The following is a 56,687-nucleotide window of genomic DNA, read 5'->3' on the forward strand; positions in this document are numbered from 1 at the left end:
CTCGTTCGGCCTGGTCTACGTGCTCACCGCCGGTGGACCGGGCGGCAAGACGATGCTGCCGATGCTGTTCGCGTACGAGGAGGCGTTCCGCTACGGCAACTACGGCTACGCGGCGGCGCTCGGCAACGTCATGGTCGTGATCATCATCGCGCTGCTCGCTGTCTATCTCCGTCGCCGGCTCAGGGAGGCGAACTGACATGTTCGGAAAACCGAGCCGCACGAGCCGGACGCTGCAGTACCTGGCGCTCGCCGGTTATCTGATCTTCCTCGGGTTCCCGCTGGTCTGGCTGCTCTCCACGGCGTTCAAACCGCCGCGCGAACTGGTACGCCTGCACCCGACGTTGATCCCGGACAACCCGACACTGCAGAACTTCGTCCAGGCCTTCACCGAACAGGAGCTGGGCCGGGCGGCGCTCAACAGCCTCCAGGTCTCCCTCGCCTCGGCGGTGCTGACAGTGCTGATCGCCATGCCGGCGTCGTACGCCCTCGCCCGGTTCCGCTCCAAGCTCGGCACCGCCGCGCTGGGCTGGGTGCTGCTGTCCCAGCTCTTCCCGTTCGTGCTGCTGATCATCCCGATCTTCCTGGTGCTGCGGCAGGTCGGCCTCGCCAACACGCACGCCGGGCTGGTGCTGATCTACGTGGTCTGGGCGCTGCCGTTCGCGCTGTGGATGCTGCAGGGCTTCGTCCGCAACATTCCGAGGGAACTGGAGGAGGCCGCCTCGGTCGACGGCGCGACCCGGGTGCAGGTCCTGCGGCGGGTGGTCTTCCCGCTGCTCGCCCCGGGCCTGGTCGCGACCGCGCTGTTCTCCTTCATCTCGGCCTGGAACGAGTTCTTCTTCGCGCTGGTGCTGATCAAGACTCCGGAGCTGGCCACCCTGCCGGTGGCGCTGGCCCGGTTCGTCGGCATCGAGGGCACCGCCCGCCTGGGACCCCTGGCCGCCGGCTCACTGCTGGCCACGCTGCCCAGCCTGATCTTCTTCGCGTTCATGCAGCGCCGGCTCTCGTCCGGGTCGCTCGCGGGCGCTGTCAAGGGCTGACCCGTCCCCCCAACCACCACCACCAAGGAGGTAACCCCCATGCTCCGTACCCGATTCCGTCGACTCGCGGCGGCCGCCGCGGTCACGGTCGTCGGCCTCGGCGCGCTCACCGCGTGCGGTGCCGGCGGCGACGACGAGGCCGCCTCCGGCCCGGCCAAGCTGCGCTTCCTCAGCCTCGCCTGGCAGAAGGAGTCGTTGCAGGTAAACAAGGACCTGGTCGCCAAGTGGAACGCCGAGCACCCGGACATCCAGGTCGAGTACGTCCAGGGTGACTGGAACTCGGTGCACGACCAACTGCTCACCTCGTTCGAGGGCGGCGACGCGCCGGACATCGTGCACTACGAGGCGTCCTCGATCGGCGAGTTCAGCAAGCAGGGCTACCTGGCCGACCTCTCCGACCTGGTCTCGGACGATCTGAAGGGCCAGATCGACAAGGGCATCTGGGACACCGCCACCGTCGACGGCAAGGTCACCGGTGTGCCGTTCCTGCTGGAGTCGCAGGTCGTCATCGCCAACAAGAAGCTGCTCGACGCCGCCGGTGTCGCGGTGCCGCCGGCCGACGGCGGCTGGACCTGGGACGAGTTCCAGGCCAACGCGCAGAAGCTCACCAAGCCCGGCCAGTACGGCGCGGCCTGGGCGCTGAAGTCGCCGACCAACAGGGTGCTGAACCTCGCGCTCAACTACGACGGCACGTTCTTCTACGGCGACGGTGGCCGCACCGAGGTCAAGGTCGGTGACGCCGAGAAGGAGATCCCGAAGCGGATCCACGACATGCTCTACACCGCCAAGTCCGCCTCCCCGGAGGCGCTCGGCATGAGCGGCGCGGACACCCTGCCCGGGTTCTTCGGCGGCAAGTACGCGATGCTGCCCGGCTCGGTGTCGCTGCGCCAGCAGATGGTCGAGCAGGCGCCGGCCGGCTTCGAGTGGGTAACCCTGCCCCCGATCAAGGGGCTCTCCACCAAGCAGGCCGCCAACCCGCAGACGCTGTCGATCTCCGAGGACAGCAAGCACAAGAAGCAGGCCGCGCAGTTCCTGGAGTACTTCCTGAACCCGACCAACATGGCCGCCCTGGCCAAGGGCGACTGGTTGGTGCCGACCGGCAAGCAGGCCAACGAGGAACTGGTCAAGCTCACCGCCGGCAAGCAGGGCTGGGACGTCGCCGCGGACAGCGCAACGGACCTGACCGTCGCCCCGTTCCAGCAGGCCGACGGCTACCCGGAGTGGAAGACCAAGTACGCCACCCCGGCCCTCCAGCAGTACTTCGCCAACAAGATCACCCTTGATCAGCTCGGCACGCAGCTGGTCGACGGTGGCAAGCAGGTTCTGAGGTAACGACATGTCTCTCTTGCTCGACACATCGGTCGGTTGCCTGGTTGGCGCCGCGGTCGGAGACGCCCTGGGTGGCGCCACCGAGACGGCGCTGCCCGAGCAGATCCGTACCCGCTTCGGCGGCTGGGTCGAGGGCATCGTGCCCCCGTACCACGCCGACTGGGCCACCGCGCGACCCCTCGCGCCGTACCACAAGGGCGACGGGCACCTCACCGACGACACGTTGATGACCCACGCCCTGGTCCGCGCCTACGCGGCCAAACGGGACCACCTCGACGCGTACGACGTGGTGGAGCTGCTGGTTCCCGACCTGATCGAGCGGGTGGTGTACATCCCCGACCTGGAGCGCGACGGGGTGACCTTCCACCGGCTCGCGGCCGCCGAACGGTGGCTGGTAACCCGACTGCACCACGCCCACGCTGACCCGCGCGAGGCAGGGGTCGGCAACATCGTCAACTGTGGCGCGGCCATGTACATGGCCCCGGTCGGCATCGTCAACGCGGGCGACCCGGCCGGTGCGTACGCCGAGGCGGTGGAGATCGCCGGCGCGCACCAGCACAGCTACGGGCGGGAGGCCGCCGCCGTGTTCGCGGCCTCGGTCGCGGCGGCCGCGACTCCCGGCGCGGGCGTCGACGACGTCGTCGCCGCGGCGCTGGACCTGGCCCGCGACGGCACCCGCGCGGCCATCGACGCGGTGGTCAAGGAGGCTCGCGGCCACCACGACTGGAAGCAGGCCATCCCGGCGCTGCGGGCCGCTGTCGCTCCCTACGACACGGTGGGGGAGGAGTACCGCAGCCCCGGCCTCGGCGCGCGGCGACCCAGTCGGCTGCACGCCATCGAGGAACTGCCGGTGGCTCTCGGCATGCTCGTGGTGGCCGGCGGCGACTTCCGGGCCGCGGTGCTCGGCTCGGTCAACTACGGCCGGGACGCCGACTCCACAGCCACCATGGCCGCCGCCATCGCCGGGGCGCTCGGTGGCGCCGACGCGGTGCCGGCGGAGTGGTCCGACGTGGTCGCCACCGCCTCCAAGACCGACCTGGTGGAGCCGGCCCGGGTCCTGGCCGCGGTGGCCGGCGAGGTCTTCGAGCGCGACCAGGCCCGGTTCGCCCGCCGGGCGGAGCGGTTCGCCGGGCTGGCCGCCGGAGCCACCCGGGGGGTTGGGGGCGAGACCCGGTGAGGATCACCTGGGTTCAGCCGGAGGACCTGTTGCCGCACGAGCTGGCGGCCAGCCGGGACGAGGGGCGCGACGTCGCCGCGATCGCCCAGCGGTGGACGGCGGCCGGCGGGGACCTGACCCCACCGGTCAGCGGGGCGTCGGTGACCCCGGCGTCGCCGCGGCTGCGGGCCCTCGCCACGGAGTTGCTGGACGCCGCCGACGCGGTGCCCGCCGTCGACACCGCCGACGAGGCCGACGACCTGGTCACGCTGCGCGCCGGCTGGCCGACCAGCTGGTCGCTGCCGACCGAGGCGGCGTACGACAGGCTGCACGGCGGGTGGCTCGGCCGGGCGGTCGGCTGCCTGCTCGGCAAGCCGGTGGAGAAGATTCCGCGCGAGGGCATCCGGGAGATCCTCACCGCTACCGAACGATGGCCACTGCGCGACTGGTTCACAGCGAAGGGACTCCCGGCCGACGTGGCCGCCCGCTGGCCGTGGAACAGGCGCAGCGCGCCGACCAGCCTCGCCGAGAACATCGACGGGATGCCCGAGGACGACGACCTGAACTACGCGTTGCTGGCCCTGCGCGTGCTGGAGACGCACGGTCGGGGCTTCACCAGCGCCGACGTGGCACAGGCGTGGCTGGACTGGCTGCCCGGCGGGCGGGTCTTCACCGCCGAGCGGGTGGCCTACCGCAACCTGTTGCTCGGGTACCCGCCGCCGCAGAGCGCCCGCCGGCACAACCCGTTCCGGGAGTGGATCGGCGCGCAGATCCGCACCGACGTGTACGGCTGGGTCAACCCCGGCCGGCCGGACCGCGCCGCCGAACTGGCGGTGCGGGACGCGACTGTCAGCCACGTCCGGGGTGGGGTGCACGGCGCGATCTGGGCGGCGGCGCTGGCCGCCGCCGCCCCGGTGGCCGACACTGTGGACGAGGTGCTGGACGCCGCCGAGGCGGTGCTGCCGCCGGGTAGCCGGTTCGCCGCCACCGTCCGCGAGGCGCGTGCCCTCGGCGCGGGCACCGACGACTGGGAACGCGTGGTCGACGAGCTGTACGCACGACACGGCCACCTGCACTGGGTGCACGTCCGCAACAACGCCGCGCTGGTGGCCGCCGCCCTGGCGTACGGGCGGGGGGACCTGGAACGGTCGATCACCGCTGTGGTCAGCGGCGGCTGGGACACCGACTCGACCGGCGCGACAGTCGGCGCGGTGACCGGAGCGCTCACCGGCGCGTCCGGGCTGCCGCCGCGTTGGGTCGCCCCGCTGCACAACCGGCTGGCCAGCAGCATTGGCGGCTTCGACGGGATCGGCTTCGACGAGCTGGCCGAGCGGACCCTCGCCCTGGCGCAGCCGCCGACGGAAGGGAGCGTGGCATGAGCGCGCGGGTGGCGGTGGTGGGCAGCAGCAACCTGGACCTGGTGGTCACGGCGTCGCGGCTGCCCCGCCCTGGTGAGACGGTGCTCGGCGAGAACTTCCGGACCGTACCCGGCGGCAAGGGCGCCAACCAGGCCGTCGCCGCCGCCCGGGCCGGTGCGGCCTGCGACTTCGTGGGAGCGGTCGGCGACGACGAGTTCGGTACCCGGATGCGGGCCAGTCTCGTCGACGCGGGAGTGGACGTCAGTGGCCTGCGGACCGCCGCCGGCCCCTCCGGTGTCGCGTTGATCGCCGTCGACCGGGACGCGGAGAACTTCATCCTGGTCGCGCCCGGCGCCAACGGCACGCTGACCGAGCTGGACACTGACGACCGGGCGACGATCGCGGCTGCCGACGTGTTGCTCCTGCAACTGGAGGTGCCGCTGACCGCGGTGCTCCAGGCGGCGCACTGGGCCCGGGTCGACGGCACCACAGTGGTGCTGAACGCCGCACCCGCAGCCGTGCTGCCCAGCGCACTGCTCGACCTGGTCGACGTGCTGGTGGTCAACGAGCACGAGGCGGCTGTCGTCGCCGAGGTCGCCTCCGACGACCCACCGGTGCTGCTCGACGCCCTGCTGAAGCTGGTGCCCCGGGTGGTGCTGACCCTCGGCGCGCGCGGGGCCGCGTACGCCGATCGACACGGCCTGCGTCTCGCGGTCCCGGCGCCGCAGATCGACGCCGTGGACACCACAGCCGCCGGTGACGCGTTCACCGGCGCGCTCGCCGTGAGCTGGGCCGAACACGGCGCCACCAGCGAGGACACCGTCACCGCCAGCCTGCGCTGGGCCTGCGCCGCCGGCGCGGCCTGCGCCCAGCGGCCCGGAGCGTCGACAGCCCTGCCCGACCGGCCGGCCATCGACGCCCTCTACGACGCGACCTACCGAGGTGCACAGTGAGCTTCAACCCGTACGTCCCACGCCCGATCGACCGGCCGACCGAGGTGCCGTTGGGCGGGCACGCCGACCTGAGCACCCTGGACGAGGCGAAGATCTTCGCCGCGCCGACCGACAGGGCCGACTGGCCGGCCTGGCGGGAGCAGATCGCCCGGTGGCGGGTCGACGCCCGGGACCGGATCGGCTACGTCGGCGAGCACTACGACGAGATCGCCGGTGACTGCTTCAGCGTCTGCCTGGCCTGGCTCTGGGACGAGACGCTCTACGACCACGAACGCGGCGTCTTCACAGTCGACGAGTTCCTCGACGCGGCCGGGCGGGACTTCGGCGGCTTCGACGGGGTGGTGCTCTGGCACGCGTACCCGGTGATCGGCCTCGACGACCGTAACCAGTTCGACTGGTACCGGGACGTGCCGGAGCTGCCCGAGGTGGTCCGCGCGTTCCAGCAGCGTGGGGTGCGGGTCTTCGTCGACTACAACCCGTGGGACACCGGCACCCGGCGCGAGCCGGGCAGCGACGCCGAGGAGGTCGCCACGCTGGCCGGCAAGCTCGGCGTCGACGGGGTCTTCCTGGACACCCTCAAGGAGGGTGCCGGGGAGCTGCGCGCCGCGCTGGACACGGTGCGCCCCGGCATGGTCCTGGAGGGCGAGAGCCGGGTGCCGCTGGCCCGCATCGCCGACCACGCCATGTCCTGGGCGCAGTGGTTCGCCGACTCCGAGGTGCCCGGCGTGCTGCGGGCGAAGTGGTTCGAGCGACGGCACGTGCTGCACCACACCCGGCGCTGGCACCGCGACCACCTCGACGAGCTGCACTCCGCCTGGCTCAACGGCGTCGGCGTGCTGGTTTGGGAGAGCGTCTTCGGCGTCTGGGTCGGCTGGAACGAGCGGGACCGCGCGGTGCTGCGGGCGATGCGCCGGGTGCAGGCCAGCCACGCGGCGTGGTTGCGCGCCGAGGACTGGGTGCCGCTCGCCGACCATCCCGGCGACGGCCAGGTGTACGCGTCCCGCTGGACGCACGACGACGAGCCGCTGTGGACGGTGGTGAACCGGGGCGCGGACCACGACGGCCCGTGGCTGGTCACCGACCCGAGCGCCGGCCGGCACTTCGTCGACCTGGTCACCGGTGCCGAGTTGACAGTCACCGAGACCGCCGACGGTCGACTGGCGGTGGGCGGCCCGCTCCCGGCCGGCGCGATCGCGGCCGTGGCGCGCGGACTCGCCTCCGCGCACCGGCACGAGCCGCCGACCGGCGACCCGTCCTTCCCGGCCCGTGCGGCGGTGCGCGTCCGTACGCCGTGGACGCCGCTAGCGCAGGTGCCGCCGGGCCTGGTCGGCGTCGAGGGCGGCCGGCACGAGCTGGTCGTCCGGCACCGGGTACGGGAGACCGGGCTGTACGGCGAGGCGCCCTACGTCGACGAGTGGAAGCCCCTGCCGCCTCGGCTGCACCACAGCGGGACGCTGCGCCGCAGTGTGCGGCTCGGCCGGTTCGCCATCGCCGTGCACGAGGTCACCCACGGCGAGTACGCCGAGTTCCTGCGCGCCACCGGCTACGTTCCGGTGCGCCCGGAGCGGTTCACCGCCGGCTCCGGCCCGGCCGACGCCCCGGTGACCGGGGTCGAGTTGGCCGACGCGCGGGCGTACGCGACCTGGGCCGGGCTGCGCCTGCCCACCGAGGACGAGTGGCAGGTCGCGGCCGAGGCGGGACTGCTCGTACGGCGGGAACCGCTGGTGTGGAACCTGACCGAGAGCGAGCACTCCGACGGCCGTACCCGCTTCGCCATCCTCAAGGGTGGCGCCCAGTACCGGGCGGAGGGCTCCGACTGGTACCTCGACGGAGGCCCGCAACCGGCGGACGTGTCGGTGAAGCTGCTGCTCACCGGCGCCGGTCTCGCCCGCTCCGAACAGGTCGGCTTCCGCTGTGCGGCCGACCTGCCGGAGGTGGCCCGGTGACCGCGCCACTGCACGGCGTCACTGTCGTCGACCTGGCCACCCTCTTCGCCGGGCCGCTCGCGGCGGCGTTCCTCGGTGACTTCGGCGCCGACGTGATCAAGGTGGAGCATCCGGCCAAGCCGGACCCGTCGCGGGGGCACGGCCCGGCCCGCGACGGCGTCGGGCTCTGGTGGAAGGTGCTCGGCCGCAACAAGCGCACCGTCACCCTCAACCTCTCCGACCCGGACGGCGCGGAGCTGCTGCGCCGGCTGCTCGCCGACGCCGACGTGCTGGTGGAGAACTTCCGCCCCGGAACCCTGGAGCGGTGGGGGCTCGGCCCGGCCGAGCTGCACGCCGTCAACCCCCGGCTGGTGATCACCCGGATCAGTGGGTTCGGGCAGGTCGGGCCGTACGCCCGGCGGCCCGGCTTCGGCACCCTCGCCGAGGCGATGAGCGGTTTCGCCGCGGCCACCGGGGAACCGGACGGGCCGCCCACGCTGCCCCCGTTCGGGCTGGCCGACTCGGTGAGCGCGCTCGCCGCCGCGTACGCGGTGATGCTCGCCCTGCGGGCTCGCGACGTCACCGGCGTCGGTCAGGTGGTCGACCTCGCCATCATCGAGCCGATCATGGCGATGCTCGGGCCGCAGATCACCTGGTACGACCAGCTCGGCTACGTCCAGCCCCGGCTGGGCAACCGGTCCAACAACAACGCCCCGCGCAACACCTACCGGTGTGCCGACGGGCGCTGGGTGGCGGTCTCCACCAGCGCGCAGAGCATCGCCGAGCGGGTGCTGCGGCTGGTGGGACGCCCCGAGCTGATCGACGAGCCGTGGTTCGCCACCGGCAGCGGCCGGGCCGCCCACGCCGACGAGTTGGACGCGGCGGTGAGCGCCTGGGTGGCGCAACGGGACCGCGACGAGGTGGTGGCCGCGTTCGAGGAGGCCCAGGCCGCTGTCGCTCCCGTCTACGACGTGCGCGACATCCTCGCCGACCCGCAGTACGCCGCGCTGGGCACCGTGCGCACAGTGCCGGACGAGGAGTTGGGCGAGGTACGGATGCAGAACGTGCCGTTCCGCCTCGCCGAGACTCCCGGCGAGATCCGGCACGCCGGCCGGCGGCACGGCCAGGACACCGACGCCGTCTTCGGCGCGCTCGGCCTGAGCGCCGAGGAGTTGGCAGCGCTACGCGAGCGGGGGGTGCTCTGATGCTGTTGAGCTGGCTCTACGTGCCCGGCGACCGCCCGGACCGGTTCGCCAAGGCGGTCGCCTCCGGCGCCGACGCGGTCATCCTGGACCTGGAGGACGCCGTTGTCGCCGGGCGCAAGGCGTACGCCCGGGACGCAGTCGCCGAGTTCCTCACCGAGGCGCACCCGGTGCCCGTGCAGGTCCGGGTCAACGAGCTGACCGGCCCGGACCTCGGTGCCGATCTGGCGGCGGTGGCCGGCCGGCCCGGGTTGGCCGGGCTGCGGCTGCCGAAGGTCGAGTCGGCCGCGACGCTGGCGGCCCTCGCCGAGCGGGTCGACGTGCCGGTGCACCCGCTGATCGAGTCGGCGGTCGGGCTGGAGTCCGCGTACCCGATCGCCGCTGCCCACCCGGCGGTGGCCTCGATCGGGCTCGGTGAGGCCGACCTGCGCTCGGATCTGGGGGTGAGCGACGACGACGGGCTGCTCTGGGCGCGCGGCCGGGTGGTGGTCGCGGCCCGCGCGGCCGGTTTGGCCCCGCCGGCCATGTCGGTGTACGCCGACGTGGTCGACCTCGCCGGTCTGGCCGCCTCCTGCGCGGCGGGCCGACGGCTCGGCTTCCTCGGCCGGGCGGCGATCCACCCACGCCAGCTTCCGGTGATCGTCGACGCGTTCCGGCCTGCCGATCGGGAGGTGGCCCGCGCCGCGGAGCTGCTGGCCGCCGTGGCGGACGCGCACCAGCGGGATTCGGGGACCGTGGTCCTGCCCGACGGCCGGTTCGCCGACCGGGCGATGGTGGCCGCCGCCCGGCGCGTCGTGGACCTCGCCGCCCGCTACGCCGCCTGAGCCTCGCCGGCTGCTCTTCCGAGCCGCCGGTGTGGTCACGCGGATCACGGCACCGACACCGGGAGTTCACCCGCCTCTGGTGGTCGGCGGGGCGGTACCCGCTATCGTTGGCTCAGTCGGACACACTGTCCGGCATTGTGTCCGATAAGTGAGGGCGTAGGCCATGACCTCGACCCGTCCCACCCTGTTGCTCGTCCACGGCGCCTGGCACCAGCCGGCAGTCTGGGACCGGCTCCGGGCAGAACTGGACGTCCTCGGCTACCAGACCCGAGCCGTCGACCTGCCCACCTCGGGGCCGGACGCCCGGGGCGGCATGCAGGACGACGCCGCCGCCGTCCACAAGGAGATCGCGGCGATCGGCGGGCCGGTCGTCGTGGTGGCCCACTCGTACGGCGGCATCCCGGTCAGCGAGGCCACCACCGGCCTGTCCGAGGTCGAGCACCTGGTCTACCTGACGGCGTACCAGCTGGACCGCGGCGAGTCGATGCTCAGCTTCCACGGCGTACCGGACCCGGTCGAGACCGACGTGTTGATCTCGATCACCGGTGACCCCCGGACGGCGTTCTACGGCGACCTGTCGGACGCCGACGCCGACGCCGCGATCGGTCAGCTGGTCGACCAGCGCCTGCGGGCATGCGTGGACCGGGTGACCGAGCCGGCTTGGCGCTCGATCCCGTCGACCTACATCGTCTGCACCAACGACCAGGCCATTCCGGTGCCGCTGCAGGAGAAGATGGCCGGTCGGGCCAGCAGCGTCCGGCGGCTCGAATCGAGCCACTCACCGTTCCTGTCCCGTCCGGTCGAGCTGGCCGCGCTGCTCGACGACATCGTCACCGCTCGCGGCTGAGCGCGCGGCTACGTGGGGTCGAGACGATCGAGCCGTTCGAGGTCGGCGGTGCCGGACCGGACCGCTGCCGCCGCCAGCGCGACGGTCGCCGGCTGGACCCCGCTCTGCTGCTCCGCAGTGGCGATCCGGACCGACTGCGCGAGATGCGCCCGCAGGTGCCCGGCGAGCAGGCGGTGAAACGGCTGCCCGTTGGCCGCCCGCAGCGCTGTCATCTCCTGCGCGGTGGCCATGCCCGGCATGTCGTGCCCCTCGTGCGGATTCGTCGTCGGGGCGGCGGCGTCGGCCAGTAGCCGGCGGGCGCGGTCCAGATCGGCGCGCCTGGTGGTAGCGACCTGGGTGGCCGTCTGCCGCCAGGCCGGGTCGGTGGTCCGCGTCGGTACCAGATCGAGAACGACAAGCAGGCGTTCGGTCATCGCCACCGTCAGTTGCAGCCAGGCGATGTCGGTGGGGTTGAACGCCGTACCCGTCGGTGTCGGCGCGGTCGTCGCCGGTGGCGCGGTCACAGGTGGTGTGGTGGTGCTGGCCGCGTCCCGTGGCCCGGCGCCGCAGCCGGCGACGAGCAGCACCGCGATGAGCACTGTGAACGCCGTGGGCTGACGCATCCGATCTCCCTTCTCAACCACTGCGGCGGGCCCGGGTGACCGGACCCGCCGCAGTGGTGTGGAGCTGTCGCTCAGATCGGTCGGCCGTCGTGACCGCACTTGATGACGGGACGGATGCAGTCCTGGACCCGGCGAGCCAGCTCCGCCACCGGCCAGGCGTTGAAGAAGTCGCCGTGCATCGTGTAGCCCGGCCCGGAGGCCAGCCGGAACCGCGACGGGTCACCGGTGACCGGGTACCGCAGCACCTGGCGCAACTTCGGCACGTGCACCGGGTGGGTGCTCGGGCAGGCCTGGTTCACCGGGTACGCCAGGTGGCTCTTGTGGTCCGGCGAGTCGAGGTCACGGCCGTTCCAGCACTGCGGGAAGTCCAGGTACGACTCCAGCATCGTCCCCGACGGGCAGTTGACGAAGTCCTTCGACGGCGGCACGTGCCCGGCGTGCAGGCAGGACCAGCGGGCGATGCTGTCATTCGGCCCGGTGGCCTTAGCGTTGCCGGCGACGAGTCGCAGCCCCAGCGGGAACGGCTGGGTGTTCGCTACGACGTCGGCCCGTACGCCCTCGCCCAGGTAGTAGAACGTGGCAATCGCCGGCTCCACCGCGACGTTGTCCCGATACAGGGTAGGCACCCAGTACGACGAGACGTCCACCCGCGGGTTGCAGGTGGTGGGCGAGTTGACCAGGTCCGGGAGGGTGGTCTTGGCGTTCGTCACAGTGCTGCCGAAGAAGCTGTGCATGTGCGACGCCCCGGGCAGGCCAGGGAAGACGATCGGGTCGTCCGGCAGCCGGTGGCTGTAGGTGCAGTCGGCGGGGAACTCGGCGACCCGGATGGCGTTGGCGCCGAAGTCCGCGCCGGCTCGGCCGGGGGCGGCGTCGGCCCGGTTGGTGGTGGACACCAGGTAGGTGCCGAGTAGCACCAGCAGGGCGCCGATCGCCGTGGCGAGGCGTAGTCGGCGGGGGATGCCGGAGAGGGGTGCGGCCCTGTCCATCGTGACTCCTGTCGGGGGACGGGTCAGGGACAGCTCCGGCGCCGCCGCCGAAGGCATCGGAGTTGTGCCTGGCCAGACTTGGTGGTGGCCGGTTGGGCCGGCGCGAGAGAGCGCTCTCACTGCTCCCAGCCTCACGCGGAAGTCGACAATTGTCAATACGTGCCGCAGTTGGTGGAAAAGTCGACGAAGGGCCGGGCCCCGTGGTGGGGTCCGGCCCTTCGGTCAGGTGGTGTGGGGGTCAGCTGGTGGCGTAGCCGCGGGTGGCGATCCAGTCGGCGAGGTGCTCGACGGTGACCTCGTAGGAGGCGGTGTTCGCATCGGCGGAGTCGGCGATCTTCACCACGTTCCCGCCGTCGCGATAACCCACGACGCTGATGTAGTGCCCGCCCTCGAAGGAGTGCACCCCGCCGTCGGTGTCGACGCTGGTGCCGGCGATGTTCGCGACCACGGCCCGGCCGTCGTCCACGGTGCGCACGACGTCGGCGCGCAGCCGGTCGGTCTGCTTGCCGTCAGCGTCGGGGCTGGAGATCTCCACGCTGTGGTAGGCGTCGTTCTTGCCGGTCTCCTTGTTCAGCACCGGGGTGATGTCGTTGATGGAGTTGGTGCCGGCCTCGGTGGTGCCCATCTCCTTGGCCATGGCGTCCACGCTGATCTCCTTGCCCTGCACGGACAGCGCGTTACGCGTGGCGGCCGGGCCGCAGTAGTAGAAGTTCGGCTGGGCCTCGTAGCGCACACCGAGCTGACGCTCACCGGCGGGCTTACGGTCGGTCTGCGTCTGGGTGGCCGGCTTGGCGTCCGACGCGGCGTACGCGGCGGTCACCGGTCCGGCGATAGCCCCACCGGTGAACGCGAGGCCAGCGGCGGTCAGAGCGGTCTTACGGATCAGATCGGTACGCATGATGGCGTGCTCCTCTGCATCGGGGGTGCCCGCACGGCACTCAACGGGGTCAGTGCGACAGTGCGGGGAAAGTTCCAGGGTCTGCCCGGTGACCCGCAACAGGGGGTCGGCGTCGGGACAGGGTGTAACCGTTCGCGGTGGCAGGTCATTCCGCGCACCCGCGAGGGTTGGCCAGTTGTCGTACTCGGCCGTGCGGGGGATGTAACCCGGGCGGCCTGGCGGGTGTTCCCGGCGGGGCCGGCGCGCCAATGACCCCGGGCTGTTGCGGTGGTCTGCCAGGTATAACGACCCGGCCCGGCCGCCGATTCCGCCGCCGGGGTGGCCCCGACCACCCGACACCCGACATCAAACCGGACAAGTCACACGCATTGCCACCAGGCGAACCCGATACGGAGGTCGCCGTGCGGCATCTGTGGGGCGGTACGCGCGGGGCTACGGCGGCGGGGTGGTCCCGACGTGCGGATGGGGCAGCCCGAAACGTGTCGGACTGCCCCACCCGGGAGCGCAGGGACGGGATCAGAATCCGAGGACGCTCCGCCCACCGACAACCGGCAGTCGCAGTTCGCTGTCGTTCGGTGCGACCCGCAACTCGGTGCCGCCCAACGGCAGCAGGGTGTACTCCTGGTCGCTGGAGAAGACGACCACACCGATCCGGTGTCCCGCCGGGAAGATGTAGTCCTTCGGCTCCATGGTCCACCGGTAGTCGTACAGCTTGCCCTGCTTGACCGGCTCGGTGCGCGCGGCGCTCTTGCGGTTCTGCGGGTCCATCCACCCTCGCGTCACCACGGTCGGGGCGGCGGTTGACCCGGCCGGGCCGTAGTCGACCAGGTACGCGGTGAGGTTCGCGTCCGGCTTGTTGTCGATAGCCAACCGCAGTCGCATCTCCGGACGCCCGGAGATGCGCACGCTGTGCGTCAGCTCGGGGGAGCGGTAGGCGAGTCGGTTGGCGCTCGCGGTGTCCGGGTTGGACACCAGGGTGTCCGGGTGGATGGTCCGGCCCTCGTCGACGAAGCTCTGCTCGACCTTGGCCTTCGGAGGCTTTCCGGTGGTGAGCGCGCCGGGTGCGGTGGCGTCGGTGGCCGCGAAGCGCAGGCCGACCTCCCGCGCCGCCGGGTCGGGCCAGTTGGCGTACGTGGTGTAGGCGCGGTCCTCGCGCTGGAGCACCGCCGTCGGCTCGTCCATGATGCCGTTGCGCACGTTCCACAGCCAGAAGTCGAACCAGCGGTTCTCGGTCTGCTTGTACGTCCACGTCTGGCCGCTGGGCAGGGTCACCGACGCGCTGCTGCCCGGACCGCCGTGGCCGCCCTGGTGCAGCCAGATCTTGCGGGGGACGTCGCGCTTGGCGAGCTGGTCCCACCAGCCGGCGAAGTGCTCGGTCTTCACGTTCCAGTCGTTGAGGCCGTGCACGACGAAGACGCTGGCCTTGACGTCGCGGGCGTCGAGGTAGTCGCGGTCGCGCCAGAACTTCGAGTAGTCGCCGGTGACCCGGTCCTGCTTCGCGGTGATCTCCGCGAGCTCGTCGGCGCACTGCCCCTCGGCGCGGGCCTGCCCGGCGGTGTACTGGGCCAGGATGTCGAGGTCCTCACCCTGGAACGTCCCGGGCGCGACCACCAGACCGTTTGCCCGGTAGTAGTCGTACCAGCTGCTGATCGCGGAGACCGGCACGATGGTCTTGAGCCCCTTGACGCCTGTGGTGGCCACCTGGTTGGGCAGCGTCCCGTTGTAGGAGACACCGGTCATGCCGACCGCGCCGGTGGTCCATCCGGCGGTGACCGGGGCGCCGTTCGCGTCGTACCCCTTGGCCCGGCCGTTGAGCCAGTCGATGACCGCCTTGGTGCCGAGCGTCTCGGCCTGGTCCCCGCTGGTCGGGCAGCCGTCCGAGTCGCCGGTGCCGACGCTCTGGCCGAGCACCACCGCGTACCCGCGGGGCACGTAGTAGTCGTCCAGCGAGCCGGGCAGGTTGGCCTTCGCCTGGGCGCGTTGTGCGCCGGCGTCGAGGGCGCGACGCCCGTCGCGGTCGGTCAGGCCGTTCTGCGGCAGGTCGTCGACCAGCACGCTCGGGTACGGCACGTCACCCCAGGTGCCCTTGCGGTACGGGCTGTGCTCGAAGATGACAGGCACCTTGAAGCCCTGCGTGGCGGTCTCCCGGGGGCGGGAGATGTCGATCGCCACCCGGTCGGGCCGACCGTCGTGGTCGGTGTCCACAGTGGTCTCCACGAACACCCGCTCCTCGATCGCGTCGGCGAGCGAGAACACCGGTTGGGTCATGCCGTCGCTGACCACGATGCCGGTGGGCGTGGTGGGCGTGGGCGGAGCAGCAGCCGCGGGTGGGGCTGCGCTGAGGACCAGAGCGCCGGACACGCCGACGCTCAGGAGTGCCAGATGACGGGGTCGACGCATGCGCGTCTCCCTTCGGTTGGGCTGATTGCCGGGGGTCGGCAGGGGCCAATCTCGAAGATCCATTCGTGGTCATGCTAGGTCCGCCGCGGCGTCCCGTCGATCCCCTCGGTTGTCCACCGTGGTCGGTCAGGGAGTCGGTGGCGTCACCGCGATGATCAGGTGGGCGCGCTGGTCGCTGGCGTTGCGGTAGAGGTGCGCCAGGCGCGAGTCGAAGGTGACCGACTCGCCCGCGGTGAGGGTGTACGACTCGCCGCCGATCTCGGCGACGACCTCACCGGTGATGACGATCGCGCACTCGGTCGACGGGTGCGCCCACGGTTCGGCCGAGCTGGCGTCGCCGGGTGCGAGGTGGGCCTGGAGCACCTCCAGGTCGCCGCGGCCGGGGGTGAGTCGTTCGTAGGTGATCTGGCCGGGTGGCGCGGCCAGTCTGGTCCGGGCGCCGACGCGGCTGACGTGCACCGGTGGCGCCTCGGGCTCGGAGAACAGCTCCGCGATCGAGGTGTCGAAGACCTGGGCGAGCTTCCGCAGTGTGGAGAGGCTGGGGTCGGTTGCGCCGTTCTCGATCTGGCTGAGCAGGGCGGGGGACACGTCGGCGGCTGTGGCGAGCTGACGCAGCGTGAGGGAGTGCTGCTGACGCAGGTCGCGGAGTCGGTCACCGAGCATGTGTCCTCGTTCCAAATACAGTGTGGCTGAATCTTGATTGACCAAACTATACGGCCATGTTTAGGATCACTAAACATCAGGCGGCGATGTTCAGCTCAAGCGAACAAGCCGCATCGAGGCGCGAACCGGACGCCTGCCGCCCGGTCTACATCCAACCCCGAGACGACGCCCCCGAGAAGCCCGCGACGCTGTCATCCCATCGGCCCGGCCGATGCGTGGTGTCGCCCGCCGGACGTCGACGCCCCGCGGATCCCGCACGGCGGGCCGCGCGATACGAAGGTAGGAACAGCATGTCGGTGTCTCCCCGCCGGCTCCTCGCCGGAGCGTCCGCTCTGGCGACGCTGGCCGTCCTCTCCGTCAGCGCCTGTAGCGCCGGCGGCAGTGGTGGAAACGCGAACGGTACGGCCAAGACCCTCACCGTGAACACCTCGTTCGTGCTCAAGACCCTCGACCCCGGCCGGGTCTACGAGGCAACCGGTCTGACCGCCGTGCACGCCCTCTACGACACCCTGCTCACCTTCAAGGGCTCGGACGTGAGTAAGCCGGTCCCCGCGCTGGCCGAGTCGTACCAGGCGTCGCCGGACGCCACGACGTTCACCTTCAAGCTCCGGCAGGGCGTGACGTTCGCCGACGGCAGCCCGCTCACCGCCGACGACGTCGTCTTCTCGCTCAACCGGCTGAAGAACATCAAGGGCAGCCCCGCCGTCACCGTCAGCGGCCTGACCGTCACCAAGACCGACGAGAGCACAGTCGTGGTCGCCTCGGCCACCCCCGACCCGAACATCCCGGTGGTGCTGTCGATGCCGTCGACAGCGGTGCTCAACTCCAAGGTCGCCAAGGAGCACGGCGCCCGCGACGGCGCCGACGCCGCCCAGGGCGACACCGCGCAGCAGTACCTGGACACCAACTCCGTCGGCAGCGGCCCGTACGTGCTGAAGTCCTACGACCCGTCGTCGCAGGTGGTGTTGGAGGCGAACCCGAAGTACTGGGGCACGAAGCCGCAGTTCTCCCGGGTGGTGCTGCGCAACATGGATGTGCAGACCCAGAAGCTGACCATGCAGCGCGCCGAGGCCGCCGAGATCTCCCTGGACATCTCCGGCAAGCTCCTCGACGGACTGCCGGGCAGCCTGCAGACCTCCGGCGTGCAGGACACCGTCTACTTCCTCTTCCTCAACGCCGACCCGGGCGTCTCGGCGGTCACCTCGAACCCGAAGTTCAACCAGGCCCTGCGCGCCGCCATCGACTACCAGGGAATCGCCGCCCTGTACGGCAAGGGCGCCGCCCCCGGCGCCGGGCTGGTCGCGCCCGCCTTCCCGGGCGCGCTGCCGGCCGGCGAGGAGTCCAAGCGGGACGTGGCAAAGGCCAAGGCGCTGCTCACCGAGGCCGGCCTGACCAACCCGACAGTCAAGTTCACCTACCCGGCCATCACCTACAAGGGTGTGGACCTCGGCACTGTGGCCACCAAGGTGCAGGGCGACGCCGCCGAGGCCGGTATCAAGCTGGAACTCAACCCGCAGCCGCTGACCACGTTCCTCGACGAGATGCGCGGCGGGAAGTCACCCCTCGGATTCACCCCGCAGAGCCTGAACTACCCGGTCGCCGACTCACTGATCAACAACATGGCACCGGGCCAGGCGACCGCGCTGCGCTCCGGCTGGACCGTCGAGCGCGCCGACCCGGCCGTGGTGGCCGCCGGCAAGAAGGTCACCGCGACCCTCGACCTGGCCGGTCGGGCCACCGCCATGCAGGAGTGGCAGCGGCTGATGAACGCGTCCTCGCCGTACCTGGTGCTGGCCAGCAACTCCTCCATCGTCGTGGCGACCACGGACCTGACCGGGGCGGACTACACCGCCGCCGGTTGGCAGGTGGACGTCGCCGCGGTCGGCCGCAAGTAGTCCCGACGACATGACGACAGTCCACGACGGTGAGCCGGGCGCGGTCGCCACGACCGCGTCCCGGCCCCGGGGTGCCCACCCGCTGCTGATCTTCCTGGCCAAGCGGGTGGCGGTCACCGCCGGTCTGCTGCTCGGCGTCACAGTGGTGACGTTCGGTCTGGTCAACGTGGTCCCCGGTGACCCGGTCACCGCCAACCTCTCCGACCAGGCGCTCAACGACCCCGGCGCGGTGGCCGCCTTCCGCGAGAAGTGGGGCCTGGACCAGCCGCTCTGGGCCCAGTACCTGCACTACCTGGGCAACCTGCTGCACGGCGACCTGGGCCACTCCCAGCAGACCGGGCGGGCCGTCCTGGACGACCTGCTGCACTACGTGCCGGCGACCCTGGAGCTGGCAGTGCCGAGCATGGTGTTGGCGCTGCTCATCGGCACCGGGGTCGGCATGCTCGCGGCGGTCCGCAACGGCCGGTTCACCGACCAACTGGTCCGGGTCGGCGCCCTGCTCGGGCTCTCCACCCCGCCGTTCTGGCTGTCCCTGGTAGTGCTCTACGTCTTCTTCTACCAGCTCGGCCTGGCCCCCAGTGGCGGGCGACTCTCCACGGACTTCAGCCCTCCGCCCACCGTCACCGGCATGTACACCGTCGACGGGGCGCTCGCCGGGCAGTGGGACGTCGCCTGGGACGCCGCCCAGCACCTGTCCCTGCCGGTGCTCGTGCTGACCTCGCTGACGGTGGCGATGCTGGTCCGCTTCGTCCGCTCGGCGATGCTCGAGGTGCTCCAGCAGGACTACATCCGGGCCGCGTACGCCAAGGGTCTGCCGACCCGCGTGGTGCTGCGCCGGCATCTGCTGCGCGCCGGCCTCGTCCCGGTGGTCACCGTCTCCGGCCTGGCGTTCGCCTCGCTGCTCTCCGGGACGGTGCTTGTCGAGAGCATCTTCGGCTGGCCCGGCGTCGGCCAGTACGCGTACCGCAGCGCCACGGCGCTGGACCTGCCCGCGATCCTCGGCGTCAGCCTCTTCGTGGCACTGGTCTACACGCTGGTCAACCTGACAGTCGACCTGCTGTACGGGCTCATCGATCCGAGGATCCGGTTGTCATGACGACACTTGCAGACCCGAAGGCGGAGCGGGCCCTGGGCCGACGCCGCTGGCTCGGCCGACTGCGTGGCGGCTCGACCAGCCGACCGGTCTGGCGTCAGCCGATCACAGTGGTGGCGTTGACCATTCTCGGTGGATGGTTGCTGCTGGCGTTGCTCGCCGACGTTCTCGCACCGTACGACCCGCTGGCGCAGAGCGCTGACACGTACGCGTCGCCCTCCGGGGCGCACTGGTTCGGCACCGACTCGCTCGGCCGCGACATCCTCAGCCGGGTCATCCACGGCGCCCGGCTGTCCATCCCGCTGGCCCTGGCCATCGTCTCCCTTGCCCTGCTGGTCGGCGGGCTGCTCGGGCTGGTCGCCGGATACGTCGGCCGGTTCGTCGACGAGGCGCTGATGCGCCTGACCGACCTGGTGTTCGCGTTCCCGCAGATCATCCTGGCCATGGCGGTGACGGCGGCGTTCGGCCCGAACACCCGCAACGCCGTGCTGGCCCTGGTCATCGTCTCCTGGCCGGTCTACGCCCGGGTCATCCGCAGCGCCGTGCTGAGCATGCGTGGCGACGACTACCTCAACGCCGCCCGTCTGCTCGGCGTCGGGCCGATCCGGGCGTTGCGCCGCGACGTGCTGCCCAACAGCATCGGCCCGGCGATCGTGTTGGCCACCCTGGAGCTGGGCAACGCGGTGCTGCTGCTCGCCGCCCTGTCGTTCCTCGGCCTGGGCCCGCGCCCACCGGCCGCCGAGTGGGGCTCGATGGTGGCCCTCGGCGCGCAGGACCTGTCGATGTGGTGGGTCAGCGTGTTCCCCGGCCTCGCCATCCTCACAGTGGTGATGGCCTTCAACGTGCTCGGCGACGCGCTGCGCGACCGGCTCGACCCCCGCTACACGAAGGGACGCTGAGGTGGCACCGCTGCTCGACGTCGACTCCCTGGCCGTCACCCTGCCCTCACCGCGTGGTCCGCTGCCGATCCTGCACGACGTGTCGTTGACAGTCGACGAGGGGGAACTGGTCGGCATCGCGGGGGAGAGCGGCTGCGGCAAGAGCCTCACCGCGCAGACCCTGCTGGGGCTGCTGCCCCCGGGGGCAGCGGTCACCGGCTCCGCCCGGTACGCCGGCACCGAACTGCTGGGCCTGGACGCCCGGGGCTGGCAGCGGGTCCGTGGCGTCGGCATCGCCATGGTTTTCCAGGACCCGAGCGCGGCCCTGCACCCGATGCTCACTGTCGGGCGGCAGCTCACCGAGCACATGCGGGTGCACCTGCGGATGGACCGTCGAGCTGCCGGTCGGCGCGCGGTGGAGCTGCTCGACCAGGTCCGCATCCCGGACCCGGAGCGGGCGCTGCGCGCGTACCCGCACCAGTTCTCCGGCGGAATGCGGCAGCGGGTGGCCATCGCCATCGCGCTGGCCGCACGGCCCCGACTGCTGATCGCCGACGAACCGACGACCGCCCTCGACGTCACGGTGCAGGCCGGCATCCTCGCTCTGCTGGAACGGCTGCGCGCCGAGACCGGGCTGGCCGTCGCGTTCATCACCCACGACCTCGGGGTGCTCAGCGCCCTCACCACCCGTGGCTACATCTTCTACGCCGGGCGGGTCGTCGAGACCGGCCCGACGGGCAGCCTGCTCACCGCCCCCACCCACCCGTACACGGCCGCGTTGCTCGGCGCCCGACCGCACGGCACCCAGACCGGCGGAACGTTGCGGCCCATCCCGGGCGCCCCGCCGGCACCCGGCGAGGCACCGCCGGGGTGCCCGTTCCAACCCCGCTGCGGGTACGCCGAACCGTCCTGCGGCGAGGCCCCGCCCCCGCTCACTCCCGCCGGCGCCGACCGATCGGTGGCCTGCGTGGTCCGTCCGCACCTGGAGGTGGCCGCGTGAACACCACAGCGCCCGCGCGACTGTCCTTCACCGACGTCGAGGTCGAGTACCGATCCCGAGGGCGTGGCCGGGTGCGGGCCGTCGCCGGGGTCAGCCTGGAGGTGTCGCCCGGCCAGATCGTCGGGCTGGTCGGCGAGTCCGGGTGCGGCAAGTCCACCCTGGCCCGCGTCGCGGTCGGGCTCAGCGCACCGAGCGCCGGCACCGTCGAGTACGCCGGTCGACCGGTCACCCCGCTGGGCTGGCGGCCCCGCTCCGGTGCCGAGATCGGCCTCCAGATGGTCTTCCAGAACCCGTACGCCTCGCTGAACCCCCGGCGCACCATCGGCTCCCAACTCCTCGACGGCGTGCCGGCCGCGGTCACCGGGTCGGCCCGCCGAGCCCGGGTGCACGAGCTGCTCGAACGGGTGGCCATGCCGACAAGCGCCGCCCAGCGGTATCCGCACCAGTTCTCCGGCGGTCAGCGGCAGCGCCTGGCGATCGCCCGCGCGCTCGCCCCGGAACCCCGGATGATCATCGCGGACGAGCCGGTCACCGCGCTGGACGCCTCGTCCCAGGCCCAGGTGGTCAACCTGCTCGTCGGACTGGTCCGCGACCTCGACATGGGCATGCTCTTCATCTCCCACGACCTGGCGCTGGTGCACGAGATCGCCGACGTGACCGCCGTGATGTATTTGGGCCGGATCGTCGAGGCCGCACCCACCCGCGAGCTGTGGCGCGAGCCCCGACACCCGTACACCCGGGCGTTGATCGACGCGGTGCCGCAGATCGGGCCCACCCCGCGCCTGCCCGCCATCCTCGCCGGGGAGGTGCCCGACCCGGCCAACGCGCCCACCGGGTGCCGTTTCCGGCCACGCTGCCCGCACGCGTTCGCGCCCTGCGGGGAGCAGCCGCCCACAGTCAACCTGGGCGGCCGCAGCGTCGCCTGCTGGCTCACCGATTCCGCGACGGCCCCGACCGTCGCGCGCTCACTCTGAGGACACCCATGCGCAACCCCACCGAACAGGTACTGGTCAACCTCGCCCTCTACGACGGTGTCCAGGACGCCCTCCAACCGGATCGCGGCATCTGGATCGACGCCGACGGGATGATCCGTGCCGTCGGTCAGGTCGACGACGTCCTCGCCGAGGCCGGCGCGGCCTGCGTGGTCGACCTGGGCGGTGAGCACGTCATGCCGGGTCTGACCAACATGCACGTCCACCTCTCGCTGGGGCTGCCCGGCCACCTCGCCGACACGGTGCACGGCGCGAACCTGGCCGAGCTGGTGCTGCTGATGGCCGACTCGGCCCGGCGCACCCTGCACTCCGGTGTCACCACCGCCCGCCTCGTCGGGGAGAGCCGGTACGCCGACTTCGCCCTGCGTAGGGGGATCGAGGCCGGCGCTGTCGACGGCCCGCGCATCTTCACAGCGGGGCACGCGCTCTGCTGCACCGGCGGGCACGGCTGGGAGGCCGACGCCCTGGAGGCCGACGGCGCTGACGGGTTCCGTCGGGCCACCCGCGAACAGCTCCGCGCCGGCGCCGACCTGATCAAGGTCTGCATCTCCGGTGGGATCGCCGGCCAGCACGAGGCGATCGACACCCCGCAGCTGCTCGACGACGAGATGGCGGCTGTCATCCGCGTCGCGCACGACTGGGGGCGCAAGGTCACCGCGCACGCCGGCCCGGCCGACTCGGTCCGCCGTGCCGTCGAGCTGGGCCTCGACTGCGTCGAGCACGGGTACGAGCTGACCGACGACGTCACCCGCCTGATGGCCGAGCGGGGTGTCTGGTACGTGCCGACGATCGTGGTGAGCCGCTGCGAGCAGTTCTTCCGCGACTCCGGGGTGCCCGGCTGGCTGATGGACCGGGCCCTCGCGGCCGGCCCCCGACACTGGGAGAGCCTCCAGCACGCCATCCGCAACGGCGTGCCGATCGCCCTGGGCAGCGACATGCCCCCGCACGCCGGCTACGACGAGACCACAGCGACCATCCGCGAACTGGAGTTCATGGTGGACGCGGGGATGCCCGTCGCGGACGCGCTCAAGGCCGCCACCACCCGCCCCGCGCAGTGGCTGGGCCGTGCCGACACCCTCGGCACCGTCGAGGCCGGTAAGCACGCCGACCTGCTGGTGCTGCGCGACGACCCGACCCGTTCGGTCTCCGCGTTGCGCACCCTGCACGCGGTGCTGAAGGGCGGGGTGGCGTACCGCGACGACCACGGCCGGCTCGGCGTACCGCGATGAGCAGCATCACCCAGGTCGCCGACGGGTACCTCGACGCGCTCGCCGAGCTGGACCCGCAGGCGGCCGAGGCGGTGGGGCGCACACCGGTGTCGCACGTCCCGGATCTCTCGCCCGAGGGTTTCGACGCCCGCGCCGAGCTGGCGCGACGCACCGCGACGGCCGCCGCCGCGGCGACCACGCACGACCCCGGCGAGCGGTCTCTGGCCGACGCCCTGCTCGACCGGCTGGCCAGTGAGGTCGACCTGTACGACGCGGGCTTCACCACCCGACTGCTCGCCCCGCTGGCCACGCCTGTGCACCTGCTCCGGCAGCTCTTCGACAACCTGCCCCGGCACAGCGAGGACGACTGGGCGGTGGTCGCCGACCACCTGCACCAGGTGCCCGACGCCCTCGACCGGTACGCCGCGACGCTGCGCCGATCGGCACAACAAGGACAACTGGTCGCCCGCCGTCAGGTGCTGGTGGTCGCCGACCAATGCACCTCCTGGGTCACCGCCGACTTCTACGGGCGGTTGGTCGACGGCTGTCCCGACGACCCGCTCGCCGCCCGGCTGCACCGGGGCGCACGGCTGGCGACCGCCGCCACCGCCGGTTTCGCCGCGTTCCTCCGCGCCGAGCTGGCACCCGCCGCGTCCGCCGTGGACGGTGTGGGCGACGACCTGTACCGGGTCACCGCCCGCAGCTTTCTCGGCGCGACGGTCGACCTCGACGAGGTGTACGCGTACGGCTGGGCGGAGTTGGCCCGCACCGCCGCCGAGCTGCGGACCGTCGCGGGCGAGTTGGGCCACTCGCGGGTGGCCGCCGCGCGGGCGGCCCTGGACGCCGACCCGGCCGGTCGGGTGGCGGCCGGGCCCGCCCTGGAGGAGTGGCTGCGCCAGCGCACCGAGCAGCTGACCGATGCCCTCGACGGCACCCACTTCGACATCCCGTCCGCCACCCGCCGGGTGGTGTGCCGGATCAGCCCCGCCACGTCCGGGGTCATGTACTACACGCCTCCCGACCCGGCGTTGACGCGTCCCGGCGCGATCTGGTGGTCGGTGCCCACTGACGAGTCGACAGTGCCGGTGTGGCGGCACGTCGGCACGCTCTGCCACGAAGGGCTGCCCGGCCACCACCTGCAGCACGCCGTCACCCTCACCACCGCCGCCCTGCACCCGTGGCAGCGCACCCTCTGCCAGGTGCACGGGTACGCCGAGGGGTGGGCGCACTACGCCGAGCGCCTCGCCGACGAGATCGGCCTGTACGCCGGCCCGGCCGAGCGGCTCGGCATGCTCGACGGCCAGATGTGGCGGGCCGCCCGGGTGGTCATCGACCTGGGTCTGCACCTCGGGCTGCCGATCCCGGCCGGCAACGGTTTCACCGAGGAGCGCCACTGGACGCCCGCGCTCGCGGTGGACGTCCTCACCCGCGTCGCCGGCCTGGACGCCGAGACAGCGCGCTTCGAGGTCGACAGGTATCTCGGCTGGCCGGCGCAGGCCCTGGCCTTCAAGGTCGGCGCGCGGCTGTGGCAGCAGGCCCGCCGGGACGCCGAGCGCCGCGAGGGTGCGGCCTTCGACCGGAAACGCTTCCACCACACCGCGTTGGCGCTCGGACCCATGGGACTGGATCCGCTCCGCGCCCGCCTGGCCGACCTGCCCTGACCCCCGCACCGCCGTACCCGATCGGAAGTGACAGCCGATGAGCGATGAGCTCCGCACCACAATCACCGACCTGTACCGGTCCCTCGGCGACCGGCAGGCCTTCGACGCGCACCTGCACCCCGACCTGACGTTCTGGGAGTCCGACGCCGACGGCCTGCTGTCCGGCCTGCCGGCGCTCGACGACCTGCGGGACCGGCGGGCGACCCGTGCGACGGGGTCGGCGCCGACCTCGGTGGCGCCGGAACACCTGCGTGCCGACGCCTGGGGCGACACCGGTCTGGTCCGCTACGTGCTGCGGGCCCGCTTCGCCGACACCCGGCCGGACGAGTGCTTCCGGGTGACCGACGTCCTGCGCCGCGAGGACGGCTCCTGGCGCATCGTGCACCACCACGCGGAGGCCGTGCGATGAGCACCGAGGAACCCACCACCGACCTGTACGACCTGCGGGTCGTTGTGGAGCGGATCGAGGGCCGCTCGGTGTGCGGCCTGAAACCGGGCGACCACATCGACCTGACCGGCTCCAACCGGCTCACCATCCCCGCCGGGGGGCACTTCTGCCTCTACGCCCTGGCGGCGTGTTTGCCGTTGCTGCCGGCGAAGCAGCGGGCGCTGGCCGAGGGCGACTGGATGGCCCGGGACAGCCACGTCGCCTGCCCGGACCCGGACGAGCGGCTCATCATGCGCATCGAGCGGACCGGCCTTCAGCGCATCCCCACCGAGGAGCTGACGTGAGCGCTGGGCTGGTCGGCATCGGCCTACAGTCCGACAAGTCCGCCGACGAGTACGCGGAGCTGGCCGAACTGACCGAGCGGCACGGCTTCGACGTGCTGTCGGTATTCGGCGACCTGATGTACCAACCGCCGATCTTCCCGCTGCTGGTGGCGGCCCGACATACCCGGCGGATCCGCCTGGGCGCGGCGTGCCTCAACCCGTTCACCATGCACCCGGTGGAGGTCGCCGGTCAGGTGGCCGCACTGGACCTGGCCTCGCAAGGTCGGGCCTACCTGGGCCTGGCCCGGGGCACCTGGCTCAACGAGATCGGCGTGCCGCAGGTCCGTCCGATCCGGCGCATCGTCGAGACGGTCGCCGTCGTGCGGCTGCTGCTCGCCGGCGACGACAGCGGTTTCCAGGGCGGGGAGTTCACAGTCGCGCCGGGCACGTCACTGCGGTACACGCCGGCCCGTGCCGACGTTCCGGTCCTCGTCGGCACCTGGGGGCGGCAGACCGCCCGGGCAGCGGCGGGCTTCGCCGGCGAGGTCAAGGTCGGCGGGTCGGCAAACCCGGCGATGGCCCGGATGATGCGCGCGTGGCTGGACGACGCGGCGGTCGCCGACCGGGACGGCACGGGTGTCGTGCTCGGCGCGGTCACCGTCGTCGACGAGGACGGCGCGCTGGCGCGTCGGGTGGCCCGCCGGGAGGTGGCCATGTACCTGGCGGTGGTCGCCGCCCTCGACCCGACGATCGAGGTGGACCCGGAGCTGCTGACCCGGATCCAGCAGCACGTCGGCCGCCGGGAGGACGACCTCGCCGGCGCGCTGATCGGCGACGACCTGCTCGATCTGTTCGCCTTTTCCGGCACGCCCGAGCACGTCGCGGGGCAGGCCGCGGCGGTGTTCGACGCCGGGGCGAGCCGGGTGGAGTTCGGCACCCCGCACGGGTTGACGCCGCGCGGCGGCATCGACCTGCTCGGCAGGCGGGTGCTCCCACTGTTACGGGCGTGAAAACCTCCTCGTCGAAGGCTCCCCGTGGATCGTTCACCTGCATATGATCTTGCCGGAGCCGCCCGAAGAGGCGGTTTCGTCCACATTAGACGAGGAGCAACATGCTCAGGAAAACGCGATGGCTGTTGGCCGTCGCCGTCACGGCCACGACGCTGACCGCCCTACCGGGCGGCGCCGCCACGGCCGGACCCAGCGACATCGGTCAGACCGGCACACCCGCAGCCACTGCCGACGGCAAGACGCACACGGTCACCCTGCTGACCGGGGACGTGGTGACCGTACGAGACACCGGATCCGGCTGCCCACAGGCCACGATCCGGCCGGCCGACGAGAACGCGGTGATCCACCAGAGCTGCGGCCCCGACGGTCACCTGCACGTCATCCCCGCCCGCGTCGCGTCCCAGCTCGGCTCGGTGCTCGACCCCGACCTGTTCGACGTCACCACGCTGATCGCCGACGGCTACGACGACGACAACGCAGCCGAGCTGCCGCTCATCGTGCAGCCCGCCACCGCGTCCGCGCGGGTGGCAGTGCTCGGTGACGTGCTGTCGCTGCCCAGCATCGGTGCGGTCGCCGGCCGCGTACCCAAGAAGAGCCCGGCCACGGCGAAGCTCGCCACCAACTCACTGCTCGCCGGCGCGAAGAAGGTCTGGCTCGACCGCAAGGTCCGGGCCACCGCCCTGACCGGCGGTGGGCGACCGGCCGGCCTGGACCGCAACCTGGGCCAGATCGCCGCGCCGGACGCCTGGAAGGCCGGCTACACCGGCAAGGGCGTCCGGGTAGCGGTGCTCGACACCGGTGCCGACTTCACCCACCCGGACCTGGTCGGCCGGGTCGCCGACCGGGCCGACTTCACAGTCGAGGGCGGTGACGCCGTCGACCACAACGGCCACGGTACGCACGTCGCCTCGACCATCGCCGGCACCGGCGCGGCCGCCCACGGTCAGCGTCGCGGCGTGGCGCCGGACGCCAAGCTGGTGGTCGGCAAGGTTCTCGACGACAACGGCTTCGGCGACGACTCCGGCATCATCGCCGCCATGGAGTGGGCCGCCACCCGGGCCGACGTCATCAACATGAGCCTCGGCGGCAGCGACCCGGACGACGGCAGCGACCCGCTGTCGCTCGCCGTCGACGCGCTGAGCAAGTCCACCGGCGCGCTCTTCGTCATCGCCGCCGGCAACAGCGGCGGCGCCATCTCCTCGCCGGGCTCGGCCGCCAGCGCGCTGACAGTCGGCGCTGTCGACCGCAACGACAAGCTCGCCGACTTCTCCAGCCGCGGCCCGCTGGTTACCAGCAACGTGGCCAAGCCGGAACTGGTCGCCCCCGGTGTCGACATCGTCGCCGCCCGAGCCGCCGGCACCAACCTTCAGCACCCGATCGACAGGTACTACGAGGCGATCAGCGGCACCTCGATGGCGAGCCCGCACGCGGCGGGCGCCGCCGCGCTGCTCGTCCAGCGCCACCCGGACTGGACCGGTGAGCGACTCAAGGCCGCCCTCGTCGGCGCCGCCGACCCACTCAGCGGCATCGACCCGTACGCCGTCGGCGCCGGCCGGCTCAACGCGGCCCGGGCCCTCGGCGGCCCCACCAGCAACCAGCCGGTGGTCAATCTCGGCACCTTCGCCCACCCGCAGTCCGGGACCAGCGAGACGAAGCTGGGCTGGACCGGTGAGTCGACGGCCGTTCTCGACCTCGACGTGTCGGTCGTCAACCACGACGGCCAACCGGTGCCGCGTGGCGCGGCGTCGCTGTCGACGAGCCGGCTGACACTCAAGCGCGGCGCCACCGCCGCGGCGACCCTGCGGGTCAACCGTGCGGCGCTGGCCGCCCGACCGGGCTTCTACCTGGCCACCGTCACCGCCCGTTCCGGCCGCAAGCTGGTCGCGACGACCCCGGTGAGTTTCTACGTCGAGCAGCCCAGCTACGACCTGACGATCCAGACGAAGCCGCTGCCGGGCCTGAAGGACGGCGCGGAGAGCTGGATCAACCTGATGGTCACCAACCTCACCGACCCGGTGATCTACTACGGCGGTGCGGGCGGCACGCCCGGAGACACCTTCACGCTGCGGGTGCCGGCCGGCCGGTACGCGATCCTCGGCTCGTCCGTCGCCTACTACGTCGACAGCGACGTGCTGGAGACGACGCTCGCCGCCGAGACCGACCTGGAGGTGCGCGCTGCCCGAAGCGTGATTCTCGACCCGGCGCGGGCCAAGCCGGTGACGGCGACTGTCGACGGAGTGCCCACCACGCCCACCCGGACCGACCTCACCAACGTCCAGACCGCGCCGAACGGCCTGTCCTGGTGGCACCAGATCAGCGGGTACGGGGCCAAGACGACGGTCCGCACCACGGCGCTGCCCAAGCCCACCGTCGGCTCCCGGCGCACCTGGGCGGCGGTCAACCTGGACTCGCCCGCCGGCACCGCCACGCCGTACCGCTACAACCTGGTGCACGAGTACGCGGGCGGCGTGCCGGCCGACCCCGCCTTCCGGGTGAACAAGGCCGAGCAGGCCAAGCTTGCCCGGATCGAGGAGCGCTTCCACCAGATGGACTCGGAGGGGATGGTCACCCAACTGATCCGCGGCGGCTTCACAGCGGACGGGGTGCCGGTGACGCAGACCCACGAGGGGAACCTGCCGCCGTACCGCACCGACTACCTCTCGGCCGGCTACCGCTGGGCCGACGAGGGTGTCTACGGTGGCCTGTCGGCCCAGGAGGCCCCCCGCACCTACCAGCCGGGCAGCCGTCAGACCAAGGTCTGGGCGCGGCAGCCGCTGCACTCCGGCTGGTACGACGACCCGGCCGGCGTGGACCACAGCTGCGCCACCGCGCCGTCGCGGACCCGGGGCAACCTGCACATCGACCTGGTGTCGCTGACCGACCAGCACCAGCGGGCCGACTGCCTCCAGGGCTCCGCGATCGGGGTGAACCGCAAGCTGTCGTTGTACCGCAACGGGAAACTGGTCGAGGAGCGGGACCGCCCGCTGGCCGACTTCACAGTGCCGCAGCAGGTGGCCGACTACCGGCTGACCCTCGACGTCGACACGAGCCTGATCCTGCCGATCTCCACCACTGTCAACACGTCGTGGACGTTCCGGTCGGCCGGACCTGACGGCACCGGGAGCGTGCCGCTGCCGCTGCTCGCTGTGGACTACGCGCTGCCGATGGACACCAACAACCACGCCACTGGCGGAACTGCGGAACTGGCCGTGCGGCAGATGCGGGGCATCAAGGCGCAGAAGGTGACGTCGTTCCAGGTGTGGACCTCGACTGACGACGGTGCCACCTGGAAGTCGGCCCGGGTCACCGGCAGCGGCGACAGCTACCGGGTCGCTCTGCCGACGGCCGTCGCCGGGCAGCCCGTGTCGTTGCGGGTGAAGGCCGCCGCCAACGGCGGTAGCGGAATCGACCAGACCATCATCCGGGCGTACCACGCCGGCTGACAGTCGACGCTGTGGTGCGGCCCGGCTCCGGCCGGGTCGCACCACAGTGCCGTCGGAGCGGTGCTCATCTCGGGGTGGCTCGTGGCGCTCTCCTGGCGAACACGCGACGAGGTTGCCTGACCGTTGAGGCGGTTCTCGTCGTAGGCAGGTGGCGGTTCTCGTCGTAGGCAGGTGACAGCATCACGTCATGGCCACAGCGAAGCAGCCAGCAACCGTTCCGACCGCGATCAGCGTCGACGACTTCCTGGCCGCCAACCCCGACGAACGTAGGCGGGCCGACACGGGGCGGCTCCGCGCGATCATGGGTGAGCTGACCGGGGAGCCGGCGGTGATGTGGGGCCCGAGCATCGTCGGCTTCGGCAGCTACCACTACACCTACGCGAGCGGGCGTAGTGGCGACGCGGCCCTGGTGGGGTTCTCGCCGCGCAAACAACACCTCGTCCTCTACCTCACCGGCGACGGTCTCGAGGAGCGGGACGCCGCGCTCCTTGCCCGGCTCGGCCCGCACCGCGCCGGAAAGGGGTGCATCTACCTGAAGCGGCTCGACGACGTCGACGAGAGCGTGCTGCGGCAGCTGGTCGAGCGGACCGTCCAGGCGCACAGGGGCGTCGACCGGGCCAGCCGCCGATGAACCGCCGACGTCACTGGCCCTCCCAGACCGCCTTCGCCCCGGAGTCGCCGGTGCGCACCACGTAATACACGGTGACGGCGGCGGCCACCAGCGACAACACCTGCAACGCCAGGGTCAGCGGCCGACCGGGCCGTCCATCCGCGCTGGCGTCGGCGGCCCTCGGCGGGACGAGCCGGACCAGCGCCAGGGCCACCACGCCCAACCCGATGCTGGTGTAGAGCGTCATGTCACCGAACTCCTGGTGCGCCTCCAGCTTCGGCAGGAACTCGGGGGTGACCCGGTTGGCGGCGCGCAGCCGCTCGAGGAAGGCGTCGCCGGAAAGCTTCGTCAGCAGGGCGGCGACCGGCGCGCCCACGGCGAGCAGCCCCAGCACCCACCGGGTGTGCGGCCGGATCGGCGGGACGAACGCGTAACCGACAGTCAGCACGGCCAGCAGCGGCACGAACGCGACAGCGGCATGCAACAGCAGAGGGTGGGCCGGGATGCCCATGAACTCCTCGAACATCGGCGTCTCCTCCGGTGACATCGGCCTGGACGTTGATCGTCCACACAGGGACGCTATCGGTACCACGCGGGCGTGTCATCCCGCCGATCGCTCAGGTCGCCGCCGCACGGACGCCGAGGCCGACCAGCAGCACGCCGGTCAGCCGATCGAGCAGTCGCCGCACCGATGCGGTGCGCAGCAACCGGGCGGCGGCGCCGGAGACGACCGTCCAGCCGGCGAGCCAACAGGTGGCAAACGCGGCGTGCGCGGTGACGAGCAGCAGCATCGGCACCAGCACCGGTCGGCCCGGTTCGAGGAACTGTGGCGCCAACGTCAGGTAGATGGCGGCGGCCTTGGGATTCAGCACGTTGCCGAGCAACCCTTGCAGGTACGGGTGGTCCACGCGCCAGGGCAGCCTTCGGGCGGAAACCGCCGGCCGCCGTCCCGCCCGCACGCGACGGCGTGACGCGGACCAGAGCATCCAGAGCCCGAGCCCGACCAGATAACCGGCGCCGACCAGCTTGACCACCCAGAACGCCTGCGACGAGCGGAGCACCAGCGCGGCCAGGCCGACAGCGGCCAGCGTGGCGTGCACGTAGAGCCCGGTCACCGTACCCAGGATCACCCACCAGCCCTGCCGCCGCCCGCCGCTGGCGACCCGCGAGACGACCAGGGTCAGGCTCGCGCCCGGTGTGGCGGTGATCGGCGCGACGGCGAGCAGGAAGCCGAGCACAGCGACCCCTCGCATGCTCAGACCACCACCCGGTAGTGGGTGGTGAGCAGCCCGGCGTCGTCGTACACGTGGAACGCGACGCCGGGCGGTTGGGTCTGGGTGGTCAGCGGGCCGTCACCCTCCCAGGGCATCCGCAGTGTGGAGACCACACCGGGGGCGATCCGCAGTGGACAGCCCGCGAAGGTGCTCGCGGCGGCGGTGTGGAAGTGCCCGGTGAGCACGGCGACGACCTGCGGGTGGGCGGCGACGAGTTCGGCCAGGGGGTCGGCCGGCAGAAGCCGCATCGGGTCGATGACCGGGTGGTGCAGCACCACCGGCGGGTGATGCAGGGCGATGAACGTCGGCGTTGCGGCCGGCACCGAACCCAGCTCGTCGGTGAGCCAGGCCATCGTCTCCTCGTCCAGGTGACCGTCGTCCGCGCCGGGCACTGAGGAGTCGGCGAGGAGGAAGACCGCCCCGGCCACGTCGTGGCGGGTGTTGATCGGGCCGGTGCCGCCGCGGTCGTCACCGAGTAGACCCTTGCGGTACGCGTCGCGCACATCATGGTTGCCTGGACAGAGCATGACCGGCAGCGGGGAGTCGAAGAGCTTCGCGGCGGTCTCGTACTCGGCCACCTCGCCGTGGTCGGCGATGTCCCCGGTGATCAGGATGGCGTCGACAGGTCGAGGTAGGCCGTGCAGGTAGTCCATCACCCGGGCGGTCCGCTCGGCCGACCGGGGATGGCTGTCGAGGTGGGTGTCACTGAGATGCGCGATGACCAGCACGAAGGATCTCCTAACGGCTATCAGTGTCGAAGCCGTTAGGGACGCTACTCCGGGCCGGGTCGGCCACCGCAGCGTGACAGCCGCCGCGGTCAGCTCCGCGAGCGCGGCAGGCAGTCTTTCTTGTACTTGAGGCCCGACCCACACCAGCAGGCGTCGTTGCGCTCCGGCGGCCAGGCGATCCGTGCGCTGGGCCGCGCCGACACCTCGGCCGCGTAGCCGGCCCGGACCGCCGCGTCGGCCGGATCGCCGCCGCGTCGACCGGCGAACGCGGTCAACCCGGCCACTGTCGCACCGAACACGCCCAACCCGGCCTGACCGGCACCCCGCAGCCGAACCAACTCCGTCTCCAACCGGCCCCGGTGCGCATCCCAGTCCGGCCCGTACACCTCGGTGAGGGCGGGATGGTCGGCGAGTAGGCGATCGAACTCGGCCCGTGGCCAGAAGAGCAGATCCGACTCCGCGTCCCGACGCTCCCCGGCCCGACGCACGAGCTGGGTCTCCAACCGGTCGGCCAGGTCGTCCTGCCGGTCGTGCGGCAGGTTCAGATTCCGGCGTACCCGATGCCGTTGTTGCAACAGGAAGAAGGTGACACCGGGCGCGTCCGGCGGACCGAGATCGACGACCGGGTCGATCGCGGTGCTGGCCGGTCCGGACGCGGCGGTCGCGCGTTCGTCGAGCACTCTGTCGGCCGCCTCGCTCAGCCACGTCTCAGCGGTCGCCGAACGCCCACCGGCGTCCAACGCGGCACTGACGTAGGCGGGGGCGTCGGGCTGCACGAGCAGCAACGGGCGCAACGCGGTCAACTCCGCCATCGCCTCGTCGTCGCGCCCACCGGCCCGGAACAGGGCGCGGGCCCGCAGCGCGCGGGCGAACCCGGCCCGAGGGTCGTCGCCGGACGGGTACGCCGCCAGGGCCTGCTCCGCGTACCGCAGCGCGGCCTCGGGCCTGGCCCGGATCTCCGCGATCTCGGCGGCCAGCGTGAACGCGTCCCCGGCGTCGTCCGGATCCTCCAACCGGCCCTGCTCGGCGGCCTCCGCGAGGTTGGCGGCGACACCGAGCGGATCGGCCGTCCCGAGCGCCGAACGGCGAAGTTCGGCGAGGTCAGCCTTGGTGAGTATCTCTCTCGTCGGCACGATCTCACGGTACGTCGGGGTGCTGATGGTATGCGGGCAGATCACCTGTTACGCCGCTCTCATGCCGCCTCTCATGCCGCCCGCGGGCGGACTACGACCACGCGCCGGCCGCCGCAGCCTGGGCGGCGTAGCTGTCGAAGTCGAGCGGGTCCCGTCCGAGAACCCGACGTACCCCGTCGGTCGGTTCGGCGAGATGGCCCGCCCGCATCCCGGCGAACAGAGCGTTCAGCGCCGTGGCCGTCTCCTCCGGATAACCCTCAGCGAGCAGTTCCGCGTGGTACTGCTCCGGGGTGAGCTCCAGGTAGCGGATCGAACGGCCGCTCACCCGGGCGATCGTCGCCACCGCCGCGGCGAAGGTGAGCGCACGAGGACCGGACAGGTCGTACACCTGTTCGTGGTGACCGGGCGACGTCAACAGCGTCGCGGCCACGTCGGCGACGTCCTGAGCGTCGACGAACGGCTCCGGCGTGGTGCCCATCGGCAGGGCCAGCCGACCGTCGAGCAGTGGTTGGCGCCAGAGATCCTCGCTGAAGTTCTGACTGAAGTTGTTCGCCCGGATGATCGTCCACTCGATGCCGGATTTCCGCACCGCCTCCTCGGCGGCGAGCATGCCGGGGGAGAAGTCGCCGATCTGGTCGATCCCGCGCCCGGACAGCGCCACGAACCGGCCGACACCCGAGTCGACCGCCTGGGTCACGAAGTCGGTGGCCAGCGCGGGGTCCTCCGGCGCCAGCAGGTAGACGGCCGAGGCGCCCGCCAGGGCAGGTCGCCAGGTGTCCCGCCGCGACCAGTCGAACCGCACCTCACCGGAGCGAGAGGCAGCCCGGGCGTGCCGACCCGCCGCCCGCAGCGTCTGGACCAGCCGACGACCGGTCTTGCCGGTGCCGGCCATCACGAGTATCGAAGGTGCGTCAGTCGTCATGACCACGAGTCAACGCGCCCGGTCGAGGGCGGGACATGTCCTGTCGTACGCCAGGCATGTCCGATCGTCCGCGGTCCATCCTCCGCGATCTATCGTCGGTGACATGGACCCGTTCGACAGTCTGCTGCGCGGTTTGCACGCCAACGGCGCTGCCTTCGGCCGGTCGGTGCTGACGCCGCCGTCGGCGCTGCGGTTCACCGACGGCGCCCCGCTGACGCTCTGCGTCCCGATGCGCGGCGAAGGCTGGATCTCCCACCCGGAGAGCGACAAGCCTCGCCTGGTCCGGGTCGGCGAGGCGGCCACCGTGCGTGGGCCCGCGCCGTTCGTGTTCTCCGCCGAGCCCCGGTCGAGCTTCGAGCCCGGGGAACTGCGAGACGTCCGGCGCGGCCAGACCGGGGTGGCCGACCCGGTCGGCGCGGACCTCACCGAGCGCCTCGTGCTGCTGGTCGGGGTCTACCACGTCCGGCGTCGGGTGCCCCAGCGGTTGCTGGGCGCGCTGCCGCCGGTGCTCGTCGTGCCGGAGGACCAGGACTGCGCCGCGCTGCGCGACTACCTGGACGCCCAACTCGACGCGGGTCGGCCCGGACGCCAGGTCGTGCTGGACCGCCTCCTGGACTGGCTGTTGGTGTGCACGGTGCGCGACTGGTTCGACCAGCCGGAGGCCGCGGCCCCCGGCTGGTACCGCGCGCTGAGCGACGACACTGTCGGCCCGGTGCTGCGCGCCATGCACGACGCGCCGGGCCGGCCGTGGACCCTGGCCAGCCTGGCCGCGCAGGCCGGGGTGTCCCGGTCCACGCTGGCCAAACGGTTCACCGCGATGGTGGGCGAACCGCCGCTCACCTACCTGACCGACTGGCGCATGACACTGGCCGCCGACATGCTGGCCGAATCGACAGCGACCGTCGCCGCCGTGGCGCGTCACCTCGGGTACGCGGACGCGTTCGGCTTCAGCGCGGCCTTCAAACGCGTGCACGGCATGAGCCCCAGCGGGCATCGACGGCTCACCCGGGTCGACACCACGGCGGCCTGAGCGGCTGCTCTTCAGGCCCAGAGCCGGTCGACGAGTGGTCGCAAAACCAACCAACCACTGTCATCTGCCGTCAACCCGTCGTCGGTAGCGTCCGGTCGCCAGTTTCCCGACCAGGTCGCACAAAGGCGGAGTTATGGGCACAGTGGATCGCCGTACGTTCCTCAAGGCGATGGGAGTTCCCGCGATCGGCGCGGCGCTCCCGTTGGACCTCAGCAAGGCGCTCGCCATCCCGGCGAACAACCGGACCGGCACGATCACTGACGTCGAGCACGTCATCATCCTGATGCAGGAGAACCGCTCCTTCGACCACTACTTCGGCACCCTGCGCGGCGTACGCGGCTTCGGTGACCCCCATCCGGCGACACTGCCATCCGGCAAGGACGTGTGGCACCAGCCCAACGGGACCGACGAGCTGCTGCCCTTCCGCCCCGAGGTGAAGGACCTCGGCCAGACCTTCCTGCCGGACCCGCCGCACGGCTGGAACGACGGGCACGCCGCCTGGAACGACGGCCGGTTCGACGGGTGGGTGCCGAACAAGGGCGTCACGGCGATGACCTACCACACCCGCCAGGACCTGCCGTACCACTACGCGCTCGCCGACGCCTTCACCGTCTGCGACAGCTACCACTGCTCCCTGATGGGTCCGACCGACCCGAACCGTTACCACATGTGGAGCGGCTGGGTCGGCAACGACGGCAAGGGCGGCGGCCCGGTGATCACCAACGCGGAGGCCGGCTACGACTGGTCCACGTACCCGGAGCGGCTGGAGCGCAACGGCGTCTCCTGGAAGATCTACCAGGACGTCGGCACCGGCCTCAACGCCGCCGGGTCCTGGGGCTGGACGAACGACCCGTACATCGGCAACTACGGCGACAACTCGCTGCTCTACTTCCACCAGTACCAGAACGCGCAGCCGGGAACGCCGCTGGCCGACAAGGCGAAGACCGGCACCGAGGTCAGGACCCAGGGCCGCGACCCGGAGGCGCTGCTGGCCGACTTCCGCGCCGACGTCGAGGCGGGACGCCTGCCGGAGGTCTCCTGGATCACCGCCCCCGAGGCGTACACCGAGCACCCGAACTGGGAGCCGGCCTACGGCTCCTGGTACATCTCCCAGGTCATCGACATCCTCGCCTCGAACCCCGAGGTCTGGAGCAAGATGGCGCTCTTCATCACCTACGACGAGGAGGGCGGCTTCTTCGACCACGTGGTCCCGCCGACGCCCCCGCAGACCCGCGAGCACGGCCAGTCGACAGTGCCGACCACCAACGAGATCTTCCCCGGCGACGCCGACCACCCGGCCGGGCCGTACGGCCTCGGCATCCGGGTGCCGATGGTCATCGTCTCGCCGTGGACGCGCGGCGGCTACGTGAACTCGCAGGTCTTCGACCACACCTCACTGATCAAGTTCCTGGAGGCGCGGTTCGGGCACGGCCGCCCGGACCTGATCGAGCAGAACATCACCCCGTGGCGGCGGGCCGTCGTCGGCGACCTGACCACCGCGTTCGACTTCCGGCACCCGAACCGCTCGCGCGAGGTCAGGTTGCCCGACACCGACGACTTCAAGCCCGAGGACTTGGTCCGGCACCCCGACGAGGTGCCGGTCCCGCCGGCGGACCAGCGACTGCCGAAGCAGGAGCACGGAGTACGCCCGGCGCGGCCGATCCCGTACACGCTGCACGCCGACGGGCGCCGCGGTGACGACTCGTTCCGGATCGACTTCCGCAACTCCGGCGGGGTCGCCGCTGTCTTCCAGGTCCGCGAGGCGGGCAGCGCGGACGCCCCGCGCAGCTACACAGTCGAGCCGGGCAAGCACCTGAGCGACACCTGGCCGGTCACCTCCGGGTACGACCTGTCGGTGCACGGGCCGAACGGGTTCTTCCGCCGGTTCATCGACGGCCGATCCCACCTCGACGTCACCCCCGCGTACGACGAGCACGACTACAAGCTCGCCCTCACGCTCAAGAACCGAGGTTCGAAGCGGGTCGAGGTGACCGTCCGGGACGGGTACAACACCCGGCCGGTCAAGCTGTCGCTGCGCCCCGGCGAAATCGAGCGCGTCACGTGGGCGCTCGCCCGCACCCACGGCTGGTACGACCTGACGGTCTCCGTCGCCGGTGACGCCGACTTCGCGTACCGCTGCTCGGGTCACGTCGAGAACGGCAAGGACAGCATCAGCGACCCGGCCCTCGGCGGGCTCGTCTAGGGCGCTCCGACCCGGCGCGGGATGACGCGCGCGGTGGTCGGCGGGGCCATGGTGGTGAGCGTCATGACAGCGGTATGTCTATACCCCAGAGTCATAACGCTCATCACGGCCTCCGCCCGTCGGGACGTCCACTGCCGGTGCGGCTACGGCGCGGGCGACGCGGTCGCCGAGCCGACGTAGATGGTCGACCAGCTCCACCGGCTCGTGAACGGTGAAGTCGCACCCGAGCAGCGTGAGCCGGAAGGCGAGCCAGTCGACCGTGTCTTCCGGGCTGTGCCATCGGCACGACGCGTCGTCGAGCGGCTCCAACTCGCCGGCGTGGTCGCCCAGCCGGGCAGTCGCCTGCCCAGCCGGCATCGCGAGCGTCGCCACCGCCCGGAACACCGGTGCCAGGCTGTAGAGCTGGTCGGTCACGAACGCGGACGCGTCGTCGGTTGGCAGCTCGCGGGGCGCCACCCGTACCCCGGTTGTGGTGGCGTGTTCGATGCGGTCGACGCGGAACGTGCGCCAGTCCTCGCGCTCGTTGTCGTAGGAGACGACGTACCACCGACGGCCCACCACGACGAGCCGGTGCGGTTCGACGAGCCGCCGGCTGACGCCGCCATCGCCGTCGCGGTAGTCGAAGCGGACCCGCTCGTGTGCCGAGGCCGCTGCCGCGAGGACGATGAGCTGCGTCGGATCGACAAGCGACACCGCCGCCGCGGTCGACGACACGGTGGCCGCGGCGAGGGTGCCGACGTGGCGGCGCAGGCGCGGCGGCAGCACCTGCTGCAGTTTGGTGAGCGCCCGCACCGACGCCTCGGCGATGCCGGCGACCGGTTGCCGGGCTGCTGTGTGCAGGCCGACGGCGATCGCCACTGCCTCCTCGTCATCGAGCAGCAGCGGAGGCATCGCCTTACCCGCGACCAGCCGGTAGCCGCCCAGCGTGCCCAGGCTGGCCTGGACCGGGTAGCCGAGTTCACGCAGTCGGTCGATGTCGCGGCGCACGGTCCGCGGGGTCACCGCGAGACGCTCGGCGAGTTCGCTGCCGGGCCATTCGCGGGGCGTCTGCAGAAGGGAGAGCAGTCGTAACAGGCGGGCCGGTGTGTCGCGCATGCTCCCATGATGCGTTTCGATCTAGGACAGTTGCCAGCCTAGATCGGGTCTACCGTCGTCCATCTCAGTGCGCCGAAGCCGCACCTGAACGAGGAGACGGACCGATGAAGGTTGTACCCGACGGCTACCACACCGTGACCCCCTGGATCATCTCGCCGGGGAGGACGGGCGCACTGATCGATTTCATAGTCGGCGTCTTCGACGCCACCGAACTGGCCCGCATGGAGGTGGACGGTGTGATCGGCCACGCCGAGGTCCGTATCGGGGACTCGGTCGTGATGATGTTCGACAAACCTCAGTGGCCGGCCACACCCGCCTTCCTGCGTCTCTACGTCGCCGACGACGCCGAGGTGCTCAGCCGGGCCGTCGAACGCGGAGCGAACGTCGTCACCGAGCCGACCGAGCTCTTCTGGGGCGACCGGGTCAGCCGCTTCCGCGACCCGCTCGGCAACCTGTGGTGGATCCACCAGCGCGTCGCGGAGCCCACCGAGGAGGAGATGGGTCGACGGCTCGACGACCCCGAGTTCGCCAAGGCAATGGAGTACGTCCAGAGTGCCGAGTTCGCTCCCCACGGCTGACGCTGCTGTAGAGGTCACCAGGGCCTCGCCCCGGATGGCCGGGTCGGGTCCGTCAGAACTCCTCGTACACCGCCGGGTCCTGATCCGAGAGCCGCCCGTCCGAGCGGCCCAGCGCGGTCATGGCCTCGACCTGCGCGTCGGTGAGCTTGATGCCGAAGACATCCAGGTTCTCGACCTGCCGCTGCGGGGAGGCGGCCTTGGGCAGCGGGATCACCTGACGGGCCACGTGCCAGGCGAGGATCGCCTGCGCCGGGCTGACGCCGAGCGCGGTCGCGATCTCCACGACGACGGGGTGCTGCTGCAGGTCGTTGCCATGGCCGAGCGGGCTCCAACCCTGCACCAGGATGCCGTTCTCCCGGTGGTAGTCGATCGCCTCCTGCTGCGGAAAGTACGGGTGCACCTCGATCTGGTTGACCACCGGGGCGACCCCGGTCTCGGCCACCAGCCGCTCGATGTGCTCGGGCAGGAAGTTGGAGAGCCCGATGTGCCGAACCAGCCCACGCTCACGCGCCTCGATCAGCGCCCGCCACGCCTGCACGTACAGGTCGACCTTCGGGTTCGGCCAGTGGATCAGGTACAGGTCGACGCGGTCGAGGCCGGTGCGGAACACACTCTCCTCGATGGTGGTCAGCGCCTCGTCGTAGCGGTGGTGCCGCCCCGGCAGCTTCGAGGTGACGACCAGCTCGTCCCGCACGTCACCGGCCGACCGGGCCGCCCGACCGACAGCGCCCTCGTTCTCGTAGTTCACCGCCGAGTCGATCAACCGGTAGCCCGCCCGGATCGCCTGACCGATCGCGTCGACACCCGCCGAGCCGTTCAGCCGGTACGTGCCGAGCCCGATCGCCGGCAGGGTGGTGCCGTCGGCTGCCGCAAGATGGGGAATCGTCATGATTGGGACCCTACCTGCCCGAGTTGCGCGCCGACGGTGGCTCGATGTCGAGCGCACGCGACGGAACGGGCAACCCGGAAGGCAGAAGACGGCGGGATTCAGCAGACGCGCGTCCGCCAACTCACCTTCGTCACCGTCATGGGAACGTAGAAGAATCCGTCACCAGGAGGAGCGCAGTCCGTGCCGGTGAAAGTCATTCCTTGGGTGGTGAACGACCAGCTAATCTCGGCGTTCCGGTTCGTGTAGTTGTAGTAGTTGAAACCCGTGATGTTGCCGCTCCACTCCGTGGTGGTCACCAGGGACGGAGTCGCCGTAGGAACCCCGTTCGGGTGATCCCAGTGGGGCCAGACGCAGAATGTGCCCGGCTGGCAGTTCCCGGGCGGGTAGACGCCGGCCCCCGACTGGGCTGCCGCCGAGGCAGGAGGGGCAACAGCCAGCACACCTGCGATGACCCCGGCGATGGCGAGGGGTTTCAACAGCACGGCTACCTACTTCCATTGATAAGGATGAATTGACTCAAGCTACCGCGGGAAAGTTGCGCCGTCAACCACCTGCGCTACCGCCCAGGTGGACGGCCGCACCATTCGCAATAATGTGGGCAATGCGTCACGATCGCCGCAGCTTGCGACGACAGCAGGACCACCGGTCGGCAGTCAGGGGTCAGGGCGACGGGCTGCTCCCGCACCGCAGGCCGCGGCGCCTACGGCCACAGACGGCAGGACGTCAGCAGGGAAGCCGGCCGCCGGCCGATCCGGCCACCTCCGAGCGCCCCCGCGACTCGGGTGGCAGGCGACCAGCTCGCAGCCAGCTCTGCGTTCGGGCCGCTCAGCGACAGCGATCAGCGGCGGGTTGGTTGACACGGGGAACATAATCGATGCAAGTAAATATATGCCTGGGCTGAACGAGCTCCGGTCCCGTCCCTGAACACCGTTAGGAAGGGAAGCTCATGCGCAGATTTACCAGCCGAATCGCTGCGGGTCTCGCCGCCGCCCTGGTCACCACACTGGCCGTGACGACACCGGCGTCGCCCGCAGCCGCTGTCGAGACGCTCAAGGTTCCCGACACCGGCCTCGTCTTCTACCAGGCCTACACGCAGATCATCGTAGGCAGGCAGGCCACGCCCGACGGTATCTGCCGCCCGGTCCCGGCCGAGGCGATCTGGGCGATCGGCTGGAACGGCTTCGGTTCCGTCTCTGGCTACCGGACCTCCGACTGCACCGGCGCTGCGTCCGAGCTCAACAACTTCCACAGCTGGCCGTACGAGGGCTACTACCTCTCCTACCGGGCCGGTTGACCAGCTTTCCCGGTGGTCGTTCGCGAACGGCCACCGGGAAAGCACCGAGCCGGAATTGCCCGGATCGCCCCGCCGGTCGAGCAGGCGACGCCGGGACGTTGCCGGGCCGGCCAGAGTGGCATACGTCTGGCCGGCGATGGTGCCGCTAGTTAGGAGGCCTCGTCGGGGTCGTAGTGCTCCGGGTCGGGGATCCGGGTTCGGCCAGTGGACCAGATACAGATCGATCCGGTCGCGGCCGGTTACCGGGTGATCGCCCGCTCAGTCGAGGAACCGCCGCCCAGCAGCGGGTCGGTACGCCGCTCGGTCTCGGGCAGATTCATCGCGGCGGTCAGGAGATTGGCGAGCCGACGGCTGTCGTCCAACCCTTGCCCCTTGCCGGCCCAGTCGTCGAAGGTGAGCCTGATGTTCTCGTCCGTCGTGATGATGTCCAGGACTGGGCCTCGCTTGTCGCGTTCGCAGAACCGCACGTAGCGAACGTCCGCTAGAGGGAACTCGCGCTCGATCGTGCCTTGTTTGCGAACCGAACTCTGTGCCGAGATGAAGAGACGTGCGGGTGTCACTCCCAGGTAGGCGTCCTCGCCGACGAGGCGGTCGAGGTTGACATCGGCGATGGCTAGCAGGGGTTCCTCGCCAGGCACGACCCATCGGAGGATTCGCAGCACCTCATCTGGCACAGCCTCGGCGAAGACGGTGAGAGGCGGATCCAGCGGAGCGGTCTGGGTGTGCACACGGTTGCGAAGAATTGCCACCCGCTCGGCCAACGCCTCGGCCATGTCGACAGCGGATTTGATGTCCTGGCGCTTCGCGGTGAACGGCAGACTGAACTCGGCCGGAAGCTCGGCGATCAGACGACATTGACGTTCAAGACCGGCAAGCAGATCCGCCACGTCCTCCATGACTTGGGTGTGCTCACGCTGAGTCTCGGCGACCAACTCGGCCAGCAGGCCCTCGTTCTCGGCGGCATGGGCCTCGTCGCGGCTGATGTGTCCCGCGCGCAACACCTGGAAGCGATACCAGGACCACTCCGCCATGAGCATGCCGTGAGCGTCGGCGAGAATCTGGTCGACGTTCTTCTGAACGTAGGTGCGACGGCTCTGCCCGTCAGTATCGAGCGCCGTGATGTGCCGGCGGACGAGCGACGTGAAGAGGTGCCGTTGCTTGCGTAGGTCCGCGTCCCTGGTCGCGATGGAGGCGAAGACGTGGTCGTTGACGCCGCTGGCCGCCTGGGCCTCACGTACGGCGCGCAGCGTCGTCTCATGCAGGCCGAGCAGCGTCGCCCACTGATCCTCGTGCAGCGCCCGAAGAACGTCGCGAGTCAGTTGGACGTTCTCGTCAAGTCGACGTGAGATCGACGCCAGTTGCACCTGCAGTGCCAGGAGTGCGGCGGCCGGCCCGAGAGCGCTGAGGATGGAGGCGGTCTGCGCCCCTGTCACGGGTGCCCAGCGCACCAGGTTGGCGATCTTCCCGTTGGTCGTGACGAGAGCACCCAGGTTCCAGCCGCCTGACGTCATCGGTTGCGCGGTCTTGAGCGCCTCCAACGTCTCGGGCGCCAAACGCACGAGCCCCTGCACCGTGGTCGCACCCTGTGCACCCTGCGCCGCGAGATTGCCGATGCCCGAGGCCATCGCGAGCTTGTCGGTAAGGCCTTGCTTTGCGTGAGCGCTCATCATTTCGAAAGGGATCACGTCGAAGCCGATGGGCGGCTGGTCCCCGAAGAGCACGGCCAATCCCGGCTCGATCTCGACGAGGCTGACGGTCGGCTCGTCGTCGGGGAGAACCGTGGCGTCGAGGGTGCCGTTGTCAACGAGTGTGGAGAGTTCGTTCTCGGATGCCTCGGCTTCGGGTGCCATCCCACGTCCTTCATGATCGACAGCAAGAGCATCACATTACGTGTCAACGTGGTCACCCTGGCTCATCCGGAGCGGTACCTCATTTCGCGTAAGGTCCACACGCGAGTGACTGAACAGATCACCTGCGGGTCGTGGGCTCCAGTTGTGCGAGCAGGGTGCTCACCTCGGTGTGTAGGCGCCGCAGCTCCGCTGCGCCAGGGGCAAGCTCGTAGCAGTGGTGGTGCGTGGCGGCGGAAAGCGTCACCCAGGCGAACGCCACGCGACGAGCGGTCTCGCGGCCCGGACCGAGCCGGCCGCGCAGCATCAACTGCTTCGCGCGGCCCTGCCGGCACGCCGCCACGGCCGGCTGCACCCGCCGCCAGTAGCCGTCGACACCGCCTTCGAGGGCGAGCCGGATCAGGCAGGCGCAGGCCCGCGGCCACCAGCCCGCGGTCACCGCCGTGGTGCCGAGCAGCCCGGCCCCGCGCAGCAGCTGATCGGCCGCCGCCAGGCAGCGCTGTGGCGTCGGCGCGGTCACGACAGCGCCGCCACGAGGAGGCGGGCGTCCGCGACCAGGCCGGGCAGGTCGGCCAGGTACGCGCCGTGCACACCCTCCCGACATGCCTGGTACGCGTTCACCGCACGTCGTCCGTGCCGGCGGCCCAGCCAGCCGAGCACGTCACCACCCTTCTCGGCGTCGTCGAACACCGCCAACGCGACGGTGGTGGCGACCCGTCGGGATGCCTCCTCGATCGCCTCCTCGATGTCGGTGTGCCGAACGCCTCGGGCCACCCGGTTCCGCCAGACCGAGCGATGGCATGCCGCTTCGACGGCAGAGCGGCACAGCTCCGCGACCACCGGCCCGCGCACGTCGGCGGGGATCTCCTCGTTACGCGCCAACGCGTACGCGTCGTCCAGGTAGCGGGTCACCGGGTCGGAGCCGGGCCGCAGCGTCACCACCGACTTCTCCGCGCGGGTCACCTCGATGATCCGCGCCTTGCCGAGACCGAGACGGCGGACCGCGTCCGGCAGCCGGGTGTCGTGGGTGAAGACGACCACCTGCCGCTGCTCGGCCAGCTCGGCGAGCACCCGCGCGAGACCGTCCACCTTCGACGGGTCCATGCTCTGCACCGGGTCGTCGACCACGATGAACCGGAACGGGCTCTCCGGGGCGCAGCTTCGGGGCAGGAACGTCGCCAGCCCGAGCGCCTGCATCTCACCCTGGCTCATCACACCCAGCGCCGTGCCGTTGTCGACCCCGTCCACGCTGACCGGGAAGACCACCCGCCGCCGGGTGTTCGCGCCTTCCAACGTCATCGACCCCAGCTCGACGTTGCTCTCCTGCCGCAGCTGCGCCCAGATCCGCTGCGAGTGCCCGGCAAACGGCGCGACCCGCTCGCTGCGAATCTGCGCACCGGCGTCCTTCAACCACGCGCGTGCGGCCTTCAACCGGGCCAGGGCCGCCTCCCGCGCCGGCAGACCGCCGACGGTGGCCACCCACTCGCGCACGTCGGCCGCCGCCGCCCGCCAGCCAGTGTCGCGCTGCCGCAGAAACCCCTCGGCGTACGCGCGGGCCGCGTCGACCGCCGCCACCACCGCCGGGTACCGGGCGGCCAGGTGGTCGGCCAGCTCGGCCGGCTCTCCGGGTACGCGCCGCAGCGCGGCAACGGCGTCACGCAGCACCCCGGCCGTCGGCTCCGACCCGGCGCCCCCGGGCACAACGAGGTCGTCGATCAGGTGGTGCGTCTGTCGCAGCAGAGCCGTCAGCCGGGTCGTCGCCGTCTGGGCAGCGACGCTGCGCTCTCGAAGCTCGCTGAGCGACTCTGCGGCGGCGGCACGCCAGCCACCGTCGAGGGTGCCGGTGGCGCAGACCGGGCACGACCCGTCGCCCTCGTCCTCGTGATGTTCGAGGGCGAGACGGAGCAGTTCGGCGCTCCGCAGCGCGGCCCGGGACCGACCACCGTCGTACCGCCGGGCCTCGACCGCCGCGTCCCGCAGCTGATCGGCGAGCCTTGTCACCTCGTCGACCGGCGGCGGGGCGAGGGCGGCGAGCTCCCGACAGAGCAGCACCTCCCGGTCAGTGGTCGCCTCGTCCGGTTCGTCGAGGATCGCCGTCACCGCGCCGAGGTCGACAACGCCCCGGCCACGCAGCAGCACGGCGGCCCGCCGGGCCCGCTCGTCCGCGATCCCGTCGAGCGTGGCGACCAGGGTGGCACGCTGTGCGCGTACCTCCTTGATGCTGGTGTCGTGCGGCCGGGCGGCGCGCAGCAGACGCTGGTCGGCATCGGTGAGCGCGTCCAGCCCGAGAATCGCGAAGAGCGCGTCGAAGAGCTGACTCTGTGTTCCGGCGGCGAGCTTGCCCAGCTCGGCGGCAGTGAGGAACGGCCGGTACAGCTCCAGCGAGCGGGCCAGACCCAGCTCGGAGAGGTCCGCGTGCCGGCCCCGTGCGCTGGTGACGGTCACCTCGGCGTCGGCCAGTTCCGCCCCGACCGGCCAGGCGCGGTTCACCCGGGTCGGCGTGGCCACCCCGTCGACGCGCAGCTCCACACCCACCCAGCACGGGTCCGGGTTGTGCAGGTTGCGCCACCCGGTACGCCAGACGCTGGTCTTGTCGGCCCACCGGGCGCTGTCCCCGGTGAGGGCGAGTTCGGCAGCCTCGGCGAAGCTGGACTTGCCGGAGCCGTTGCGGCCGACGACCAGTGTGAAACCCGGCCCGGGGCCGATCTGGATGGTCCGTTCCGGGCCGACGCCACGGAACCCGGCGACGGTCACCGACTTCAACCAGATCCGTTCCGCCGGACCGTCGTCGGTGGGGGAGCGGGGGTCGAGCCGGGTGGGAGTGCCGGCGAGTGCCGCGGCCAGGTCGTCCTCGCTGGTCAGCGCGGCAAGGACCAGTTCGGCGGTCTCGGTGGGTACGTCGCCTGCGTCGGCGAGGCGGTCGAAGATCAGGTCGATCAGGGGCGCGGTGGTCTGTGCGGGCTGGGTCATTGTCGTCTCCAGGCGTGTGGTGTCCGCGGGCCGACGGCGCGTCGGCCCGCCCGGGGTGAGCGGTGGATGTCGGTGCTGCGGCTCAGCGCGCGGGGCGCCACTCGCCGCAGTTCTGGGAGCTGAAGGCGTAGTCGGAGGAGCGGATCGTCACCTGCACTCGGCGGGCGCTATTGGTGAAGTAGTTGTCGATCGTGTGGCCGGAGCTGTCCTGCCGTTCCCAATAGCAGCCGTCGACATCCGTGGTGACGTACGTGCCGGGCTTGATCTCCTTACCGACGCGGAACGTGCCCTCGCCGAAGATCCGACCCTGGGCTGCCAGGTCCGCGTCGACCTGCCCGCGCTTCACCGTCTCGCGCCACTTCTTCGCGTACGGGTAGCTGGGACAGAGCAGGAGGGCTGCGTTGATCTCGGGGATCTGCTCGCTGCTGGCGGCGAAGCCAGCTTCCAAGTACGTGTCCTCGGGGTCGACGGCGGCACACATCTCGTACAGGGTCGCGATATCCCCGTCGTCGTACTTGGACGTCGTCAGCGCGGCCTTTTCGGTGTCGGTTACGGGCTGGATCTCCGTCTGGGCATCACAGGACGTCGGCTTCGCCGCCCACACCTCGCTGAAGTCCGGCCGGCCGTCCTTGCCGGGCCGCACCGTGAGCAGCGCATCCCAGTCGTTACCCGTGTCGCACTCAAAGCTGACCGGCGGCTGCTGCGGGGTGTTCTTCGGGTCGTCCGGATAGGAGTCGCTGGAGTCGGGGATAGCGTCGCCGTCCCGGTCGGAAGGAGGAAGCGTTGGCGACGTACTGGAGGAGGCGGACATGCTCGGCGTGGCGGTCACCGGCGTGGCGGTGGAGCGCTTCTCGTCGCCGCAGCCGGTCAGCATCATGGCCAGTAGGGCAGTGGTGAGCAGCGCGCCGGACGCGCGGACAGCTCGGTGCAGGCGGATGGTGCAGGCGAGCGCGTCGTACGGCTCAGAACGGGCCATTGTCGTCTCCGCAGGGAGGAAGGTCCGCGGCCTGGAACCAGGCGGACTGAGTGACGGGGAAGTCAGACGCTTTCGAGCTGATGACGTAGACGAATCAGTAGGCAGGGGTCAGCACCAATCGGCGTTCTGTCCTCCGCAGAGGGCTAGGTGCCCCGACCGGCGCTGTGAACAGGCGGGCTGTGAACAGCCGGGGCGGGCGTGGGATGCCCGCCCCGGGCGGTGGGGGGAGATCAGCCGAGGGCGACGTCGACGCCACCGGAGAACATCGAGTCGTGCAGCTCGAGCTTGGTGAGCTTGACGTTCTTCGGGATGTCGAAGACGACGACGCCGGTCACCTGGTTGCCGGGGTTGATGTCGTTGAGGAACGTCTCGGCGTTCTTGTTCGCGTAGATCGCCGCGCCGGTGTCGGCGGAGTACTCGGTGCCGTCGGCCGCGTACGCCTTCTGGCTGCTGCCGTCGAGCATCTGCGCTTCCTTGCCGATGTTCTTCACGATGAGCGTGACCAGGCAGAACTGGCCCTGCGCCTTCTGGCCGAGCAGGTCGCTGCCGATCTTGGCGACGCCGCACTTGGACGACTTGACGGTGAACTCGAACTTCCCGTCCCGGGCCGGCTGCCCGATCTTGGCGGTCTTCGCCGGCTTCTCCTCGGCCTTGGCGCCGCCTTCGTCGCCGCTGGAGCTGCTCGCCTTGCTGTCGCTGCTGGAGTCGCTCGCCTTGTCGGCGGCGCCGGAGCCGCAGCCCAGGGCGATGAGGCCGGTGGCGAGCAGAGCGAGAGTGGTGGTCTTGCGCATCGTTGTCCTCCTGAAGTGAGTGTTGCGGGGTCAATGAGAGCATCGTCCGACAACACTGTCAACAGACAATCTCGTGCTTGACAGGTGTGCGAGACTTTCGGCGTGGAGAACCCGACCATCACGGCAGCGGAGATCGCCCGGCTCGCCGGTGTCGGTCGCGCTGCGGTCAGTAACTGGCGTAAACGGCATCCCGACTTCCCCGCCCCCGTGGGCGGAACGACGGCGAGCCCCGAGTTCGACCTGATCCAGGTCGAGCAGTGGTTACGCACCCAGGGCAAGCTCCCCGAGCTCGCCACCGTCGACCGGCTCTGGCGACACCTCGCCGCGGCCAGCGACTCCCCGGCTGCCGGCCTCGCCGCCGTCGGCGCCCTGCTGCTGGCCCGTCAACGCGGCTCCCGCAGCGCCAGCATCGACGCCCAACTCACGCCGCTGCTGCCCGACGTCGACGCCCTTGCCGACGAGTTGGGTCCGCAGGGCGCGTTCGACGAGCTGTGGCAGCGGTTCTCCGCACCAGGGCCCGGCCGCCCCTTCGCCACCCCCGACGATCTCGCCGACCTGATGATCGGGCTCGCCAACGTCGGCGGCGGCTCAGTGCTCGACCCGGCCGCCGGCTCCGGCGCCATCCTGCGAGCCGCCGTCCGCGCCGGCAGCACCTCGATGTACGGGCAGGAACTCGACGACGAGTTGGCCCGGCTCGCCGGCCTGTGGCTGGCCCTGCACGACGTACCCGGGGAGGTCAGCGGCGGTGACTCGCTGCGCGCCGATGCCTTCGCCGGCCGCGCCGTCGACGCCGTCGTCTGCCACCCACCGTTCGGCGCGACCAACTGGGGCGACGAGGAACTCGGCCACGACCCTCGCTGGATCGTCGGCACCACACCCCGTACCGAACCCGAGCTGGCCTGGGTGCAACACGCCCTCGCCCACCTGCGGGTCGGCGGGCACGCCGTCCTGCTGATGCCACCCACTGTCGCCAGCCGCCGCGCCGGCAAACGCATCCGCGGCGAGCTGCTGCGCCGAGGTCACCTGCGCGCCGTCATCGCGCTCCCACCGGGGGTGGCGGCGCCACACGGCGTACCCCTGCACCTGTGGGTGCTGCGGCGGGCCGCGACCGACGCGCCGCCACCACCGCGGGCGCTGCTGATCGACGCCGCAACCGGCGACCTGGCCGACACCGCACCGCGCGTGCTGGCCGCGTGGCGGGAGTTCGTTGCCGCCCCCGACGGCGACGTCGAGGAGGCCGGCTTCGCCCGCGCGGTCCCGGTCATCGAACTGCTCGACGAGGAAGTCGACCTCACCCCCGCACGCCGGCAGCCCGCCGTCGTGGGCGAGGCCTCCGGAGAGCATCTGGTACGCACCAGAGAACGACTGGCCGCCATCGTCGGCGAGCTGCCGGCGCTGCTGCCGCAGGTCACACCCGCGCCCGACGGGCCGGACGGCCTCTTCCTCACCGTTGGAGAGTTGGCGAAGACCGGGGCGCTGCAACTGATCGGTCCGGTCCGCGCCGGCACCTCCGCACCCGCACCCGACGGGCCGCCGGTGCTCACCGTGCCGGACGTGCTCGCCGGGTCGGAGGCGTCCGGTCGGGGCGACGACCGGTTCGGGCAGGAGATCCCTCTGGCCGTGGGCGACGTGGTGGTGCCGATGATCGCGCGGCAGCTCACCGCACGGGTGGTCACCACCGAGGGGGTGCTGTTGGGGCGCAACCTGTACCTGCTGCGACCCAACCCGGCGGCGCTGGATTCGTGGTTCCTGGCCGGGCAACTGCGGACGTCGGCGAACGAGAAACAGTCGTCGAGTCTCTCGGGCACGATGCGGTTCGACATCCGACGGGCGCAGGTGCGGCGGCTGTCGCTGGACGAGCAGCGGGCGCACGGGGACGCGTTCCGGCGCCTTGACGCCTTCGAGTCGGCGATCCGGCAGGCCGCCTCACTGGGGGCGGAGCTGGCGCAACTCACCGCCGACGGGTTGGCACGTGGGGCCCTCCGGCCAGACGCCGACCTCCGATGAGGCGGTGCCTCGGCTGTTACCGAGGCGACCGAACGTGATTCCGGTCGTCGTCCCGGCGCAGTGAGTCGTCGTTCGGCGACCCTGATCGATCACTGTCGAGCTGCGCTCGACGGCTGAGGGGCATCATTCATCTCAATCATGGTGCACAGTGGAGGGCCCAGCGTCGGTTGAATGATGGCGCCGAGGTGCGCAGCGGGGAGGTTAGGAGTGCTGGGCCAAGATCCGGACGCGGCACAGGAACTGATGCATTCCTGGACGGCCGAGCTGTCGGCACGAGCTCAGGCTGCGGCCGAACTGTCGGACCGGGTCGCCACCATCGCGGCGTCGGCGACCGGCGCGGACGGTGCGGTGCGCGTGACGGTCGCCGCCTCGGGGGCGGTAACGGACCTTCGGTTGGACGACCGCGTTCAGCGGATACCCGGTGCCGAACTTGCCAGCATCATCATGGCCACGATCGCCCGTGCACAGGCCGGGTTGACCGAGCAGGTGAGCATTGCGGTGCACGACACCGTGGGCGTCGACTCCGAGTCCGGGCGGGCGGTCACCGACTCCTTCGCGAGGCGGTTCCCCAGGCCCCCTGACGAGCCCGATCGGTGGGAGCGGGACGCCAGAAATGGCTGGTGACGCTGGAATGCAGATGTCGGTGGAGGCGGTGATTCGGCACGCCGCAACGGTCAACGGCACCGCCGACAGCATGGAGGCCGCTCGCGGAGCGGCCGCGTACGTGCAGATGGGTGCTGAAGCGTACGGGCAGATCTGCGCGTTCCTACCTCGGTTGATCGACCCGGTTGCGGACAGGGCGGTGACGGCGTTGGGAGAGTCCGCCACGGCACTGCGTGAGGCGGCAGCCAACCTACGAGCGGTTGCTGCCGCGACCGAAGCCGCTGACGCGGCGAGCGCACGACGACTTGCCGACAGTGCCGGCCGGTTGGAACTGCCGCTGTGACCGACACGGCGGCCAACCCGCTGGTGGTGCAGCGCCACGACTCGACCCAGTGGTACACCGGGCTTGGGCTGGTGGAGGACGTCACCGAGACCGTGTCCGGCATCGAGTCGGGAAGCTGGATCGACTCGACGATCGGTGGTGTCGCCACGTCGATGGACGCGTTGGCCACCGTGCTCGACCCGCTCGGCTCGCTGGTCAGTTGGGGCGTCGGCTGGTTGCTCGAACACGTCAAACCGCTGTCGGACGCGCTGGACTGGCTGGCCGGCGACCCGGATCAGATCGACGCGTACGCGTCCACGTGGCGCAACGTCGCGAAGCAGAGCGCCGACGCGGCGGCAGACCTGCAGGCGGCGATCTCGTCGCAGCTCACCGAGTGGGTAGGTGCCTCGGCGAGCGCCTACCGTGCGCACATGTCGGGCCAGGTACGGGCGATGGAGGGCATCGCGCGAGCTGCCGGCGGCATCGCTTCGCTGGTAGAGGGCGCCGGGCTGCTGGTGGCGCTGGTCCGCGAGTTGGTCCGGGACCTGATCGCGGACTTCGTGTCGGTGCTGGCGGTCCGGCTGCCGCTCTGGCTGGCCGAGACCGGCGCGACGTTGGGCTTGGCGACTCCGCTGGTGATTTCCCAGGTCAGCAGCCTGGTGGCTAAGTGGGCGGCGCGGATCGGCAGGCTGATCAGCGCGCTGATCAGCAGCCTGCGTCGGCTGGCCCCACTGCTCCGACGCTTGGGCGACCTGATCGACGAGCTGAATGGCCTGCTGCGGCGGGCTGCCCGCGCCGACCCGGTCAGCCCGGCCAACGGCGCCACACCCGGTGGGCGCCCTGCGGCCTCGGGAGACCCGGACCTGGACTCGATGGGGCGTCGGTCGGACTGGGATGATCCCTCTACGCATCCGCAGACGCCGCCACCGCCGGATGCGAACCTCCCCGCCGGGGATCCGGTCTACCACCGCCCGAACAGCACCGCCATCGGCTACGACAGCGCCACGATGCGCAATTTCGACGCCGTGGCGCCGATCCCCGGCCATCACGATGTGGTCGTACACGGCGAACGCACCGGGCTGTTCCGGCCCGGCCTCGTGGGCGCTGACGGTGCCGACCACCCCGCCAACTTCACCCACCCACAGCAGGTCGCCGATGCCATCCGCGCCAACCCAAACTACGACGGTGGCCCGGTGCGGCTGGTCTCCTGCCACACCGGCACCGTGGCCCCCGAAGCCGGAGTGCCACCAGCGGCGCAACAGGTCGCCGACGCCCTCGGAGTGCCGGTGACGGCACCGACGGACGCGGTCGGTGTCGACCGGTATGGTCCGGTGGGGCAAATCCCGATGATCCGGGGTGACGGAGAGTGGAAGACCTTCTATCCGAACGGTGGGCGTTGATGAGCAGCGGTCAACTGAAGGCGGCGGGGATGTTCCGCGAATTCGGGCCGGTCCGCTCCGCCGAGCCGCAGGAGAGCATCTTCGACAGCGTCGCCGAGGAGGAACTGCCCGACCTCACGCAAGTTGTCAGCTACTTGAATTCGGGACACATCCTCATCGACGTGATGGACGTCGCCAACGACGCCTTCGACTCGTCCCGCCAGGTGATGAACGGCTCGACCGTCGTGACCGACGGCGACTGGCTCTGGCGGAAGGACCTCGCCTACTACGTGCGGCGTCACCGCGTCGCATTGCCGGCGGACTTCCTCGCGCTCATCCGCGAGCGTGACTACGTCGTCCCTTCACGGGGCGTTTCGGAGTTGACCGCTTGTTCCCGGCAGGCACGCGAGCTGATGTTCTGGAACAGCTGACAAGCTGCCTGGTCACACACGGTGGGGGAGCTGACCGCTCGCCCACGTCGGAAGCGTCCCGGGGATGAGGTCAGACCTCGACGATGGGCCAGTCGTCGCCGAGCACCTTCCGCAGCTGATCGGCCCGAGAGGTGATCACACCGGCGGCGTTGCTGATCGCGAGGTAGGCCGCGTTGCCGGCACCGAGACGGCCGGCCTGCCGTGCCATGCCCCCGATCATCGGACAGTCGTCGGCCCGGTCAACGTGCAGGGCCGGGGTGATGATCCGCACGGCCGGGTTGCGGCGCAGCATCGACAGGTATTCGTGCTCGGTGTGGTCGAGCAGACTGTATGCCTCAAGCAGGCAGACCAGCGGCACGGCGACCGTCGCGTCGGCGTCTGCCGCCGCTACCAACGCTTCACCGACGGCGTCGACACCCTGGGCGTAGGCCATCAGGGCTCCGCTGTCGAGCACGTAGACCGGTGCGCTCACGCCGCACTCGGCCGGTCGAAGCCGGCGCGGACGTCGTCGACCGGGCGTTCCAGCAGTTCTGCCACACGGGCAATCGCCGCCTCGCGCATCTCTGGTGTCACCTGGCGGGAGGCGAGGCGCCGCACGGCGCCTTCCGGGTCGTACGGATACTCGCCGTGCCCTGCGGCTCTCAGGGCGACCCGCATGTCGTCGGATTTCCGACGGCGGCGCAGCGCTTCGGTGACATACGCGGAAACCTGGCGAGCCGGAAGCGCATCCAACTGCTCGGCCACGTCATCAGGGACGGAGATCGTCACACGCCGACTCATACGCTGGAGCCTAACAAAGTATGAATTCAAGGCCCAGGAGGAACCGCCGTTCGGACGCTTCCTCGTCGAAAGTTCAACGTTGTACGGTCATGCGTCTGCCAGGCGTCGAACCGACAGGGCAGACGAGCAGTTCGGGCGGGTGTCATCGTGAGGGGGACGAATGACGCTGGGCAGAATCGGCGGCTACGAGTTGGTCCGGCCGCTGGGCTCAGGCGGTATGGGCGACGTGTTCTTCGCGGTGTCGCCGACCGCCGAGCGGGTCGCCGTCAAGGTGATCAAGCAGCACCTGATCGAGGCGCCGACGGTGCGCGAGCGGTTCGCCGCCGAGGTCGACAGCCTCAAGTTGGTCTTCGGCTCCCGGGTGGCCCGCCTTGAGGGTGCGGACCCGTACGCGAACCCGGCCTGGCTCGCCGTGGAGTACGTTCCGGGTGCCACGCTGCGTCAGCACGTCGACGCGCGGGGGCCGCTTCCCCTGCCGCTGGCCGCCATGGCCGGCGCGATGCTAGCCGAAGGCCTCGCCAAGGTGCACCAGGTCAAGCTGCTGCACCGCGACCTCAAGCCGCAGAACATCATCCTCGGCCCCGACGGGCCCAAGCTCATCGATTTCGGCCTGGCGGTGCTGATCGAGCGGGACGACTACCTGACCGAGCCGGGCGCCCTGGTCGGCACTCCCGCCTACATGTCGCCCGAGCAGGTCAAGGGTGAGCGGGACCTCACGCCGGCGGTCGATGTATACGCCCTTGCCGCGACACTGGTCTTCGCGCTGACCGGGCGTGGGCTCTACCCGCCGACGAACTCCTGGAATCTGCTGCTGCGCATCAGCGAGCCGAGTGACCTTCCTGACCTGTCCGGGGTGCCGGCGGAACTGGTGCAGTTGCTCGGCACGATGCTCGCCTTCGACCCCACAGCCCGACCCGGCCTGACGGACGTTCGCGCCCGGCTGCTGGCGGTCGCCACCGCTGCCAGCGGCAAGAGCGTCCACGCCCTGCGCCAGGAAGTCGCCGAACTCACCTACGACGGTGGCACGGAACTGCTGGTCCCTCCGGACCTGGATGATCCGCAACAGGACCCGGAGGGCACGCCGGTCATCGAGGCGGACACCGTACCGGTGCCGGGGACGACACCCACGAAGGTCGACGCCAAGCGGCCCAACGCGCCAGCCGATGTGACGTGGATCGTCGACAAGATGCGCCGCCAGTACGCCCGCCGCTCGACCCTGTAGGAAGGCACCACCGATGACCACCACCCAGGCCGCGACCTTCGCCCCGGGCTCCCGCATCGTCGTTCGCGACGAGGAATGGCTCATCCGCAGCGTCAAGACCGGCACCGCAGACGGCACGATGGTGAAGGCGGTTGGCGTTTCCGAGTTCGTGCAGGACGTCGAGGCGACCTTCTTCACCGACCTTGAGGACATCACGCCGCTGGTGCCCGAGGAGACGGACCTCATCCAGGACACCTCGTCGCGGTTCCGGCAGAGCCGCCTCTTCCTGGAGGCCGTGCTGCGGCGTACTCCGCTGCCGCGCACCGAGCGCGGGCTGGCCCTCGCCGACCGCTTCCTGCTCGACCCGCTGACCTACCAGCAGCGACCCGTCGAACTGGCCCTGTCCGGGTTGCGGCCGCGGATCCTGCTCGCTGACGTCGTCGGCCTGGGCAAGACCCTGGAGATTGGGCTGATCCTCGCCGAGCTGATCCGCCGGGGTCGAGGTGAGCGCATCCTCGTGGTCTCTCCTCAGCAGGTTCTCGAACAGTTCCAGCGGGAGCTCTGGACCCGGTTCGCGATCCCGCTGGTCCGGCTCGACTCGACCGGCATCCAGCGCATCCAGCAGGAGATCCCCGCCGGGCGCAACCCGTTCACCTACTTCAAACGGGCCATCATCTCGGTCGACACCCTCAAGGACGCCGGCCAGTTCGGCCACCACCTCGACGCCACCACCTGGGACGCGGTCGTCATCGACGAGTCGCACAACCTCATCAACAAGGGCACCCAGCGCAACGAGCTGGCCCGCCGCCTGGCCGCGAAGACCGACGCGCTGCTGTTGGCCAGCGCGACCCCGCACAACGGCGACAAGGAGTCCTTCGCGCAGCTGATCTCGCTGCTCGACCCGGCGGCGATCGCCAACGAGAAGGACTACCAGGCCAGCGACATCGCGCACCTCTACCTGCGCCGCACGAAGATCAGCCCGGAGGTACGCGACCAGATCGGCGACCGCTGGGCCGACCGCGGACCGTCTAAGGCCCTGCACTGCACAGCGACGCCCATCGAGGAGCGCATCTTCGACGAACTGACCGATGTGTGGCTGGCCGGCAAGTGGACCGACGAGCCAATCACGGGGCAGCACCGACTCTTCCCGTACACCTTGTTGAAGTCGTTTCTGTCCTCGCACCGCGCGTTGCAAGAGACGGTGACCAACCGGCGCAAGAAGGCCACCGGCACCGAACGGGCGGCCCTGGACCGGCTCGCGGAGCTGACCTCCGCTATGACCGACACCGACTCCAGCAAGCTCAAAGGGCTGGTCGACGAGCTGAGAAAGATCGGCGTCGGCAAGAACAGCAGCACCCGGGCCGTGGTCTTCTCCGAGCGGGTGCCGACCATCAAGTGGCTCGCCGAGGTCGTCCCCGGAATGCTCGGCCTCAAGCCAAACGCGATCCGGGTGCTGCACGGCGGGGTGGCCGACAAGGACGAGCAGACGATCCTTCAGGAGTTCGAGCTGGCCGGCAGCGACGTCCGGTTGCTCTTCACCGGTGATGTCGCCT

Annotated in this window: 53 protein-coding genes (2 of these 53 cut by a window edge); 33 read left to right on the forward strand and 20 right to left on the reverse strand. The window is 71.0% G+C overall.

Annotated elements, in window-relative coordinates; translation table 11 throughout:
• The 10 genes from AB0C19_RS05235 to AB0C19_RS05280 form a co-directional block, all read left to right on the forward strand.
• A protein-coding gene (locus AB0C19_RS05235; RefSeq protein ID WP_357179688.1) for a sugar ABC transporter permease crosses the window boundary here: on the forward strand, positions 1-196 show its 3' portion. It extends 740 nt beyond the left edge of the window; only the last 196 of its 936 coding nucleotides appear in the window; the start codon falls outside the window, past its left edge; the stop codon is at positions 194-196.
• A gap of 1 nt (position 197) precedes the next feature.
• Positions 198-1,037 (forward strand): carbohydrate ABC transporter permease, encoded by an 840-nt coding sequence (locus AB0C19_RS05240; RefSeq protein WP_357179691.1) that lies wholly within the window; start codon positions 198-200, stop codon positions 1,035-1,037.
• Between the two features lie 39 nt (positions 1,038-1,076).
• Complete coding sequence (locus AB0C19_RS05245; protein WP_357179694.1) at positions 1,077-2,369, forward strand: sugar ABC transporter substrate-binding protein; 1,293 nt, start codon at positions 1,077-1,079, stop codon at positions 2,367-2,369.
• 4 nt (positions 2,370-2,373) lie between these two features.
• A complete protein-coding gene (locus AB0C19_RS05250; RefSeq protein ID WP_357179697.1) occupies positions 2,374-3,543 on the forward strand; it encodes an ADP-ribosylglycohydrolase family protein in 1,170 nt (389 codons plus the stop codon).
• Complete coding sequence (locus AB0C19_RS05255) at positions 3,540-4,901, forward strand: ADP-ribosylglycohydrolase family protein (protein WP_357179700.1); 1,362 nt, start codon at positions 3,540-3,542, stop codon at positions 4,899-4,901. The genes AB0C19_RS05250 and AB0C19_RS05255 overlap by 4 nt, the downstream gene beginning before the upstream one ends.
• Positions 4,898-5,833, forward strand: a complete 936-nt coding sequence (locus AB0C19_RS05260) for a ribokinase (RefSeq protein ID WP_357179703.1) — start codon at positions 4,898-4,900, stop codon at positions 5,831-5,833. The genes AB0C19_RS05255 and AB0C19_RS05260 overlap by 4 nt, the downstream gene beginning before the upstream one ends.
• Positions 5,830-7,779 (forward strand): SUMF1/EgtB/PvdO family nonheme iron enzyme, encoded by a 1,950-nt coding sequence (locus AB0C19_RS05265; RefSeq protein ID WP_357179707.1) that lies wholly within the window; start codon positions 5,830-5,832, stop codon positions 7,777-7,779. The genes AB0C19_RS05260 and AB0C19_RS05265 overlap by 4 nt, the downstream gene beginning before the upstream one ends.
• Positions 7,776-8,963 (forward strand): CoA transferase, encoded by a 1,188-nt coding sequence (locus tag AB0C19_RS05270; RefSeq protein WP_357179710.1) that lies wholly within the window; start codon positions 7,776-7,778, stop codon positions 8,961-8,963. Before AB0C19_RS05265 ends, AB0C19_RS05270 begins: the two co-directional genes overlap by 4 nt.
• On the forward strand, positions 8,963-9,784 hold the full coding sequence (locus tag AB0C19_RS05275) for a CoA ester lyase (protein ID WP_357179713.1): 822 nt from the start codon (positions 8,963-8,965) through the stop codon (positions 9,782-9,784). The genes AB0C19_RS05270 and AB0C19_RS05275 overlap by 1 nt, the downstream gene beginning before the upstream one ends.
• Positions 9,785-9,947: 163 nt before the next feature.
• The gene (locus tag AB0C19_RS05280; RefSeq protein WP_357179716.1) at positions 9,948-10,631 is read left to right on the forward strand and encodes an alpha/beta hydrolase; all 684 of its coding nucleotides are present in this window, start codon (positions 9,948-9,950) and stop codon (positions 10,629-10,631) included.
• An 8-nt stretch (positions 10,632-10,639) separates the two neighbouring features.
• Here AB0C19_RS05280 and AB0C19_RS05285 read toward each other — a convergent pair whose 3' ends face one another.
• The 5 genes from AB0C19_RS05285 to AB0C19_RS05305 all read right to left on the reverse strand — a co-directional run bounded on the left by AB0C19_RS05285 (position 10,640) and on the right by AB0C19_RS05305 (position 16,180).
• Entirely contained in the window at positions 10,640-11,233 is a 594-nt protein-coding gene (locus AB0C19_RS05285; protein WP_357179719.1) for a DUF305 domain-containing protein, read from the reverse strand.
• Positions 11,234-11,304: 71 nt separating this feature from the next.
• Positions 11,305-12,219 (reverse strand): DUF1996 domain-containing protein, encoded by a 915-nt coding sequence (locus AB0C19_RS05290; protein ID WP_124862736.1) that lies wholly within the window; start codon positions 12,217-12,219, stop codon positions 11,305-11,307.
• A gap of 238 nt (positions 12,220-12,457) precedes the next feature.
• Positions 12,458-13,117, reverse strand: coding sequence for a C39 family peptidase (locus tag AB0C19_RS05295; protein ID WP_330437853.1), 660 nt, complete (start codon positions 13,115-13,117; stop codon positions 12,458-12,460).
• Between the two features lie 516 nt (positions 13,118-13,633).
• Positions 13,634-15,517 (reverse strand): Xaa-Pro dipeptidyl-peptidase, encoded by a 1,884-nt coding sequence (locus AB0C19_RS05300; protein ID WP_357179723.1) that lies wholly within the window; start codon positions 15,515-15,517, stop codon positions 13,634-13,636.
• 126 nt (positions 15,518-15,643) lie between these two features.
• Positions 15,644-16,180 carry a helix-turn-helix domain-containing protein gene (locus tag AB0C19_RS05305; RefSeq protein ID WP_124772961.1) on the reverse strand — a complete coding sequence of 179 codons (537 nt, stop codon included), beginning with the start codon at positions 16,178-16,180 and terminating at the stop codon, positions 15,644-15,646.
• 290 nt (positions 16,181-16,470) lie between these two features.
• Here AB0C19_RS05305 and AB0C19_RS05310 point away from each other — a divergent pair, with 290 nt between their 5' ends.
• The 12 genes from AB0C19_RS05310 (at position 16,471) to AB0C19_RS05365 (ending at position 30,702) form a co-directional block, all read left to right on the forward strand.
• The gene (locus AB0C19_RS05310) at positions 16,471-18,075 is read left to right on the forward strand and encodes an ABC transporter substrate-binding protein (protein WP_357179727.1); all 1,605 of its coding nucleotides are present in this window, start codon (positions 16,471-16,473) and stop codon (positions 18,073-18,075) included.
• Between the two features lie 10 nt (positions 18,076-18,085).
• Entirely contained in the window at positions 18,086-19,171 is a 1,086-nt protein-coding gene (locus tag AB0C19_RS05315; RefSeq protein ID WP_357179729.1) for an ABC transporter permease, read from the forward strand.
• Positions 19,168-20,067, forward strand: a complete 900-nt coding sequence (locus tag AB0C19_RS05320) for an ABC transporter permease (protein ID WP_357179732.1) — start codon at positions 19,168-19,170, stop codon at positions 20,065-20,067. Before AB0C19_RS05315 ends, AB0C19_RS05320 begins: the two co-directional genes overlap by 4 nt.
• 1 nt (position 20,068) lies before the next feature.
• Positions 20,069-21,046 (forward strand): ABC transporter ATP-binding protein, encoded by a 978-nt coding sequence (locus AB0C19_RS05325; protein WP_357179735.1) that lies wholly within the window; start codon positions 20,069-20,071, stop codon positions 21,044-21,046.
• Positions 21,043-22,020, forward strand: coding sequence for an ABC transporter ATP-binding protein (locus tag AB0C19_RS05330; RefSeq protein ID WP_357179737.1), 978 nt, complete (start codon positions 21,043-21,045; stop codon positions 22,018-22,020). Before AB0C19_RS05325 ends, AB0C19_RS05330 begins: the two co-directional genes overlap by 4 nt.
• A gap of 8 nt (positions 22,021-22,028) precedes the next feature.
• Positions 22,029-23,267 (forward strand): amidohydrolase family protein, encoded by a 1,239-nt coding sequence (locus tag AB0C19_RS05335; protein ID WP_357179741.1) that lies wholly within the window; start codon positions 22,029-22,031, stop codon positions 23,265-23,267.
• Positions 23,264-24,907, forward strand: a complete 1,644-nt coding sequence (locus AB0C19_RS05340) for a DUF885 domain-containing protein (protein ID WP_357179744.1) — start codon at positions 23,264-23,266, stop codon at positions 24,905-24,907. The genes AB0C19_RS05335 and AB0C19_RS05340 overlap by 4 nt, the downstream gene beginning before the upstream one ends.
• A gap of 37 nt (positions 24,908-24,944) precedes the next feature.
• Positions 24,945-25,316: a nuclear transport factor 2 family protein gene (locus tag AB0C19_RS05345; RefSeq protein WP_357179747.1), complete on the forward strand. Its 372-nt coding sequence runs from the start codon at positions 24,945-24,947 to the stop codon at positions 25,314-25,316.
• Positions 25,313-25,639 (forward strand): TIGR04076 family protein, encoded by a 327-nt coding sequence (locus tag AB0C19_RS05350; RefSeq protein ID WP_357179750.1) that lies wholly within the window; start codon positions 25,313-25,315, stop codon positions 25,637-25,639. The genes AB0C19_RS05345 and AB0C19_RS05350 overlap by 4 nt, the downstream gene beginning before the upstream one ends.
• On the forward strand, positions 25,636-26,628 hold the full coding sequence (locus AB0C19_RS05355; RefSeq protein ID WP_357179753.1) for an LLM class flavin-dependent oxidoreductase: 993 nt from the start codon (positions 25,636-25,638) through the stop codon (positions 26,626-26,628). Before AB0C19_RS05350 ends, AB0C19_RS05355 begins: the two co-directional genes overlap by 4 nt.
• Positions 26,629-26,729: 101 nt before the next feature.
• Positions 26,730-30,071 carry a S8 family peptidase gene (locus AB0C19_RS05360; protein ID WP_357179756.1) on the forward strand — a complete coding sequence of 1,114 codons (3,342 nt, stop codon included), beginning with the start codon at positions 26,730-26,732 and terminating at the stop codon, positions 30,069-30,071.
• Between the two features lie 187 nt (positions 30,072-30,258).
• The gene (locus AB0C19_RS05365; protein WP_357179759.1) at positions 30,259-30,702 is read left to right on the forward strand and encodes a DUF1801 domain-containing protein; all 444 of its coding nucleotides are present in this window, start codon (positions 30,259-30,261) and stop codon (positions 30,700-30,702) included.
• A 10-nt stretch (positions 30,703-30,712) separates the two neighbouring features.
• Here AB0C19_RS05365 and AB0C19_RS05370 read toward each other — a convergent pair whose 3' ends face one another.
• From AB0C19_RS05370 to AB0C19_RS05390, 5 genes are all read right to left on the reverse strand, one after another.
• Complete coding sequence (locus AB0C19_RS05370; protein ID WP_266302138.1) at positions 30,713-31,207, reverse strand: DUF2231 domain-containing protein; 495 nt, start codon at positions 31,205-31,207, stop codon at positions 30,713-30,715.
• A 91-nt stretch (positions 31,208-31,298) separates the two neighbouring features.
• Complete coding sequence (locus AB0C19_RS05375; protein ID WP_357179762.1) at positions 31,299-31,934, reverse strand: LysE family translocator; 636 nt, start codon at positions 31,932-31,934, stop codon at positions 31,299-31,301.
• 2 nt (positions 31,935-31,936) lie between these two features.
• The gene (locus tag AB0C19_RS05380) at positions 31,937-32,683 is read right to left on the reverse strand and encodes a metallophosphoesterase (RefSeq protein ID WP_357179765.1); all 747 of its coding nucleotides are present in this window, start codon (positions 32,681-32,683) and stop codon (positions 31,937-31,939) included.
• Between the two features lie 89 nt (positions 32,684-32,772).
• The gene (locus AB0C19_RS05385; protein WP_357179768.1) at positions 32,773-33,816 is read right to left on the reverse strand and encodes an SEC-C domain-containing protein; all 1,044 of its coding nucleotides are present in this window, start codon (positions 33,814-33,816) and stop codon (positions 32,773-32,775) included.
• 91 nt (positions 33,817-33,907) lie between these two features.
• Complete coding sequence (locus AB0C19_RS05390) at positions 33,908-34,738, reverse strand: NAD(P)H-binding protein (RefSeq protein WP_357179771.1); 831 nt, start codon at positions 34,736-34,738, stop codon at positions 33,908-33,910.
• A 103-nt stretch (positions 34,739-34,841) separates the two neighbouring features.
• On the opposite strand from AB0C19_RS05390, the gene AB0C19_RS05395 reads away from it, so the two are divergent.
• Positions 34,842-35,768, forward strand: coding sequence for an AraC family transcriptional regulator (locus AB0C19_RS05395; protein WP_357179774.1), 927 nt, complete (start codon positions 34,842-34,844; stop codon positions 35,766-35,768).
• Between the two features lie 133 nt (positions 35,769-35,901).
• A complete protein-coding gene (locus tag AB0C19_RS05400) occupies positions 35,902-37,971 on the forward strand; it encodes a phosphocholine-specific phospholipase C (RefSeq protein ID WP_357179777.1) in 2,070 nt (689 codons plus the stop codon).
• A gap of 78 nt (positions 37,972-38,049) precedes the next feature.
• Here the strand turns inward: AB0C19_RS05400 and AB0C19_RS05405 are convergent, their stop codons facing one another.
• Positions 38,050-39,066 (reverse strand): YafY family protein, encoded by a 1,017-nt coding sequence (locus tag AB0C19_RS05405; protein ID WP_357179780.1) that lies wholly within the window; start codon positions 39,064-39,066, stop codon positions 38,050-38,052.
• Between the two features lie 104 nt (positions 39,067-39,170).
• On the opposite strand from AB0C19_RS05405, the gene AB0C19_RS05410 reads away from it, so the two are divergent.
• The gene (locus tag AB0C19_RS05410) at positions 39,171-39,644 is read left to right on the forward strand and encodes a VOC family protein (RefSeq protein ID WP_357179783.1); all 474 of its coding nucleotides are present in this window, start codon (positions 39,171-39,173) and stop codon (positions 39,642-39,644) included.
• Positions 39,645-39,696: 52 nt separating this feature from the next.
• Here AB0C19_RS05410 and AB0C19_RS05415 read toward each other — a convergent pair whose 3' ends face one another.
• Complete coding sequence (locus AB0C19_RS05415) at positions 39,697-40,533, reverse strand: aldo/keto reductase (protein ID WP_357179786.1); 837 nt, start codon at positions 40,531-40,533, stop codon at positions 39,697-39,699.
• 98 nt (positions 40,534-40,631) lie between these two features.
• Complete coding sequence (locus AB0C19_RS05420; RefSeq protein ID WP_266302147.1) at positions 40,632-41,015, reverse strand: hypothetical protein; 384 nt, start codon at positions 41,013-41,015, stop codon at positions 40,632-40,634.
• 464 nt (positions 41,016-41,479) lie between these two features.
• Here AB0C19_RS05420 and AB0C19_RS05425 point away from each other — a divergent pair, with 464 nt between their 5' ends.
• Positions 41,480-41,827, forward strand: a complete 348-nt coding sequence (locus AB0C19_RS05425) for a hypothetical protein (protein ID WP_357179789.1) — start codon at positions 41,480-41,482, stop codon at positions 41,825-41,827.
• Between the two features lie 239 nt (positions 41,828-42,066).
• On the opposite strand, the gene AB0C19_RS05430 is transcribed toward AB0C19_RS05425, so the two are convergent.
• The 5 genes from AB0C19_RS05430 to AB0C19_RS05450 all read right to left on the reverse strand — a co-directional run bounded on the left by AB0C19_RS05430 (position 42,067) and on the right by AB0C19_RS05450 (position 48,411).
• Positions 42,067-43,677 carry a hypothetical protein gene (locus AB0C19_RS05430; RefSeq protein ID WP_357179792.1) on the reverse strand — a complete coding sequence of 537 codons (1,611 nt, stop codon included), beginning with the start codon at positions 43,675-43,677 and terminating at the stop codon, positions 42,067-42,069.
• Positions 43,678-43,795: 118 nt separating this feature from the next.
• Positions 43,796-44,194 (reverse strand): hypothetical protein, encoded by a 399-nt coding sequence (locus AB0C19_RS05435; protein ID WP_357179795.1) that lies wholly within the window; start codon positions 44,192-44,194, stop codon positions 43,796-43,798.
• Positions 44,191-46,644: an AAA family ATPase gene (locus tag AB0C19_RS05440; protein WP_357179798.1), complete on the reverse strand. Its 2,454-nt coding sequence runs from the start codon at positions 46,642-46,644 to the stop codon at positions 44,191-44,193. Before AB0C19_RS05440 ends, AB0C19_RS05435 begins: the two co-directional genes overlap by 4 nt.
• 82 nt (positions 46,645-46,726) lie before the next feature.
• Entirely contained in the window at positions 46,727-47,620 is an 894-nt protein-coding gene (locus tag AB0C19_RS05445; protein WP_357179801.1) for a hypothetical protein, read from the reverse strand.
• Positions 47,621-47,850: 230 nt separating this feature from the next.
• Positions 47,851-48,411, reverse strand: coding sequence for a DUF4352 domain-containing protein (locus AB0C19_RS05450; RefSeq protein ID WP_357179805.1), 561 nt, complete (start codon positions 48,409-48,411; stop codon positions 47,851-47,853).
• Between the two features lie 102 nt (positions 48,412-48,513).
• Between AB0C19_RS05450 and AB0C19_RS05455 the strand changes: the two genes are divergently transcribed.
• The 5 genes from AB0C19_RS05455 (at position 48,514) to AB0C19_RS05475 (ending at position 53,153) form a co-directional block, all read left to right on the forward strand.
• Entirely contained in the window at positions 48,514-50,418 is a 1,905-nt protein-coding gene (locus AB0C19_RS05455) for an N-6 DNA methylase (RefSeq protein WP_357179808.1), read from the forward strand.
• A 207-nt stretch (positions 50,419-50,625) separates the two neighbouring features.
• Positions 50,626-51,042: a YbaB/EbfC family nucleoid-associated protein gene (locus AB0C19_RS05460; RefSeq protein WP_357179811.1), complete on the forward strand. Its 417-nt coding sequence runs from the start codon at positions 50,626-50,628 to the stop codon at positions 51,040-51,042.
• A complete protein-coding gene (locus tag AB0C19_RS05465) occupies positions 51,032-51,364 on the forward strand; it encodes a hypothetical protein (protein WP_146765155.1) in 333 nt (110 codons plus the stop codon). Before AB0C19_RS05460 ends, AB0C19_RS05465 begins: the two co-directional genes overlap by 11 nt.
• Positions 51,361-52,743, forward strand: coding sequence for a WXG100 family type VII secretion target (locus AB0C19_RS05470; RefSeq protein ID WP_357179815.1), 1,383 nt, complete (start codon positions 51,361-51,363; stop codon positions 52,741-52,743). Before AB0C19_RS05465 ends, AB0C19_RS05470 begins: the two co-directional genes overlap by 4 nt.
• Positions 52,743-53,153, forward strand: a complete 411-nt coding sequence (locus AB0C19_RS05475; RefSeq protein ID WP_357179820.1) for a hypothetical protein — start codon at positions 52,743-52,745, stop codon at positions 53,151-53,153. The genes AB0C19_RS05470 and AB0C19_RS05475 overlap by 1 nt, the downstream gene beginning before the upstream one ends.
• Positions 53,154-53,223: 70 nt before the next feature.
• Here the strand turns inward: AB0C19_RS05475 and AB0C19_RS05480 are convergent, their stop codons facing one another.
• Together AB0C19_RS05480 and AB0C19_RS05485 are read right to left on the reverse strand one after the other, a co-directional pair.
• Complete coding sequence (locus AB0C19_RS05480) at positions 53,224-53,625, reverse strand: hypothetical protein (protein WP_357179823.1); 402 nt, start codon at positions 53,623-53,625, stop codon at positions 53,224-53,226.
• A complete protein-coding gene (locus AB0C19_RS05485; RefSeq protein WP_357179826.1) occupies positions 53,622-53,921 on the reverse strand; it encodes a hypothetical protein in 300 nt (99 codons plus the stop codon). Before AB0C19_RS05485 ends, AB0C19_RS05480 begins: the two co-directional genes overlap by 4 nt.
• Positions 53,922-54,093: 172 nt before the next feature.
• Between AB0C19_RS05485 and AB0C19_RS05490 the strand changes: the two genes are divergently transcribed.
• Both AB0C19_RS05490 and AB0C19_RS05495 read left to right on the forward strand, forming a co-directional pair.
• A complete protein-coding gene (locus AB0C19_RS05490; protein WP_357179829.1) occupies positions 54,094-55,155 on the forward strand; it encodes a serine/threonine-protein kinase in 1,062 nt (353 codons plus the stop codon).
• 13 nt (positions 55,156-55,168) lie between these two features.
• Positions 55,169-56,687, forward strand: the 5' portion of a protein-coding gene (locus AB0C19_RS05495; protein ID WP_357179832.1) for a helicase-related protein. It continues 1,283 nt past the right edge of the window; 1,519 of the gene's 2,802 nt are visible here — the first part of the coding sequence; the start codon lies at positions 55,169-55,171; the stop codon falls past the right edge of the window.

Source organism: Micromonospora sp. NPDC048842, assembly GCF_040649935.1.
In the GTDB taxonomy this organism is placed as follows: Bacteria; Actinomycetota; Actinomycetes; order Mycobacteriales; family Micromonosporaceae; genus Micromonospora; species Micromonospora hortensis.

What these genes read in the sequence shown, in the direction of transcription:
- AB0C19_RS05310 (WP_357179727.1), top strand. Translation starts at nt 16,471, where the DNA reads ATGTCGGTGTCTCCCCGCCGGCTCCTCGCCGGAGCGTCCGCTCTGGCG.
- AB0C19_RS05260 (WP_357179703.1), top strand. Translation starts at nt 4,898, where the DNA reads ATGAGCGCGCGGGTGGCGGTGGTGGGCAGCAGCAACCTGGACCTGGTG.
- AB0C19_RS05340 (WP_357179744.1), top strand. Translation starts at nt 23,264, where the DNA reads ATGAGCAGCATCACCCAGGTCGCCGACGGGTACCTCGACGCGCTCGCC.
- AB0C19_RS05465 (WP_146765155.1), top strand. Translation starts at nt 51,032, where the DNA reads ATGGCTGGTGACGCTGGAATGCAGATGTCGGTGGAGGCGGTGATTCGG.
- AB0C19_RS05280 (WP_357179716.1), top strand. Translation starts at nt 9,948, where the DNA reads ATGACCTCGACCCGTCCCACCCTGTTGCTCGTCCACGGCGCCTGGCAC.
- AB0C19_RS05370 (WP_266302138.1), bottom strand. Translation starts at nt 31,207, where the DNA reads ATGTTCGAGGAGTTCATGGGCATCCCGGCCCACCCTCTGCTGTTGCAT.
- AB0C19_RS05320 (WP_357179732.1), top strand. Translation starts at nt 19,168, where the DNA reads ATGACGACACTTGCAGACCCGAAGGCGGAGCGGGCCCTGGGCCGACGC.
- AB0C19_RS05450 (WP_357179805.1), bottom strand. Translation starts at nt 48,411, where the DNA reads ATGCGCAAGACCACCACTCTCGCTCTGCTCGCCACCGGCCTCATCGCC.
- AB0C19_RS05440 (WP_357179798.1), bottom strand. Translation starts at nt 46,644, where the DNA reads ATGACCCAGCCCGCACAGACCACCGCGCCCCTGATCGACCTGATCTTC.
- AB0C19_RS05400 (WP_357179777.1), top strand. Translation starts at nt 35,902, where the DNA reads ATGGGCACAGTGGATCGCCGTACGTTCCTCAAGGCGATGGGAGTTCCC.
- AB0C19_RS05295 (WP_330437853.1), bottom strand. Translation starts at nt 13,117, where the DNA reads ATGCGTACCGATCTGATCCGTAAGACCGCTCTGACCGCCGCTGGCCTC.
- AB0C19_RS05345 (WP_357179747.1), top strand. Translation starts at nt 24,945, where the DNA reads ATGAGCGATGAGCTCCGCACCACAATCACCGACCTGTACCGGTCCCTC.
- AB0C19_RS05405 (WP_357179780.1), bottom strand. Translation starts at nt 39,066, where the DNA reads ATGCGCGACACACCGGCCCGCCTGTTACGACTGCTCTCCCTTCTGCAG.
- AB0C19_RS05240 (WP_357179691.1), top strand. Translation starts at nt 198, where the DNA reads ATGTTCGGAAAACCGAGCCGCACGAGCCGGACGCTGCAGTACCTGGCG.
- AB0C19_RS05350 (WP_357179750.1), top strand. Translation starts at nt 25,313, where the DNA reads ATGAGCACCGAGGAACCCACCACCGACCTGTACGACCTGCGGGTCGTT.
- AB0C19_RS05375 (WP_357179762.1), bottom strand. Translation starts at nt 31,934, where the DNA reads ATGCGAGGGGTCGCTGTGCTCGGCTTCCTGCTCGCCGTCGCGCCGATC.
- AB0C19_RS05390 (WP_357179771.1), bottom strand. Translation starts at nt 34,738, where the DNA reads ATGACGACTGACGCACCTTCGATACTCGTGATGGCCGGCACCGGCAAG.
- AB0C19_RS05250 (WP_357179697.1), top strand. Translation starts at nt 2,374, where the DNA reads ATGTCTCTCTTGCTCGACACATCGGTCGGTTGCCTGGTTGGCGCCGCG.
- AB0C19_RS05445 (WP_357179801.1), bottom strand. Translation starts at nt 47,620, where the DNA reads ATGGCCCGTTCTGAGCCGTACGACGCGCTCGCCTGCACCATCCGCCTG.
- AB0C19_RS05415 (WP_357179786.1), bottom strand. Translation starts at nt 40,533, where the DNA reads ATGACGATTCCCCATCTTGCGGCAGCCGACGGCACCACCCTGCCGGCG.
- AB0C19_RS05360 (WP_357179756.1), top strand. Translation starts at nt 26,730, where the DNA reads ATGCTCAGGAAAACGCGATGGCTGTTGGCCGTCGCCGTCACGGCCACG.
- AB0C19_RS05410 (WP_357179783.1), top strand. Translation starts at nt 39,171, where the DNA reads ATGAAGGTTGTACCCGACGGCTACCACACCGTGACCCCCTGGATCATC.
- AB0C19_RS05285 (WP_357179719.1), bottom strand. Translation starts at nt 11,233, where the DNA reads ATGCGTCAGCCCACGGCGTTCACAGTGCTCATCGCGGTGCTGCTCGTC.
- AB0C19_RS05365 (WP_357179759.1), top strand. Translation starts at nt 30,259, where the DNA reads ATGGCCACAGCGAAGCAGCCAGCAACCGTTCCGACCGCGATCAGCGTC.
- AB0C19_RS05335 (WP_357179741.1), top strand. Translation starts at nt 22,029, where the DNA reads ATGCGCAACCCCACCGAACAGGTACTGGTCAACCTCGCCCTCTACGAC.
- AB0C19_RS05315 (WP_357179729.1), top strand. Translation starts at nt 18,086, where the DNA reads ATGACGACAGTCCACGACGGTGAGCCGGGCGCGGTCGCCACGACCGCG.
- AB0C19_RS05290 (WP_124862736.1), bottom strand. Translation starts at nt 12,219, where the DNA reads ATGGACAGGGCCGCACCCCTCTCCGGCATCCCCCGCCGACTACGCCTC.
- AB0C19_RS05305 (WP_124772961.1), bottom strand. Translation starts at nt 16,180, where the DNA reads ATGCTCGGTGACCGACTCCGCGACCTGCGTCAGCAGCACTCCCTCACG.
- AB0C19_RS05275 (WP_357179713.1), top strand. Translation starts at nt 8,963, where the DNA reads ATGCTGTTGAGCTGGCTCTACGTGCCCGGCGACCGCCCGGACCGGTTC.
- AB0C19_RS05475 (WP_357179820.1), top strand. Translation starts at nt 52,743, where the DNA reads ATGAGCAGCGGTCAACTGAAGGCGGCGGGGATGTTCCGCGAATTCGGG.
- AB0C19_RS05430 (WP_357179792.1), bottom strand. Translation starts at nt 43,677, where the DNA reads ATGGCACCCGAAGCCGAGGCATCCGAGAACGAACTCTCCACACTCGTT.
- AB0C19_RS05300 (WP_357179723.1), bottom strand. Translation starts at nt 15,517, where the DNA reads ATGCGTCGACCCCGTCATCTGGCACTCCTGAGCGTCGGCGTGTCCGGC.
- AB0C19_RS05490 (WP_357179829.1), top strand. Translation starts at nt 54,094, where the DNA reads ATGACGCTGGGCAGAATCGGCGGCTACGAGTTGGTCCGGCCGCTGGGC.
- AB0C19_RS05395 (WP_357179774.1), top strand. Translation starts at nt 34,842, where the DNA reads ATGGACCCGTTCGACAGTCTGCTGCGCGGTTTGCACGCCAACGGCGCT.
- AB0C19_RS05425 (WP_357179789.1), top strand. Translation starts at nt 41,480, where the DNA reads ATGCGCAGATTTACCAGCCGAATCGCTGCGGGTCTCGCCGCCGCCCTG.
- AB0C19_RS05245 (WP_357179694.1), top strand. Translation starts at nt 1,077, where the DNA reads ATGCTCCGTACCCGATTCCGTCGACTCGCGGCGGCCGCCGCGGTCACG.